Below are 57,671 nucleotides of genomic sequence, written 5' to 3' on the forward strand. Positions count from 1 at the left end.
CGTTGCGGCTCGGCCGGCGCCTTTTCGCCCTCGAACGACACATAGATGCCGTCGTCCTTCGCCTCGGCGTTCGTGGTTTTGGTCTTGAGCATGACGTTCGCGAAGCGCTTCGCGTTGTACTTCTCCCAGACCTTCACGAGATCGCGGTCCGCGCCGGCCATCAGGCCGTCGAGCATTTCCACGACGTCGATCTGCGCGCCGAGCGTCGCGTAGACGGTGGCCATTTCCAGACCGATGATGCCGCCGCCGATCACCAGCATCTTCTGCGGAATCTGACGCAGTTCCAGCGCGCCGGTCGAATCGACCACGCGCGGATCTTCCGGCATGAACGGCAGTTTCACGGCCTGCGAACCCGCAGCGATGATCGCCTGCTTGAACTTGACGATCTTCTTGCCGTTCTCGCCCACCACTTCCATGTGGTTCGGATCAAGGAACGCGCCCACGCCCGTCACGACTTCGACCTTGCGCGCCTTCGCCATGCCGGCGAGGCCGCCCGTCAGCTTCTTGACGACGCCCGACTTGAAGTCGCGCAACTTGTCCAGGTCGATTTGCGGCTTGCCGAACGTGATGCCGTGCGAGCCGAGCGCTTCAGCTTCGTCGATCACGAGCGCCGTGTGCAGCAGCGCCTTCGACGGGATGCAGCCCACGTTCAGGCACACGCCGCCGAGCGTCGAATAACGCTCGACCAGCACGGTCTTCATGCCGAGGTCGGCGGAGCGGAACGCCGCCGAGTAGCCGCCGGGGCCCGCGCCGAGCACGAGCATGTCGCATTCGACATCGGCGCTGCCACTGAAGCTGCCGGCTTGCGGGGCCGCGGTTTTCGAAACTTCTGCGGCCTTCGGTGCTTCAGCCGCCTTCGGTGCTTCGGCAGCCTTGGGCGCTTCAGCCTTCGGAGCCGGCGCCGCTGCGCCTTCCGACGCCTCGACCAGCGCGATCACCGTGCCCTGCGAAGCCTTGTCGCCGGCTTTGATCTTCACTTCCTTGACGGTGCCCGCGACGTCGCTGGGCACTTCCATCGTGGCCTTGTCCGACTCGAGCGAGAGCAGCGTCTGCTCCTTCTCGATGACATCGCCCGCCTTGATATTGACTTCGATGACGTCGATGTCCTTGAAGTCGCCGATATCCGGCACTTTCACTTCGACGAGACTCATGGTGTCCCCTACCCCTAAAGGATGACCGGCCGCGCCTGCCGCAGCGCGCACGTCGTGGACGTGCGGCGCGTTAGCGCGTGCCGGTCAAATCGGTTTTACAGAATCACGCGGCGGAAATCGCCGAGGATCGAAGCGAGGTACGCGTTGAAGCGCGCGGCCGCTGCACCGTCGATCACGCGGTGATCGTACGAGAGCGACAGCGGCAGCGTGAGGCGCGGCACGAACTGCTTGCCGTCCCACACGGGCTTCATCGCGCTCTTCGACAGGCCGAGGATCGCCACTTCCGGTGCGTTGATGATCGGCGTGAAATGCGTGCCGCCGATGCCGCCGAGCGACGAGATCGAGAAGCAGCCGCCTTGCATCTGGTCCGGCTTGAGCTTGCCTTCGCGCGCGAGCTTCGAGAGCTCGGCCATTTCCTTGGCAATGTCGACGAGGCCCTTCTTGTCCGCGTCGCGGATCACCGGAACGACGAGGCCGTTCGGCGTGTCGGCGGCAAAACCGATGTGGTAGTACTGCTTGAAGACGAGGTTGTCGCCGTCGAGGCTCGCATTGAACGCCGGGAACTTCTTGAGCGCCGCGACGCAGGCCTTGATGACGAACGCGAGCATCGTGAACTTCACGCCCGCCTTCTCGTTTTCCTTGTTCAACTGCACGCGCAGCGCTTCGAGGTCGGTGATGTCCGCTTCGTCGTTGTTCGTGACGTGCGGGATCATGACCCAGTTGCGGTGCAGGTTCGCGCCGGAGATCTTCTTGATGCGCGACAGCGGCTGCGTGTCGATCGGGCCGAACTTCGTGAAGTCGACCTTCGGCCACGGCAGCAGGTTCAGGCCCGCGCCGCCCGCAGCCGGTGCGGCTGCGGCGCCGGCCGGCGCTGCGAGCGCGCTCGTCATCACGCCCTTCACGAACGCGGTGACGTCGTCCTGGGTGATGCGGCCCTTCGGACCCGTACCCGTGACACGGGCAACGTCCACGCCGAGTTCGCGCGCGAACTTGCGCACGGACGGCGAGGCATGGCTCGGACGACGCGAGCCGCCTTCGCCTGCCGGAATGATCGGCGCCTGCGCGAGTGCCGAAGGCGCTGCGGCGGCAGCCTTGGCCGGCGCTTGCTGGGGCGCGTCCGACGGCTCTTCGACGTGCTTCGCAGCCGGTGCGGCGGCGGGTGCCACGGCGCCTTCTGCTTCGACGACGACGATCTCGGTGCCTTCCGACACGTTGTCACCGACCTTGACCTTGATTTCCTTGACGACGCCGGCCACGGGGCTCGGCACGTCCATCGTCGCCTTGTCCGATTCGAGCGTGACGAGCGACTGCTCCTTCTCGACGCGGTCGCCGACCTTCACGCCGATCTCGATGACCGGTACGTCCTTGTAGTCGCCGATGTCGGGGACCTTGACCGACTGCACGCCGCCGCTTGCGGCGGGCGCTGCAGCGGGGGCCGGCGCAGCCGCCTGCGCGGGCGCGGCGGCAGGAGCGGCCTTCTCTGCCTTCGCGGCGGGCGCGGGAGCGGCGGGCGCAGCGCCTGCGCCGGCGCCGTCCAGCACCAGCACGAGCGAGCCTTCCGACACGTTATCGCCGACCTTGACCTTCACTTCCTTGACCGTGCCCGACGCCGGGCTCGGCACGTCCATGGTCGCCTTGTCCGACTCGAGCGTGATGAGGGACTGCTCTTTTTCGACGGTATCGCCCGCCTTCACCAGCACCTCGATCACAGGAATGTCCTTGTAATCGCCGATGTCCGGCACCTTGACTTCGATCGCTTGACTCATTGTTAGTGTCTCCGGGGCCGCATACGACACGCCTCCCCGTTTCGGGGAGGCGCACATGCCATGCACAGGGGTGATGGGTTAGACGGTCATCGGGTTGGGTTTGGACGGATCGAGGTTGTACTTGGCGATCGCCTCGCCAACCACCTTGCGCTCGATCTTGCCTTCGTCTGCGAGCGCGTTGAGCGCTGCAACCGTGGTCCAGTAACGATCGACTTCGAAGAAGTGACGCAGCTTCTCACGCGTGTCCGAACGGCCGAAGCCGTCGGTGCCGAGCACCACGAACTTGCGCGGCACCAGACCGCGGATCTGGTCGACCAGCGCACGCACGTAGTCGGTCGAAGCGATGATCGGACCTTGCGTGTCCTTGAGCAGCTTCTCGACGTGCGATTCGCGGCGCGGCTCGCTCGGGTGCAGCAGGTTCCAGCGCTCGACTTCATGACCTTCGCGAGCGAGTTCGGTGAAGCTCGGCACGCTCCAGAGATCGGCTTCGACGCCCCAGTCGTTCTTCAGCAGGTCAGCGGCCGCGATCACTTCGTTGAAGATCGTGCCCGCGCCCATCAGCTGAACGCGCGGCGCCTTGGCGTTCGCGTCGGCCTTGCGGAACGAGTACATGCCCTTGATGATGTCGGCCGCCACGCTCTCGCCCTGCGGAATCGCCGGGTGCTCGTAGTTCTCGTTCATCACCGTGACGTAATAGAACACGTCTTCCTGGTCCTGCACCATGCGGCGCAGACCGTCCTGCATGATGACCGCGAGTTCATAGCCGAACGTCGGGTCGTAGCTCACGCAGTTCGGCACCGAAGCCGCCCACAGGAGCGAGTGGCCGTCTTCGTGCTGCAGACCTTCGCCGTTGAGCGTCGTACGGCCCGCCGTGCCGCCCAGCAGGAAGCCGCGCGAACGCATGTCGCCTGCGGCCCAGGCCAGGTCGCCGATACGCTGGAAGCCGAACATCGAGTAGAAGATGTAGAACGGGATCATGATCTCGCCGTGCGTCGAGTACGACGTCGCAGCTGCGATCCAGTCCGACATGCCGCCGGCTTCGTTGATGCCTTCCTGCAGAATCTGACCGGTTTCCGATTCCTTGTAGAACATCAGCTGGTCGGAATCTTCCGGCACGTACTTCTGGCCTTGCTGATTCCAGATACCGATCTGGCGGAACAGGCCTTCCATACCGAAGGTACGCGACTCGTCCGGCACGATCGGCACGACGCGCTTGCCGAGCGCCTTGTCCTTCAGCAGGATGTTCAGGATCCGCACGAACGCCATCGTCGTGGAGATCTCGCGGCCTTCGCCCGTGCCCTTGAGCAGCGGCTCGAATGCGTCGAGCGCCGGCACCGGCAGCGACTCGGCCTTCTGGCGGCGAGCCGGGAGATAACCGCCGAGGTCCATGCGCTTCTGGCGCATGTACTCGAGTTCCTTCGAGCCTTCTTCGAACGTGAGGTACGGCACGTCGACGATCTGCTCGTCCGTGATCGGCAGGCGGAACTGGTCGCGGAACTTCTTGAGCTGATCCACCTGCATCTTCTTCTGCTGGTGGGTGATGTTCATGGCCTGGCCGGCTTCGCCCATGCCATAGCCCTTGATCGTCTTCGCGAGGATGACGGTCGGCTGGCCCTTCGAGTTCGAAGCTTCGTGGAATGCCGCGTAGATCTTGTGCGGGTCATGGCCGCCGCGGTTCAGGTTCCAGATGTCGTCGTCGGACCAGTCGGCGACCAGCGCCTTCAGTTCCGGCGTATTGAAGAAGTGCTCGCGCACGAACGCGCCCGACTCCGACTTGTACGTCTGGTACTCGCCGTCGACCACTTCCATCATGCGGCGCATCAGCGCGCCCGACTTGTCGCGTGCGAAGAGCGCGTCCCAGCGGCTGCCCCAGATGACCTTGACGACGTTCCAGCCGGCGCCGCGGAACTCGCTTTCGAGTTCCTGGATGATCTTGCCGTTACCGCGCACCGGGCCGTCGAGGCGCTGCAGGTTGCAGTTGATGACGAACACGAGGTTGTCCAGACGCTCGCGGCCGGCCATGCCGATCGCGCCGAGCGATTCCGGCTCGTCCGTTTCGCCGTCGCCGAGGAAGGCCCAGACCTTGCGGCCGTCGGTCTTGGCAATGCCGCGCGCCTGCAGGTACTTCATGAAGCGCGCCTGGTAGATCGCCATGATCGGGCCGAGACCCATCGAGACGGTCGGGAACTGCCAGAAGTCCGGCATGAGCCACGGGTGCGGGTACGACGAGATGCCCTCGCCGCCCACTTCCTGGCGGAAGTTGTCGAGCTGCTTTTCGGTCAGGCGGCCGAGCAGGAACGCGCGCGAGTAGACGCCCGGCGACGAGTGGCCCTGCACGAACACGAGGTCGCCGCCATGCTCGGCGGAAGGCGCGCGCCAGAAGTGGTTGTAGCCGACGTCATAGAGCGTGGCCGCCGATGCGAACGAAGCGATGTGGCCGCCCACGTTCGTGTGCTTGCCTGCGCGCAGCACCATGGCCATGGCGTTCCAGCGCGTGTACGAGCGGATGCGGTGTTCGATGTCCTGGTCGCCCGGGTTCCTGGCCTGGTTGGCGACGGGGATCGTGTTGATGTACGGCGTGTTCGCCGAGAACGGCAGATGCTCGCCGTGCACACGGGCGAATTCGATCTGCTTTTCGATCAGGTAGTGGGCGCGATCAGGGCCGACAGTCGAAATGACGCCGTCCAGCGCTTCAAGCCATTCGGCGGTTTCCTGGGGATCCTCGTCCTTGTCGGCGGCAACGTACTTGAGGACTTCGTCGGGTACAGCGGACATGCTCGTCTCCTGAATATAGGGGAACGCTGTTGATCGGACCATGCGGGCGGCAACGCTTAAGACGTGACCGGGCCAACCGCAGCAGCTTCGGGGCGATTGTAATGACCCCCCTGACCATCGCGCAACAAAATTTTCGAATTGCGAGATGCGATTTTATAATGCGAAAAATTGCTGCAGCGCACGCTTAATCGTTCGCGCCCTTGAGCCGATAACGGCCAGTTTGCACCTGTTTATCGGCGATTTACGCCTTTTTTCGCGGCATTTCCGTGTCTTACGCTGAGCTACAATCCTTGCCATGTTGACCGAACGGCTTTTCGCACGCTCGGCGCGGCCGCCCGGAACGCCCGGCGAGTCGTCGCCGTCTCGCTGGCACCACGGACCCTGGTGGTCGAATTCCTATTTGCTGACGCCGCTCCTGTCGATCCTCGTGTTCCTGATCGTCATGAGCCTGATCTTGTGGAGCCTGAACCGCCGCGAGCAACAGCAGCAGGAAGACACGCTCTATCGCAACGTCGCATGGGCCCAGCAGCAGATCCGGCTATCCATGACAGGCGCGCAGGAGCAGCTGCAGGCGCTCGCTCGCGACCTCGCCGCGGGCCACAGCGATCCGCAGTATTTCCAGACGTCCACCACGGACATCATGCAGGGCCATCCGGAGATCCTCTATCTCAACTGGTACACGAGCCAGGAGGCGCCGCGCTGGCCCAACACGGCGATGCCGGTCTTCGGCCAGCGCCTCGCGAAGCCCAACGACGCGCAAATGGACGAGGCCGTGAAGGCCGCTTTCGCCGAGGCGCGCGCCACGCGCCGCCAGGTGTATTCGCCGCTTATTTACGACGACGTCGGTAACGGCTACATCACGCTGCAAACGCCGGTATACCGCGATCGTGAATTTCTTGGGTCGATCGCGGCCGTGTTTTCGGTCGAAGGCATCCTGAAGCACGACATCCCATCTGAGCTGTCGGCCAAGTACAAGATTTCGATCCTCGACGCGAACAACCGCGAGCTCGCCACGACCTCGACGCGCCCGCGCCTGCCGCGCGACGTCTATTACGACCTGCCGCTCGATCCGCCCGGCCAGGGCGTGTCGGTACGCGTGTACTCGTATCCGCAGATGACCAACTTCACGAACAACACGCTCGTGTGGCTGGTCGCGGGGCTGTCGTGTTTCGTGCTGTGGAGCCTCTGGAGCCTCTGGAAGCACACGCGCCAGCGCTTCGAGGCGCAGCAGGCACTCTACGCAGAGGCGTTCTTCCGCCGCGCGATGGAAAACTCGGTGCTGATCGGCATGCGCGTGCTCGACATGCACGGCCGCATCACGCACGTGAACCCTGCGTTCTGCCGCATGACCGGCTGGGACGAAAGCGACCTCGTGGGCAAGAACGCACCGTTCCCCTACTGGCCGCGCGACGCCTACCCCGAAATGCAGCGCCAGCTCGACATGACGCTGCGTGGCAAGGCGCCCTCCTCGGGGTTCGAACTGCGCGTGCGCCGCAAGGACGGCTCGCAGTTCCATGCGCGCCTCTATGTCTCGCCGCTCATCGACAGCTCGGGCCGCCAGACTGGCTGGATGTCGTCGATGACCGACATCACGGAGCCCAAGCGCGCACGCGAAGAACTCGCCGCCGCGCACGAGCGCTTCACCACCGTGCTGGAAAGCCTCGACGCCGCCGTCTCGGTGCTCGCCGCCGACGAAGCCGAATTGTTGTTTGCGAACCGCTACTACCGCCACCTCTTCGGCATCCGCCCGGACGGCCATCTGGAACTCGCGGGCGGCGGCGGCTTCGATTCGGCGAGCGCCTCTTCCGATTCGATCGACATGGTCGACGCCTTCGCCGGCCTGCCCGCCACCGCGCTCACCGAGAGCACGGCGGACGCGCAGGAGGTCTATGTCGAGAGCATCCAGAAGTGGTTCGAAGTGCGCCGTCAGTACATCCAGTGGGTGGACGGCCACCTCGCGCAGATGCAGATCGCGACCGACATCACCACGCGCAAGCAGGCGCAGGAACTGGCTCGCCAGCAGGACGAAAAGCTCCAGTTCACGAGCCGCCTGATGACGATGGGCGAAATGGCCTCGTCGCTGGCGCACGAGCTGAACCAGCCGCTCGCCGCGATCAACAACTATGCCTCGGGCACCGTCGCGCTCGTGAAGTCGGGCCGTGCCGCGCCCGACAACCTGCTGCCCGTGCTCGAGAAAACGGCGCAGCAAGCCGTGCGCGCGGGCATGATCATCAAGCGCATCCGCGAGTTTGTGAAACGCTCCGAGCCCAAGCGGCAGGCCACGCGCGTAGCCGACATCGTCGCCGACGCGGTGGGCCTCGCCGAGATCGAGGCGCGCAAGCGCCGCATCCGCATCGTGACCGACATGCGCTCGCGCATGCCCGTGATCTACGTCGATCCAGTGCTGATCGAACAGGTGCTCGTCAACCTCTTGAAGAACGCCGCGGAAGCCATGGCCGAAGCGCGCCCGAATGCGATCGACCCGGTGATCCGCGTGATCGTGAAGCGCGAAGGCGGCAACGTCTGCATCAGCGTGGTCGATCAGGGCCCCGGCGTCGACGAAGCCACGGCCGAGCGCCTCTTCGAGCCTTTTTACAGCACCAAATCGGACGGCATGGGCATGGGCCTGAACATCTGCCGCTCCATTATCGAATCGCACCGCGGGCGTCTCTGGGTGGTCAACAACGTCGAATCCGACGGCCACATCAGCGGCGCAACGTTCCATTGCAGTCTGCCTATCGGCGAATCGGACACCCTCTCGCGGAACACCGACGAACCGACTCCACAAACCGTTACGGGAGAGTCATGAACAGCCCAGTCACCACCCAGGAAACCGTCTTTGTTGTCGATGACGACGAGGCCGTACGAGACTCCCTGCGTTGGCTCCTCGAAGCGAACGGCTACCGCGTCCAGTGTTTCAATAGCGCGGAGGAGTTCCTCGAGTCATACCAGCCGGCGCAACAGGCTGGCCAGATCGCCTGCATGATTCTGGACGTGCGCATGCAGGGCATGAGCGGCCTCGAACTGCAGGAACGCCTGATCGCGGAAAACGCCTCGCTGCCGATCATCTTCGTGACGGGCCACGGCGACGTGCCGATGGCCGTCTCGACCATGAAGAAGGGCGCGATGGACTTCATCGAGAAGCCCTTCGACGAAGCCGAACTGCGCAAGCTGGTGGAGCGCATGCTCGACAAGGCGCGCAACGAAAGCAGCAACGTGCAGCAACAGCGCGCGGCCGCCGAACGCCTCGGCAAGCTCACGGCGCGCGAGCACCAGGTGCTCGAGCGCATCATCGCGGGCCGCCTGAACAAGCAGATCGCCGACGACCTCGGGATCAGCATCAAGACGGTGGAGGCGCACCGCGCCAACATCATGGAGAAGCTCAACGTCAACACGGTCGCCGACCTGCTGCGTCTCGCGCTCTCCAACAAGCCGCAACAGGCGCAGCAGTAAGCGCGTCTTTCTCCGGCAGCATTCGCGCGCCACGCCGCGCGAATGCTGCCGGCGGCGTCTCGCCGCGACCCTCTTCCCTCGCCCATCGTCCAGTCAGGCCGGAGCACGCCCGCCGCGCGGGTATAATGTCGGCCTTCGAATGGCGCCCGCCCCACGCGCGCCAGCGCTCGCGCCTACACGAGCCCGCATTGCCCACTCTCGACCCCGACCGACCATGACTGCCACTATCATCGACGGCAACGCCCTCTCCAAGAAACTGCGTGCGGAAGTCGCCATGCGCGCCGCCGCCCTCAGCGCCCGCGGCCATCAGCCGGGACTCGCCGTCGTGCTGGTCGGCGACAATCCGGCGAGCGAAGTCTACGTGCGCAACAAGATCAAGGCCTGCGAAGACAACGGCCTCTACTCGTCGTACGACCGCTATGCCGCGTCGCTTTCCGAAGCCGACCTGCTCAAGCGCATCGACGAGTTGAACCGCGACCCGAAGATCAACGGCATTCTCGTGCAGTTGCCGCTGCCGAAGCACATCGACAGCCACAAGGTGATCGAGGCCATCGCGCCCGAGAAGGACGTGGACGGCTTTCACGTCGCCAACGCGGGCGCGCTCATGACGGGCCAGCCGCTCTTTCGCCCCTGCACGCCCTATGGCGTGATGAAGATGTTCGAGGAATACAGGATCCCGCTCGAAGGCGCGAATGCCGTGGTGATCGGCCGCTCGAATATCGTCGGCAAGCCGATGGCGCTCCTGCTGCTCGAAAAGGGTGCGACCGTCACGATCTGCCACAGCAAGACGCGCGACCTCGCGAAGCACACGCGCGACGCCGATATCGTGGTCGCCGCGGTGGGCAAGCGCAACGTGCTGACCGCCGACATGGTGAAGGCCGGCGCGACCGTGATCGACGTGGGCATGAACCGCGACGACAACGGCAAGCTCTGCGGCGACGTCGATTTCGCGGGCCTGAAGGACGTGGCCGGCTTCATCACGCCGGTGCCGGGCGGCGTCGGCCCGATGACCATCACGATGCTGCTCGTGAACACGATCGAAGCGGCGGAGCGCGCGGCAGGCGCGTAAGCAACACGCGACGACGCGTGACAGCATGACGTTCCCGAAGCGGCCCCTCACGGGCCGCTTTCTTTTTTGCGGCGCCGCCCGCTCGCACGGCGACAGCCGCGATTGCGCCACCGCCCCCCGACATCTGTTAATTTGCTCGGATAACCCGGTTGGAAAGCGCGCCTGGCGCCCCAATACTCTGGCTATCGGGCGCGCGTGCCGCGCCCCGGTCCCCTAACCCGCGACAGACAGGAACAGGAAGCATCATGGCTACTACCCCCTCCGACAATCCGCTCCTCGACTTCACCGGACTGCCGCGCTTCGGCGAAATCCGCCCCGAGCACGTGACGCCCGCGCTCGACGTCCTGCTCGCGAACGCGAAGGCCGCGGTCGAGCGCGCCGCGCAACCCATGACGCCCGCGCAGTGGAGCGACGTGGTCGAACCGGTCGAGCGCGCCAGCGAGCCGCTTTCGCGCGCCTGGGGCGTGGTCGGCCACCTGAACGCCGTCGCCGATACGCCAGAACTACGTGCGGCCCACGGCGAGAACCTGCCGCGCGTGACCGAATTCTGGTCGAGCGTCGGCCAGAATCTGGAGCTTTTCAAGAAGTACAAGGCCATCACGAATCACAACTCGTTCGAGCTGCTCTCGGGCGAGCGCAAGAAGATCCTCGACAATTCGCTGCGCGACTTCCGCCTCTCCGGGGCGGAATTGCCCGAAGACCAGAAGCCGCGCTTCGCCGAACTGCAGGAGCGCCAGGCCGCGCTCGCCAAAGCCTTCTCCGACCACGTGCTCGACGCGACCAACGGCTACGCGTTCTACGCTACCAGTGAAGCCGAACTCGCGGGCCTGCCCGAGGACGCGATCGCCGCCGCGCGCGAAGCCGCCGAACGCGAGAACAAGGAAGGCTGGAAGTTCACGCTGCATTTCCCCTCGTACTTCCCGGTGCTGCAGTACTCGGAAAACCGCGCGATGCGCGAGACGATGTACCGCGCCTACGTCACGCGCGCGTCCGAACTTGGCCCCGTCTACGGCGGCGGCAACGCCGAATGGGACAACACAGCGATCATCGAGGAGCAACTGAAGCTGCGCGCCGAAGAAGCGAAGATGCTCGGCTACAACAACTTCGCCGAAGTCTCGCTCACGCCGAAGATGGCGGAAACGCCGGCTCAGGTGATGAGCTTCCTCGAAGACCTCGCCACGCGCGCGCGCCCGCACGCCGAAAAGGACTGGGAAGAACTGCGCGAATTCGCCGCGAGCGAACTGGGCCTCACGCAGATCGAGCCGTGGGACATGGCGTTCGCCGCCGAGCGTCTGCGCCAGAAGCGCTATTCGTTCTCGGAAAACGAAGTGAAGCAGTACTTCCCCGAAGACTTCGTGCTGCAGGGCCTGTTCAAGGTCACGGAAACGCTCTTTGGCGTGCGCATCCGCCCGGACAGCGCGCCGGTGTGGAATCCCGATGTGCGTTTCTTCCGCGTGGAAAACGCGGACGGCACGCTCGTCGCGCAGTTCTATCTCGACCTCTATGCACGTGAAGGCAAGCGCGGCGGCGCATGGATGGACGACGCCCGCTCGCGCCGCAAGCTCGAAGGCAACGACGTGCAGACGCCCGTCGCGTATCTCACGTGCAACTTCTCGGCCCCGGTGGGCGGCCGCCCTGCGTGCTTTACGCACGACGAAGTCATTACGCTCTTCCACGAGTTCGGCCACGGCCTGCACCACATGCTCACGCGTGTGGACGAACTGGGCGTGTCGGGCATCAACGGCGTGGAGTGGGATGCCGTCGAATTGCCCTCGCAGTTCATGGAAAACTTCTGCTGGGAATGGGACGTGGTGCGCGAAATGAGCTCGCATGTCGAGACGGCCAAGCCGCTGCCGCGCGAACTCTTCGACAAGATGCTCGCCGCGAAGAACTTCCAGAGCGGTCTCGGCACGCTGCGCCAGATCGTGTTCTCGATGTTCGACATGGCGCTGCACGTGGACTTCGACGCTTCGAAGGGCAAGAGCGCGAACGACCTCGCACGCGAGATCAACGAGCGCTACCACGTCATTCCGCAGGCATCGTTCTCGCGCTGGCCGAACACGTTCAGCCACATCTTCGCGGGCGGCTACGCGGCCGGCTATTACAGCTACAAGTGGGCCGAAGTGCTTTCCGCCGATGCCTATGCGGCCTTCGAGGAAGCCGCGCAGGCCGCGAAGTCGAGCGTGCTCGACGAAGCGACCGGCACGCGCTACCGCAAGGAAATTCTGGAAGTGGGCGGCAGCCGCCCGGCGATGGAATCGTTCAAGGCCTTCCGCGGCCGCGAGCCGAACATCGACGCGCTGCTGCGCCACAACGGCATGGAGCAGCCGCCGGCACGGCAGTGAACGCGTGACTCGCTCGTAAGCGATCCGAACTAAAACCGCGCATGGGTGTGGAACCCATACGCGGTTTTTTATTGCCCCGCGTTTTATCGATACAGCCTGAAGTCGACGCTTGGCGGCCGACCTTCGAGTGCAAGCACCGCGCGCTGCGCGGGTTGCCGGCTCACCACCCTGCCCCGGCTCACGACCGCGAGCCGCGCCGCGCGCAGCCGGATCGCCTCGATGGGATCACGCGCATCGAGCACCACGAGATTCGCCGCGCAACCGGGCGCCACGCCGTAGCCTTCGAGGCCGAGGATCGTCGCGGCATTCACGGTCACCGCGTCGAACGAGGCGCGCGAGGCCTCGGTGCCCGTCATTTGCGCGACGTGCAGGCCCATGTGCGCGACTTCGAGCATGTCGCCCGAGCCGAAGCTGTACCACGGGTCCATCACGCAGTCATGGCCGAACGCGACGGTCACGCCTGCCGCCATCAACTCAGGCACGCGCGTCATGCCACGGCGCTTCGGATAGGTATCGGCGCGCCCTTGCAGCGTGATATTGATGAGCGGATTCGCGATCGCCGCGACACCCGACTCGCGCATGAGCGGGATCAGCTTGCTCACGTAGTAGTTGTCCATCGAATGCATCGACGTGAGATGCGAGCCGGCTACGCGCCCATGCAGGCCCAACCGGTGCGTTTGCGCCGCGAGCGTTTCGATGTGGCGCGAGAGCGGGTCGTCGGATTCGTCGCAATGCATGTCCACGCGCAGGCCCTTGTCGGCGGCGAACTCGCAGAGCAGGCGCACCGATTCGGCGCCGTCGGCCATCGTGCGCTCGAAGTGGGGAATGCCGCCCACCACGTCCACCCCCATCGCGATCGCGCGCTTGAGATTGCCGAATGCACCGGGGCTGCGCAATACGCCATCCTGCGGAAACGCCACGAGTTGGAGATCGAGATACGACGCGACGCGGCGCTTCACTTCGAGCAGCGCTTCGACCGCGAGTAGCCGTGCGTCGCACACGTCGACGTGCGAGCGGATCGCGAGAAGCCCGCGCGCGACGGCCCAGTCGCAGTACTGCAGCGCGCGCTCGACGAGCGCCTCCTGCGTGAGATGCGGCTTGAGCTCGCCCCACAGCGCGATGCCCTCCAGCAGCGTGCCCGACGCATTCACGCGCGGCAGGCCGTACGAGAGCGTGGCGTCCATGTGGAAATGCGCATCGACGAACGGCGCACTCACGAGCGCACCCGCGGCGTCGATCTCCTCGCGCGCCGCGGTCGCGAGGTGCGGCTCCACCGCGGTAATGCGCCCCGCCTCGATGCCGATATCCACCGTGGGATACCCGGCGGGATGCGCATGCGCGAGCACCGCGCGGCGAATGATCAGGTCCATCTGCGGCTCCTTGTTCTGGCGTGGTGGCGTGGCGCTTTCGTTTCGGCTCGCGTCGATTCTATCGGCGCCAGAATGGCGCCGCCAGCGGCGTGGCCCCCCTCCACGCGAAGGCGTCACACGAGCGCGTTCGGGCCATCGTCTTCCGCTGGGTCGTCGTCGAAAAGCGCGAACTGCCCGCGCAACGCCGGGCTCTCCTCTTCAAGCCGCACGCCCACGCCGAGCAGCCGCACCGCCAGCTTGCGTCGCGCGAGCCCCTTTTCGAGCATCAGCAGCAGGGTGCGCACATCGGTGGAACTGGCCACACACTCGACCGTCGTGCGCTGGAAGTCGGCGAAGCGGATCTTCACGAAGAGCTTGCGCACGGCGTGCGCGCAACCCGCGCGTTCGATGCGCGCGTCGAGCTGCACTGCAAGACGCTGGAGCTCCTCGCTGCACGCTTCGAGCGTGAGCAGATCGTCCACGTAGGTCGTCTCGACGCTCACCGACTTGCGCTCCTGATCGGCGCGCACGGGCCGGTCGTCCAGGCCGCGCGCGAGTTCGTAGAGCCGCTTGCCGAACACGCCGAAATGCCGATGCAGATCGAACAGCGACCATGTGCGCAGTTGCGCGCAGGTGGTGAGCCCGAGGTTTTCGAGCTTCGCTGCCGTGACCTTGCCGACGCCATGAATCTTGCGCACGGGCAGCGCAGCGATGAAGGCATCGACTTCAGGCGGCCGCACGACGAAGAGGCCATCGGGCTTGTTCCAGTCCGAGGCGATCTTGGCGATGAACTTGTTCGGCGCGACGCCGGCCGATACCGTCACGCCCACGGTTTCGCGCACGCGCGCGCATATTTCCTCGGCGATCAGCGTGGCGCTGCCTTTGCAGCGCGAGGCGCGCGTGACGTCGAGATAGGCTTCGTCGAGCGAGAGCGGTTCGACGTCGGGCGTGTAGTCCCGGTAGATCGCCATGATCGCGCGCGAGGCGGTGCGGTACTTCTCCATCGCCGTGGGCAGGATCAAGAGCTCGGAGCACTTGCGCATGGCGAGCGCCGAGGACATCGCCGAATGAATGCCGAAGCGCCGCGCCTCGTAGTTGCAGGTGGCGATCACGCCGCGCTGGTCGGGCCGGCCGCCCACCGCGAGCGGACGGCCGCGCAACGAGGGGTCGTCGCGCATTTCGACCGACGCATAGAAGCAGTCGCAGTCGCAATGGATGATCTTGCGAGCGGCGGCGGCGAGTGCGGCGGCGGTGCGCTCCGGGTCGGGTGCAGGCGGCGGCGGGAGGTCGGTAGAAGGCGAGTTCACGGTCCCGATACTGTACAAAAACACAGTATTATTTTCAAGACAAGTGTCCGCGCCCTTTGTCGGCTCCCGTACCGCTTCGGATCGGCCGGACCGTCTCTGGACTGCTGGCTGCGCGGGCCTATACTCGTGCGGACTGAACAGGCCACGAGCGTGAGGAACGAATCAATGAAGACGATCGGCGTGATTGGGGGGATGAGCTGGGAATCGTCGGCCGAGTATTACCGGCTGCTGAACCGCCACGCTAAGGCGCGTCTGGGCGGCCATCACAACGCGCGCAGCCTGATGGTGACCGTAGACTTCGCGCAGGTCGAAGCGCTCCAGCGCGCGGGCAACTGGGACGCGCTAGGCGTGCAGATGGCCGAGGCCGCGCAGCAGCTCGAACGCGGCGGCGCCGATATCGTGCTGCTCGCGACGAACACGATGCACCGCGTGCGCGCGGCAATCGAGGCGACGATTTCGATCCCCTTCCTGCATATCGCGGACCCGACCGGCCAGGCGTTGCGCGCCGCCGGCTTCACGCGCGCGGGCCTGCTCGGCACGCGCTACACGATGGAACAGGACTTCTACGTGGGACGATTGCGCGAGACGCACGGCATCGAAGCGATCGTGCCGAACGAACACGATCGCGCGGACGTGCATCGGATCATCTACGACGAGCTGTGTCACGGCAACGTCGATGCGCAGTCGCGGCGCGTGTATCAGCGCGTGATCGATGACCTCGCGGCACGCGGCGCGCAGGCGGTCATTCTCGGCTGCACGGAAATCACGCTGCTCATCGGGCAGAACGATTCTGCCCTGCCGGTGTTCGACACGACCGCGTTGCACGCGCAGGCTGCGGTGGATTGGGCGATTGGAAGCGAGGCAGGTGCTTAGCGCTATGACGCTCGTGGCTGCTTCGAGATGCAGAAAACAAAAAACCCGCTTGGAGCGGGTTCGTTGATTGGCACGAGGCCTTGCTGCTTCAGACGTTTGGTTGCGGGGGTAGGATTTGAACCTACGACCTTCGGGTTATGAGCCCGACGAGCTGCCAGACTGCTCCACCCCGCGTCCGTCAGAGAAAAGAATTATAGGGTGCAGAGACCGCTCCGTCAAGCGTCTTTTTCACATCACTGAAACATCACGCGTTCGGGCATCATCGAGCCGGCGATCACACAGCGGGAATTACTTCGGACAACCTGGCACATCACTGTGCCTGCACAGGTTCCACCAGCGTGCGCACCTCTTCCGCCCAGGCGAGCCACATCTCCTGCGTATGAATGCCCGCCTTGAGGATCGCGTACTGCAACTGCTGCCCGCGCGTGAGCGACGCCGCGTCGAAATCGCGCTGCTCGATCTCCCGATACGTCGCGAGCCGTGCACGATTTTCTTCGATGAGCCGCGTGAGTTCCTCGGCGAGGCCAAGCGGCCCGATCACGGCATCGGCGCGCAGCTTGAGCAGAAACACGTTGCGCGAGTCGAGGTCGAGCGCGGTCTCGCGCACCCAGCGCGCCACTTCATCCCGCCCGACCGGCAATACGCAATACACCTTCTTGCGCGACGCGGCGGCCGTCTCGTCCTCGATGACCGACACCCATCCCGCGTCGACCATGCGGCCCAACTCGCGATAGATCTGCTGATGGGTGGCGTGCCAGAAGTAGCCGATTGCGCGATCGAAGCGGCGCGCGAGGTCGTAGCCTGACGAAGGCTTTTCCAGCAAGGCGATGAGGATGGCATGCGGCGTCGACATGCGGCGATTCTAAACCACGCCTCGCCCGATACCGGATCTGTTGCGGATCGAATTTTCCCGCTATGCAACTGGTTGCATAGTTTCGACGGCTTTGCTATGTTTGAACCTGCCAGCCGGCGCGCACGCCGGCGCATCGAATCACGCGAGGGCAGCCGCACCCGGCGTCCCCGCCAGTCTAGGAGATATGGATGTCCCTGCCCGCCGTGCTGCGCCGCGGCCTGTCGATTCCGGTCGTCGGCTCGCCCCTCTTCATCATTTCGAATCCCGATCTCGTGATCGCCCAGTGCAAGGCGGGCGTCGTCGGCTCGTTCCCCGCGCTCAACGCACGGCCGGAGCACGTGCTGGGCGAATGGCTCGACCGCATCACCAACGAGCTCGCCGAGTACAACGCGAAGCATCCTGACGCCCCGGCGGCGCCTTTCGCGGTCAACCAGATCGTGCACAAGTCGAACGACCGCCTCGAGCACGACCTTGGCGTGTGCGCCCAATACAAGGTGCCGATCGTCATCACGTCGCTCGGCGCGCGCGAAGAGGTCAACCACGCGATCCACGCATGGGGCGGCATCGTGCTGCACGACGTCATCAACAACACGTTCGCGAAGAAGGCCATCGAGAAAGGCGCGGACGGCCTGATCGCCGTGGCCGCCGGTGCGGGCGGCCATGCGGGCACGCTCTCGCCCTTCGCCCTCATCCACGAGATTCGCGAATGGTTCGACGGCCCTCTGCTGCTGTCGGGCGCGATCGGCAACGGCAACGCGATTCTCGCGGCGCAGGCGGCGGGCGCCGATCTCGCCTATATCGGTTCGGCGTTCATCGCCACGCATGAAGCGAATGCCGTCGACGCGTACAAGCAAATGATCGTCGAGGGCGGCGCGGGCGATATCGTGTACTCGAATCTCTTCACGGGCGTGCACGGCAACTATCTGCGCCAGAGCATCGTGGCGAGCGGTCTCGATCCGGAGGCGCTGCCGCAGTCGGATCCGTCGGCGATGAATTTCGGCTCGACGCGCGTGAAGCCGTGGAAGGACATCTGGGGCTCGGGCCAGGGCATTGGCGCGGTGAAGAGCGTCCTGCCTGCGGCTGAACTCATCGCGCGTTTGAAGCGCGAATACGAGTCGGCGCGCGTGCGTCTCGGCGTGGTGAGCGCGCCGCTAGCCGAGCAGCGATCCGTAGAACAAGCCGCGCTCTGATGCGCAGCGCGAGGCGGGAGCGATCATGCCGCATCCGCCTCGCCTCGTGATGCAACGCCTTTTACGCGTGCGACTTCACGCGCGCGATCTCCTCTTCGACGTCGCGCAATTGATCCTTGCCGAAGTACATTTCCTCGCCGACGAAGAACGTCGGCGAACCAAATGCGCCGCGCTCGAACGCCGACTGCGTGTTCGCAAGCAGCGCGGCTTTCACATCGGCGTCCTGAATCGCCGTTTCGAATGCCGTGGCATCGAGGCCGTCCGCCTCCAGCGCCGCGCGGATCACGGCGGGGTCGTCCATCTTGAGGCCCTCTTCCCACATGTGCGCGAACATGCGGTCCACGTAGCGCTCGAACGTGCCGAAGCGCTGCGCCGCAATCGCGCCGCGCATGATCTGCAATGTATTCACCGGGAAGTGCGGATTGGGCCGATAAGCGCTCAGCCCATGCCGCTCAATGAAGCGCCGCATCTCGAGCATCATGAATTTGCGCTTGTTTTCGATGTCCGCGAACGCCTCGGCCGGCGAGCGATTGCCGCTCAGCTTGAAGAGGCCGCCAAGCAGGATCGGCACGTACTCGAAACGCACCTGCCGGCGCGCTTCGATGCCGCCGATCACCTTGTGGCACAGGTAAGCGTTAGGACTGCCGAAGTCGAATAGAAACTGCACCTTGATGTCAGCCATCGTGTCTCCCCTATGTGAATTCGCGCACCTTTGCCCGAGCGCGCCGACGTCCTAAGATACCTGAAACCGGGCCGCTGCAATCGACAGTGAGACAAGCACCATGACGCAAAAGAAAGCCGTATTGGTAATCGGCGCAGGCGACGCCACCGGAGGCGCCATCGCGCGCCGCTTCGCACGCGAGGGCTACATTGCGTGCGTGACGCGCCGCAATGCCGACAAGCTCGCGCCGCTCGTCGCGCAGATCGAAGCCGAGGGCGGCGAAGCGCACGCCTTCGGCTCGGACGCGCGCAAGGAAGAGGACATGATCGCGCTGTTCGCGGACATCGAAACGCGCATCGCGCCGATCGAGGTGGCGATCTTCAATATCGGCGCGAACGTGCGCTTCGGCATTACCGAAACCACGGCGCGCGTCTATCACAAGGTCTGGGAAATGGCCTGCTTCGCCGGGTTTCTGATGGGTCGCGAAGCCGCAAAAGTGATGCTGCCGCGCGAGCGCGGTTCGATCTTCTTCACGGGCGCCACCGCGAGCCTGCGCGGGCGCGAGGGTTTTGCGGCGTTCGCAAGCGCGAAACACGCGCTGCGCGCCCTCGCCCAGTCGATGGCGCGCGAACTCGGACCGCAGGGCATTCACGTCGGCCAGATCATTGTCGATGGCGCGATCGATACCGAGTTCATCCGCGAGAATTTTCCCGAGCGCTACAAGCTCAAGGAACGCGACGGCATCCTGAACCCCGAGCACATCGCCGACGCCTACTGGACACTGCACCAGCAGCCGCGCGATGCGTGGACACACGAACTCGATCTGCGGCCGTGGCTCGAGCAATGGTGAGGCAACTGTTGCCCGCCTGGCGAAGCAGGCGATAATGGCGGCCAAGTGCACCGAATGCACACCGTCACCCTACCGAGCCTCACATGAAAATCGCAACGTGGAACGTCAACTCCCTCAAGGTCCGTCTGCAGCACGTCATCGACTGGCTCAACGAGAGCAAGACCGACGTGCTCTGCCTCCAGGAACTCAAGCTCACCGACGACAAGTTCCCGCGTGCCGAACTCGAGGCGCACGGCTATCGCAGCTGGTTCGCGGGCCAGAAGACCTATAACGGCGTGGGCATCCTCGTGCGCGAAGGCCTGTTCGTCGACGAGGCCACGGTCGTGCGCAACATTCCGGGCTTCGAAGATCCACAGCAGCGCGTGATCGCCACGACCATCGGCGACGTGCGCGTGGTGAGCGCGTATTTCCCCAACGGCCAGGCGCCCGGCACCGAAAAGTTCGCGTACAAGCTGCAATGGCTCGACGCCATGCACGACTGGCTCGCGCAGGAGATGCAGCGCTATCCGAAGCTCGCGCTGCTCGGCGACTACAACATCGCGCCCGAAGACCGCGACGTGCACGATCCAAAGGCCTGGGAAGGCCAGAACCTCGTCTCGCCCGAAGAGCGCGCGCAGTTTCGCCGCCTGATCGAACTGGGTTTCGTCGATGCGTTCCGCCAGTTCGAGCAGCCCGAAAAGCTCTTCACGTGGTGGGACTATCGCATGTTCGCGTTTCGCCGCAATGCGGGCTTGCGCATCGACCATATCCTGCTCTCGCCCGCGCTTGCCGGGCACCTCACCGCGTGCGAAGTGGACAAGGTGCCACGCAAGTGGGAACAACCGTCCGATCACACACCGGTGATCGCCACGCTCGATATGGCGGGCTGAACGCGCGCCTTACCAGTTCCCCGCGAGCGTGGTCCACAGAAAGCGATAAACGAGGGCGTCATACTCCGCGCGCTCGAGCGAATCGCTGCCGGGGCCGTGACCGCCTTCGGTGTTCTCCAGATACCAGACGTTCGCATGCCCCTGCTGCTCCATGCGTGCGACCATCTTGCGCGCGTGTGAGGGGTGCACGCGGTCGTCGCTCGTCGAAGTCGTGAACAGCGACGGCGGATACACGACACCGGGCTTCACATGGTGGTAAGGCGAATAGGCGGCCAACGCACGCGACTCTTCGGCATCCTCAGGATCGCCATATTCGTCGATCCATGACGCACCCGCATGCAGCAGCGGGTAGCGCAGCATGTCGAGCAGCGGCACCTCGCACACCACGGCGCCGAACAGCTCGGGGCGCTGCACCATGCACGCGCCCACGAGGAGCCCGCCATTGCTGCCGCCCTTGATGCCCAGTTGCGCGGCGCTCGTGTAGCCATCGGCGATCAACTGCTCAGCCACCGCGATGAAGTCGTCGAACGAGCGCTGGCGATGCTCGCGCTGCGCCTCGACGTGCCAGGCGGTGCCGTACTCGCCGCCGCCGCGGATGTGCGCGATCGCCACCACGCCACCCTGCTCCAGCCAGCCAATGCCCGAGCCGACGAGGTATTGCGGCGTGAGCGCGATGGCGAAGCCGCCGTAGCCCGTGAGCAGGCACGGCGACGCCTTGCGCGACTCGCCTTCGAGTACGGCCTTCGGGCCGATCACGGTAAACGGGACGCTCGTGCCGTCCGCCGAGCGCGCGTGCGAGCGGATCACCGCGAGCGGGCCGGAATCGAACTGTGTGGGCCAGCGGTCGAGCAATTCCCACTGCTGGAGATCGGTTTGCGCGAGATCGGCGAGCCAGTATTCGGGCGGCAGCAAGTAGTCGTCGACATCGACGAATACCTCGTCGTTGAGCGTGTCTTCGATGGGCGAGACATCCACCTGCGAACTCGCACGCGCAGGAAACACGCGCGACTCCCAGCGCCATGCGCCATCGTCCTGCTGCGGCTGCCATAGCATCGTGCGGCTTTCCACATCATCGAGCCAGGAGACGATCAAGACGTTGAGCGTATTGGTCCAGTCGCACGCCGACGTAACCGGCGTGGGCGTGAAGAGCGTCGTGAACGCGCGATCGCCCGCGAGGAAAGCGTCTTCGCGGATCAGGAGCAACGCACCGCCCTTGTACGTCACGCCCGCAACGCTCCAGTCGAGGCGCGGCTCGAGCAGCAGCCAGCCGTGCCACGCGCCGACCGAGACATGCGTAGGCACGTCGTACACCTGCCAGACGCCGCGCTCATCGAGACGATAGGTGTATGAATCGAAGAAGTCGACACTGCGCACCACGTCGTGGCGCTTCTCGACCGGATCGTAGTCGCCCTCCACGCTGATGTCGTCGAACTCGCCGCTGAACACCACGGGTGCGTCGGCGAGCGCGGTGCCGCGCGTCCAGCGGCGCACCTCGCGCGGATAGCCCGAGCGCGTGAGCATCTTCTTGCCGCTCTTGCCGCCCGCGTCCCATCCCAGGTACACGGTATCGCGATCGATCCACGAAATGATGTGCTTGCCTTCCTTCGCGATGGCGAAACCATCGTCGAGGAACTCGCACTTCACGATGTCGAACTCGCGCACGATGACCGCATCGGAGCCGCCATCGGAAAGTTGGATCAGCGCGCGGTCGCCGTCAGGGTAGAGGATGTCGATGCCGGCGCACACCCATGGCATGCCTTCTTTCGCGCCGAGCGCGTCGAAGTCGATGAGCGTTTGCCACTGCGGCTCGTGGGCGCGCCAGTCGGCCCAAAGCGCGCGGCGCCACAGGCCCTTGGGATTGTCTTCGTCCTCCCAGAGATCGTAGGCCCATTCCTGCCAGCGGCTCGGGATCACGGGCCGCTCGCGCGGCAGGTAGGCCTGCGCGAGGCGCTTCTCGAGCGCCACGAAGCGCGCACCACCTTGCCACGCGGCGCGCGTGCGCGCGTTCTGCGATTCGACCCAGGCCATGACGGCAGGGTCGTCGAGCGATTCGAGCGAAAGGAACGGATCGGCCTCGGTGGGCCAGGGAGAAGTCACGGGCATGATCGGTCGTCGACAGGAAAACAGCGTCGATTATGCCCTGTGTGCGCGCCGATGCACTGCGCGCCGGGCCGGCTCGCGTGACGCGAGACCGGACCGGTGCCACAAGCTAGTACGCGCTCATTCCAGATTGAGTTCCTGGATCTTGCGCGTGATGGTGTTGCGGCCGATGCCAAGACGCTCGGCCGCCTCGACCTTGCGCCCGCGCGTGAAGTCGAGCGCCTCGCGGATCACGGCGGCTTCGAAGCGGCGCGAGAGTTCGTCCATGACGTCGGCGCTGTTTTCGCGCAACAGACGCGCGACTTCCGTGCGCAGACCGCTCTCCCACACGCTCAGCGGCGAGACAGCGGCAACGGCGCCGTTGGACGCACCGAACGCGGGCGTGCCGAACACCACGCCGCCGATCACGCCGGGCAAGCCCGCGCCGGCCACGGCGCCCGCAACCGGCGAAACGCCGCCCGCGCCATTGGCCGCCGCGCCCACTTCGGAGGCGGCCGAAGCATCGGCGAGATGCACCACCGCTCCCGCGGAGCCGTGCGCAGGCACGAGGTCAGGCGGCAGATCCTTGATCTCGATGGTCTGCGCGGGCGCCATCACGGTGAGCCAGTTCGCGAGATTCTCGAGCTGACGCACATTGCCGGGAAACGGTAGCGACGACATCCACGCGAGCGCCTCGTCCGACACGCGCTTGGGCTCCACGCCCAGCTCGCGCGCGCTCTTCTGGAGAAAGTGGCGCGTGAGCAGCGGAATGTCCTCGCTGCGTTCGCGCAGCGCAGGCAAACGCAGCCGAATCACGTTGAGCCGGTGATACAAGTCCTCACGGAACAGCCCCTGGCGCACACGCGTTTCGAGGTTCTGGTGCGTCGCGGCGATCACGCGCACGTTCGCACGCAGCGGGTTGTGCCCGCCCACGCGGTAGAACTGCCCATCGGAGAGCACACGCAAGAGGCGCGTTTGCAGGTCGAACGGCATGTCGCCGATTTCGTCGAGGAACAGCGTGCCGTTCTCGGCCTGCTCGAAGCGGCCCTGGCGCATGGCCTGCGCGCCGGTGAACGCACCGCGCTCGTGGCCGAACAGTTCGGATTCCAGAAGATCCTTCGGGATCGCCGCAGTGTTCAGCGCGATGAACGGACCGTTCGCGCGTGGGCTATGTCGGTGCAAGGCGCGCGCGACAAGCTCCTTTCCGGTGCCAGACTCGCCGGTGATGAGCACGGTGGCCGCCGAATGCGAAAGCCGCCCGATGGCGCGAAACATGTCCTGCATGGCCGGCGCCTGGCCAAGCATCTCGGGCGCTTCGGCGGGACGCTCGTCCCACTGCTGCTCGCCCCGCATGCTTTCGTCCACGGCGCGGCGAATCAGCTCGACGGCCTTGTCGACGTCGAACGGCTTGGCGAGATACTCGAACGCGCCGCCCTGAAACGCGGCAACGGCGCTGTCGAGGTCGGAGAACGCCGTCATGATGATGACGGGCAAGCCCGGCACGCGCTCACGCACGGTTTGCAGCAGCTCGAGGCCCGAGCCGCCCGGCATGCGGATGTCGGAGACGAGCACCTGCGGGCTGTCGTGATCGAGCGCGCTCGCGGCTTCGCGCACGTTCGAAAAGCTGCGGGTAGCGAAGTTCTCGCGGGCAAGGGCCTTTTCGAGCACCCAGCGTATCGATTGGTCGTCGTCTACTATCCAGATCGGCTTCATAAGTTCGGTCAGAAGTCCTGGTGGCGTGCGGTATCGGTAAATCTCAATTCAGGTCTAGCTATCGATTCAACTTTCAAGCGGCAGCAGTATCTGAAACTCGGTGTGTCCCGGCCGGCTATCCACTTCGATCAATCCGTCGTGCTGCTGGACGAACGTCTGCGCGAGCGTGAGGCCGAGACCGCTGCCATCCTCGCGTCCGGAGACGAGCGGATAGAAGATGCGGTCGCGAATCTCCTCGGGAATGCCGGGCCCGTTGTCAGTGATATGCAAGTCCAGTGCCAGCTTGCACAAGCGTTTGGAAATCGTGACCTTGCGCGCAATGCGCGTGCGCAATTCAATGCGCGCGTCGCCCTGCGAAATGCGTTCGCGCAGCGCCTGCGCCGCGTTGCGCACGATGTTCAGCAGTGCCTGGATCAACTGCTCCTTGTCGCCGCGTAGGTCGGGCACGCTCACGTCGTAGTCGCGCTCGATGGTGAGGCCGCGCGGGAACTCCGCGAGGATCACGGCGCGCACGCGCTCGCATACTTCGTGAATGTTCACGTCGCCGACGATATGCGGATGCCGGTGCGGCTCCAGCAACCGGTCGACGAGCGTCTGCAGGCGGTCCGACTCCTTGATGATCACCTGCGTGTACTCGCGCAACTCGTCGCGCTCCAGCGCACCGAGTTCGAATTCGAGCAACTGCGCCGCGCCGCGAATACCGCCGAGCGGATTCTTGATCTCGTGCGCGAGGTTGCGGATCAGATGCTTGTTCACGGCCGTGAGGTCGTGAATACGCTCCTCGCGGTCGCTGCGCAGATGCCGCTCGTTCTCGAAGAGTTCGAGCAGCACGTAATCGGGCGTGCTTTCGAGAAAGCCCACGACCACATGCACGTTCAGCGGCTCGCGTCCTGGGCGTTCCAGCGAAGCGTCGAGCCGCGTCGCGTGAAAGCGATGCTCGGCGATCGACGCGATCGTCGAAAGCAGCTCGTCCGCATTCGAGAAGAGATCGGACCACCCCATCTGCGCGAGCTGACGGCGCGAGAGATCGAGCATCGCCTCCGCCGACGGATTCGCGAAGGCAACGCGCAATGTGCGCTTGTCGAGCACGAGCACGACCGTGGGCAGCGCCTCGAAGCCGGGCAACAGGCCCGACTCGACGAGCGGCGCGTCGTCGGAGAGCGGTTCGGCGTGGCCCTTTCTTGCCCTGATCAGATTCTTGAGCACCATGTTTCAGGCCGGACGCCATGCGGCGCGCCAGCAACGGTCCTGGTCGTTAGTTCTGGTCAATACGCTGGTCAACTAGCGGGTCGATACGTCTCGTCGACGAGCGACAGGCGTCCCAACGAAAAAGGGACGGCACCGCCGTCCCTTGGAGACCCAACGCGCACGCATCCTGCGAGTCGAAGAAACTGAACCGGCGCTTCGCTGTGTAGCATGCAGCGAAGCGCCATCGCCAATTACAGCGAGTAGTACAGTTCGAACTCGACCGGGTGCGTGGTCATACGCACGCGTTGCAGTTCGCTTTCCTTCAGCGCGAGGTACGCGTCGATCATGCCGTCGGTGAACACACCACCGCGCGTCAGGAACTCGCGATCCTTGTCGAGCGCTTCGAGAGCCTGGTCGAGGCCGGCGCAGACGGTCGGGATCTTTGCATCCTCTTCCGGCGGCAGGTCGTACAGGTTCTTGTCGGCGGCTTCGCCCGGATGGATCTTGTTCTGCACGCCGTCCAGACCTGCCATCATCAGTGCCGAGAAGCACAGGTACGGGTTGGCGAGCGGATCCGGGAAGCGCGTTTCGATACGGCGGCCCTTCGGGTTCGACACGTGCGGAATACGGATCGATGCCGAACGATTGCGTGCCGAGTAAGCGAGCTTGACCGGCGCTTCGAAGTGCGGCACGAGACGCTTGTACGAGTTCGTACCCGGGTTCGTGATGGCGTTCAGCGCGCGAGCGTGCTTGATGATGCCGCCGATGTAGAACAGCGCGAATTCCGACAGACCAGCGTAGCCGTTGCCCGCGAACAGGTTCTGGCCGTCCTTCCAGATCGACTGGTGAACGTGCATGCCCGAACCGTTGTCGCCGACGACCGGCTTCGGCATGAACGTCGCCGTCTTGCCGTACGTGTGCGCGACGTTGTGGACGATGTACTTCAGTTGCTGCGTCCAGTCCGCGCGCTGAACCAGCGTCGAGAACTTCGTGCCGATTTCGTTCTGGCCCTGGCCCGCCACTTCGTGGTGGTGCACTTCGACCGGAATGCCGATCTGCTCGAGCAGCAGACACATTTCCGAGCGGATGTCCTGGAACGTGTCGACCGGTGCGACCGGGAAGTAGCCGCCCTTCGTGCCCGGACGGTGACCCGTGTTGCCGCCTTCGATTTCGCGGCCCGACGACCACGGTGCTTCATCCGAGCCGATCTTCACGAAGCAGCCCGATTGATCCGTGTTCCACTGGACCGAATCGAAAATGAAGAATTCCGGCTCCGGACCGAAGAAGGCGGTGTCGCCGAGGCCCGTGCTCTTCAGGTAGGCTTCAGCGCGCTTGGCGAGCGAACGCGGGTCGCGCTCGTAGCCCTTGCCGTCGGCCGGCTCGACCACGTCGCAGGTCAGCACGAGCGTCGATTCTTCGTAGAACGGGTCGATGAAGGCCGTGTTCGGGTCCGGCACGAGCAACATGTCCGAGGCTTCGATGCCCTTCCAGCCGGCGATCGACGAACCGTCAAACGCATGACCCGACTCGAACTTGTCTTCGTCGAATGCCGACAGCGGAACCGAAACGTGCTGCTCCTTGCCGCGCGTGTCCGTGAAGCGGAAGTCGACAAACTTGACGTCTTCGTCCTTGACGAGTTGCATGACGTCGGCCACGGATTTACTCATAACCTATTCTCCTGATTAACGATTTCGGCGAACGCTGCCGCCGTCCCAATCTTGTTTGATCCCCGCCGGCCTGCCCTGCTGCCCTGGCTGGCCGGCTGCGAATCGATCGGGACGTATAAAGCAGCTTCCGTGCCATGCATGCGCCAACGTGGCGCAAATCCCTTTCGCGACACGCACTTGGAGTCAAAAACCGTGCGCCGCGCTTTTATGAAGCCGCCACCGTGGCGGCTCATCGGCACCAAATTCGTGCAATCCCGAATTTGGCGCGCGAATCTCTCTTCATTATGGTGCAAAACACCTCGCATGCACCATTTCAATGCAACCCGCCCTTTGTGCCGCCCCATCCATCGCGCACGTCCGGTTTCACCTTGTCCGGACCGTCCAGCCCGCTCCGTCCCTACGCGCTAGAATGGTTTTTTGGTCCAACGCGAAACAGGAGATCCGTTGTCATGAGTACGCTCGAACAGTTGTACGCCCAGGCCGAGAAACGCCGCGTCGAGAACCAGCTGCCCTACGCGGGCGCGGTGTCGCCCGCAGAGGCATTCGAGCTTCTGCAGCTCGACCCGCGTGCGCGCCTCGTCGACGTGCGCACACGCGCCGAACTCGACTGGGTCGGCCGTCCCGTCGTGGGCGACGGCCAGTATTCGCATGTCGAATGGACCCGCTATCCGGGCGGCGTGCCCAACGCCGAGTTCCTCACCCAGCTCAAGAGCGCCGTGGAAGCCGACGCGCCAGTGCTGTTCCTGTGCCGCAGCGCCGCGCGCTCCAAGCTCGCCGCCATCGAGGCCGCCAGGGCCGGCTTCACGAAGGCCTATGACCTGCTCGAAGGCTTCGAAGGCGACAAGGACGGCCAGGGGCACCGCAAGACCGTTACGGGCTGGTGCTTCCGCGGCCTGCCGTGGATCGGCGCCTGACACCCTGAAACCGCCCCGCTCCAACCCAACGGGCCACTCTGAGCGCCCCGTGTGACATGCCGATGATGCGCCGCCTGCCCTCCCGCCGCACGCGGCCCATCTTCACACGCTGATTCAAAAACCGGCGCGCGGCGCGCTGCGGCGTTCGCGATCGGGCGTCCCCTCGCCCGGCGCCGCCGGCTCGACCACATCGCCGCCCAGCTCGTGCACGCCTTCACGCAGCTTCACGAAGGCGGCCGCCACGGCCTCGGGCTCGCCCTTCACGCCCAGATCGATGTGCCGGCGCGCATAAATGCCGCCGCGCTCCGCATCGCCCACGCTCGGCAGGCTAAACACCCGCACGCCCGGAAAATCGCGCTCGATGCGCTCCATAAGCGGCGTGAGCGTCGACTCCGGCAACTCGAACACGAGCAGCGACTTCTCGGCGTGCGGCGTCTGGTGATGCAGGTGCGCGTACTTCGTGTCGAGCACCCATTCGATCATCGGCCAGGCCATCACGGGAAAACCGGGCACGAAGTAATGATCGCGAATCGAAAAACCCGGAATCTTGTTGTAGCCGTTCGGGATGATCTCGCAGCCCTGCGGGAACGTGCCCATCTGGAAGCGGTGCAGATTCTCTGGCGACTGGTAATTCACGGGATCGGCGCCCGTGTGCATGTCGCGGATGCGCTCGCGGATCGCCGCCTCGGCGTCAGGGTGCAACGCGAGCGGCACGCCCAGCGCCGCTGCCGCGCACTGGCGCGTGTGGTCGTCCGGCGTCGCGCCGATGCCGCCCGTCGAGAACACGATGTCGCCCGAAGCGAACGAGCGCCGCAGCGTCTCGGTGATGCGCTCCGGATCGTCGCCCACGTACTGGGCCCACTCGAGCGAGAGGCCGCGCGCGCCGAGCAGTTCGATGACCTTGGGCAGATGCTTGTCGGAGCGGCGCCCCGAGAGAATCTCGTCGCCGATGATGATGACGCCAAATGCCATGGGCCGCCTCGTTGGTTTGTCTTGATGATTGAGCGTTAGTGCACGATCGTCACGTCGCCGGACGCCTGCTGCACATCGTGGGCACGCATGCGCTGCAGCGCCCGCAGGCAGTAGTGCCCGAACCAGAGCGCCGTGAACACCAGAATGAACGCATAGATCCAGATGGTCACCGCCGCCAGTACCGGGAAGAACAGCAGCAGCCACGCGGACACGGCCCAGATGGCCGTGGGCAGCGAGCCGAGCAGTCCGCTCACCACGCCGATCACGAGCAGCGGCAGCCGATGGCTGCGCACCAGCGTGCGGCGCTCTTCGACGGTTGCGTGCAGCGCGAGCGCATCGTAGGTCATCACCCGATACGTCAGCCAGCCCCACAACAGCGGCGGAATCAGCGCGAAGAACGGCGGAATGAGCCACAGCGGCAGCGTCACGATCATCACGATCAGGCAGACGAGCGTCGTGACGAGCGAATAGAACAGGCTGCCGTACCAACTGCCGCCGTGCCGCATCTCGAGCGTCCCGTACTGGCGCTTCGACAGATGGCGGATCACGCGCGGCATCGAAATCGCGACGATCAGCAGCAGCACCGTGATCACAATGAGCGGAATCGTCAGGATGATGACGAGAAACGGCGCGATCGTCGCGCGCAGCCAGCCGAAACCGAGCGCGTCGAACAGATGATAGAGGTAGGCCGTCGAGGACCAGTTCGCGAGCGCGCCGCGCATCAGGTCGAGCAGCGGCTGCCAGAACACGTAGAGCACGGCGCCCCACACCGCCGCCGCCACGAGAAATGGCACGAAGGTGAGCAGCAGCATGGCGGGATGGAACACGCTCGCGAGCGCGCGTCCGAACGAGCGCAACAGGTCATTCATGCGAGCGGAATACGGCGAAAAGGACGGGTGGAGAACACAGTGTCGGCGAAATCGGTGCGACCAAGCCGACAGCATAAACCACCGCGCGCATGGCGGGTAAGACGGGTGCGAGCAAGTGCAAGGACGCCGTGGCGGCGCTCAGGTCACGGTGGCGTCGTCGCGCGCCTCGGCCGGCGTGGCGGCGGCGGCGTGCGAACGCGAACGCAGGCGCCGCGCGATGCGGGTGAACGCATAACCCTGCTGCGCCCAGAAACCCTCGCCATAGCTCACGCCTTCGAGCTGATCGCGAATGCCCGTGGGCTCGATCTCGCGATTGAACGACGCGCTGCCGAACAGCATGTCCCACCAGGGGAACAGCACGCCGAAGTTGCAGCCATAGTGGGTGCCTTCGTGGCCATAGCCGACGGCGTGATGGCGGCGGTGAAAGCGCGGGCTCACCAGCAGACGCTCGCCGAGCCAGCCGAAATGCACGCGAATGTTGGCGTGCTGCGCGCTCTGCACGAAGTTCGTGAGCGCGACGAGCACCACGAATTGCGCGGGCGGCACGCCGATGACGAGTGCCACGGCGGCGAACATGCACGACTGCCCGATCACGTCGAGCAGGTGGTTGCGGTCGTCGCACCAGAGCGACATCTTGCGCTGGCTGTGGTGCACGGCGTGCAGCTCCCACCAGACGCCGTAGCGATGCGAAAGCCGGTGGTACCAGTAGCTGAAGAAGTCGAGCACCACGAGATAGATCGCGAACGCCACGAGCGGCTGCGTGCTCACGCCCGGCCAGAGATTGTCGAGGTCCACCGTCTTCACGCCCATGAGCCGCAGCGCGCTCTGCGCACGATCGAAGAACGGCTGCATCGTGAAGAAAAACAGCAGGTTCAGGATGCCGAGGCGCGTGACCCACGTGTAGAGCGCGTCGACGCCCACGCCCTTGCGGTCGCGCCACTTCTCTGCGGGCACGAGCGCTTCGAGCGGGCGCAGCAGCGCGTACATCAGGCCCACTTCGAGCAGACCCACGATCACCCAGTACAGTGCGTCGTAGGTGTCTTCGTCCACGTCCATCATGCCGACGCGGAAGAGCAGCGGCTGAATGACGTCGATGTAGAGGAGCGTTTGCAGCCAGGAGACGAGGTCGTCTGCCGACGCGATCACGGACTGCCCCGCGTGCGCGACGAAGGCCAGCAACGACGCCACCGTATCCATGCGCGCGCCCCCGTTGCCTTAAGCTCCGTTCGGCGCCGTGACGGGCGCGCGATCGTAGAAGTAGATGCCATGCGGCGAGCGGCCCACGGCGATGGTTTTGATGAGCTTCCTGGTTTGCATGTCGATGAGGCCGATGTGCTTCGCGAAACGGAACGTCACCCACAGATAGCGCTTGTCGGCGGTCAGCTCCATGTCGTCAGGGCCGGGCATCAGGCCGCTGATCTCGCCGGTCTTTTCGAGCGTGTCCTCGTCGATGATGCTGATGACGTTTGCCACGCGGCTCGACACCAGCACGTGGTGGCCGTCCACGAGCGAGCGGAAGTTGTGCGCGGCCTTGCCCACCTGGATCGTCTTCACGATCTTCTGGTTGCGCCAGTCCACCACCGCCACGTAGTCGGCGCCCGTCATGCCGACGAGCAGGTACTTGTCGCCGGGCGTGAGCCACAGGCCAGCGGGCGCGGCGCCGACCTTCATCTTCCAGAGCACCTTCTGCGTCGGCAGATCGACCGCGGCGATTTCGCCGGAAACCTGCAGCGAAACGAACACGGTGCGGCTGTCGTTCGTGAACGCCAGGTGGCTCGGCATGGCCGAGAGCGGCAGGCGTTTGGCGAGCGTGATGTTGCTGCCGCCCGCGTAGTTGTAGATGTCGAGGCGGTCGAGGCGCAGGCCCGTGGTCACGAACCACTTGCGGTCGGGCGAGAAGCCGAGCTGATACGGGTCTTCGACGTTTTCGACCCAGCGCTGCGCCTTGCCGGTCTTCGGATCGACGAACAGGAGGTTGTTCGACACCGAGTTCGCGACGATCAGCGAGGTGTTGTCCGGCGTGGGAAAGAGGTGGTGCGGTTCCTTGCCCGTGGGCACGGTGCCGACGACTTCGTGCGTCTTGTCGTCGATGAGGCTCAACGTGGCTTCGCCCGAATTCAGGACGATGATGTTGTTCGCGTAAGCGGCCGTGGAGGCGAAAGTGGCAACCGTCGCTGCGCAAGCGAGCGCAAACGTTGCGGCCTTGGCGGCGACGCGGCTAAAGGTGTTGTTGTTCGGCATGAAGAATCGTTCCCGGGCAGATTCGTGATTGTAGAACGTCTACCCGCAAGCAAGGTTGACGTAAAGCCCTTGAAATATGCAAGAGGCGCAATTGAGCGCCCCTTTTTCGAACAATTTTGAAGAACTGTTATGGCCCGCAATGCGCTTTATCGCTGCATCGATTCCCATACCTTGTGGAGGCGCTTGACCGAGACCGGCATCGGCGTGCGCAATTCCTGCGCAAAGAGCGAGATGCGCAGTTCTTCGAGCAGCCAGCGGAACTCCGAAAGACGCGGATCGAACACGCCGCCGCGCTGCGAGAGCCCGCGCTGGTACTGCTGCGCGAGTGGCTGGAATTCGGCGGCCTGGCGCGCGTCGCGCGCGGGGTCGGCGCGCAGCTTGTCGATGCGCAGCGCGACGCCCTTCAGGTAGCGCGGGAAATGCACGAGCTGTGCATAGGGCGTCTCCAGAATGAAGCGCTTGCTGATGAGCGCGTCGACCTGCGCCTGCATGTCCGCGGCCGGCGCGCCAAAGGCCTTGGCCTGCACGAGCTTCTTCGCCAACGATGCGTATTCCGCGAGGATCTGCCCGACCAGCCGCGCGATTTCCTGCGCGAGCAGCGAAAGGCGTCCGCGGCCTTCATCCTTGCGTGCGTGGAAGCTCGCGTCGTCGTCGGGCAGCGGGTCTTGCAGGCAGGCGCGATCGAGCGCGAGTTCGACCAGCTGGTCGCGCAGTTCCTCCTGCGTGGCGCGCGCCATGAACTGCATCGCCATCTCGCGCAGGCCCGGCAGGTTCTTCTCCAGGTAGCGGATCGGCTCGCGCAACTGCAGCCCGAAGAGCCGGCGCAGCCCCGCGCGATGGATGCGTGCGGCCTCCTCCGGCGAATCGAACACTTCGACGTCGCAATGCGTGCCGCGATCGACGAGCGCGGGATAGCCGAACAGCGTTTGTCCGCCGCGGCGGATTTCCAGCAGCTCGGGCAGCTTGCCGAAATTCCACGTCGTGAGGTTTTCGTAGAGCGCCGTGGCAGGTGCGGCGTCGCCCAGCGTGGGCGTATGTGGTGCATTGCTCTTTTGCGGCGCGTTGTTGCTTGCGATGCGCTCGCCCGGAGCGTTCTGTGGTGCTTCACCGCCCTGCGCATGCGTTTCCAGCGCCGCGAGCGCCGTCGCGCTCGCGAGCTTCTGGAATTGCTGCTGCGCCTGCGCGCCGAGTTCCGCGCGCAGTTGCGCGAGGTTGCGGCCCATCGCGAGCTGGCGACCGTGCTCGTCGATCACCTTGAAGTTCATGAAGAGGTGCGCGGGCAGCGTCTCCAGCTTGAAGTCGGCCGACTTCAGGGCGATCTGCTTTTGCTCGCGCACGTCGGCGATCAGCGCTTCCAGCAGGCCGCCGGCGCCGAACCGCTCGCCGCCCACGCGCTCCGCGAAGCCGGCCGCGTACTCGGGCAGCGGCACGCAGTGGCGGCGCAGCTTCTGCGGCAGCGACTTCAGCAGCAGTTGCGCCTTCTCCTTGAGCATGCCCGGCACGAGCCATTCGCAGCGGCGCGCATCGACCTGGTTGAGCGCGTAGAGCGGCACCGCGAGCGTCACGCCGTCGCGCGGCGAGCCCGGCTCGAAGTGATACGTGAGCGCCATCGCCACGCCCGACATCGTCATGCGCTTCGGGAACAGCTCGGTCGTCACGCCCGCCGCCTCATGGCGCATCAGGTCGTCGCGAGAGAGGTACAACAGACGCAGCTTGTCCTCGGGCTCGCCGCCCTTCCTCACCTCGTCGCGATACCAGCGCTCGAACGACGCGCCCGAGTAAATGCCTTCCGGAATCGCCTGATCGTAGAAGCCGTAGATCAGCTCATCATCGACCAGCACATCCTGGCGGCGCGACTTGTGTTCCAGTTGCTCGATATCGGCGAGCAGCTTGCGGTTGTGCGCGAAGAACGCGAGCTTCGTGTCGAACTCGCCCTGCACGAGCGCGCCGCGAATGAAGAGTTCGCGGGCGCGCGCCGGGTCCTGCTTGCCGAACGCCACGCGCCTGCGCTGATAAACCGGCAGGCCATACAGCACGCCACGCTCGAACGCGCTCACCTGCGCTGCGCGTTTTTCCCAATGCGGTTCGGAGAGCGACTTCTTTAACAAGTGCGCGCCGACCTTCTCCAGCCACTCGGGCTCGATCTTCGCGATGCAGCGCGCGTAGAGGCGGCTCGTTTCGACGAGTTCGGCGGCCACCACCCAGCGCCCCGCCTTCTTCACGAGCGCCGAGCCCGGCCACAGATGGAATTTGATGCCGCGCGCGCCGAGGTAATGCGGGTCGTCGTCGGCCTTCAGACCGATATTGCCGAGCAGGCCCGTGAGCAGCGCGTGATGGATCTGCTCGTAGGTCGCGTCGGCTTCGTTGATGCGCCAGCCATGCTCGCGCACCACGGTCAGCAATTGCGAATGCACGTCGCGCCATTCGCGCAGACGCAAGTGCGACAGAAAATTCGCGCGGCACGCATCGAGCAGTTGCCGGTTGGACTTCTTGTGCGCGACGGCCTCTTCGAACCAGGCCCAGATCTTGAGCCACTGCAGAAACTCGGAGCGTTCGTCCGCAAAACGCCGATGCGCCTGGTCCGCCTGCTCCTGCGCCTCGATCGGTCGGTCGCGCGGATCCTGCACCGACAGCGCGCTCGCGATGATGAGCACTTCGCGCAGCGCCTGCTCGTCGCGTGCGCCGAGAATCATGCGTCCCACACGCGGATCGAGCGGCAGGCGCGCGAGTTCGCGGCCGAGCGGCGTGAGCGCGTTGTCGTCGTCCACGGCGCCGAGTTCGTTGAGCAGCTGATAGCCGTCGGCGATCGCGCGGCCCGGCGGCGGCTCGATGAACGGGAACGTCTCGATCGCCGTGAGATGCAGCGACTTCATGCGCAGAATCACGGCGGCAAGCGACGAGCGCAGGATTTCCGGATCAGAGAAGCGCGGCCGTGCGATGAAATCCGCTTCCTCGTAAAGCCGGATGCAGATGCCGTCCGCGACCCGCCCGCAACGGCCCGCGCGCTGGTTCGCCGCCGCCTGCGCAATCGACTCGATCTGCAGCTGCTCGACCTTGTTGCGATACGAATAGCGCTTCACGCGCGCGAGGCCCGTATCGACCACGTAGCGGATGCCCGGCACCGTGAGCGACGTTTCGGCCACATTGGTCGCGAGCACGATGCGGCGCGCGTTCGACGGCTTGAAGACGCGCTCCTGCTCCTGCGCGGACAGCCGCGCGAATAGCGGCAGGATTTCCGTGTGCGGCGGATGGTGCTTGCGTAGTGCTTCCGCGGCGTCGCGAATCTCGCGCTCGCCGGGCAGGAACACGAGCACGTCGCCCGAGCCCTCGCGGCAGAGTTCGTCGACGGCATCGACGATGGCTTCCATCAGGTCGCGATCGGTGTCGCGCTGCGACTTCGCACCTTTTTCGCGGCCCGTCGTGCCCTGCGCGTTCTTCACCGCCGGGCTGTCTTCCTGCACCGGGCGATAGCGCACTTCGACGGGATACAGCCGGCCGCTCACCTCGATCACCGGCGCGGGCTTTTCCTCGCTGCCGAAGTGGCGCGCGAAGCGATCGGCGTCGATGGTCGCCGACGTCACGATCAGCTTGAGGTCGGGCCGGCGCGGCAGAATCTCTTTCAGATAGCCGAGCAGGAAGTCGATGTTCAGGCTACGCTCGTGCGCCTCGTCGATGATGATCGTGTCATAGGCCTTGAGCAGCGGATCGGTTTGCGTCTCCGCGAGCAAGATGCCGTCGGTCATGAGCTTGACCGAGGCGCCCGGCGAGAGATTGTCGGTGAAGCGCACCTTGTAGCCGACCACTTCGCCGAACGGCGTATTGAGTTCGTCGGCGATGCGCCGCGCCGTGGCCGAGGCCGCAATCCGGCGCGGCTGCGTATGGCCGATCAAACCCGTGCCGCCCGCGCCGAGGCCGCGACCCAGCGCGAGCGCGATCTTCGGCAACTGCGTGGTCTTGCCCGAGCCCGTTTCGCCGCTCACGATCACGACCTGATTCTGTGCGATCGCACGCGCGATCTCTTCGCGGCGGCCGGAGACCGGCAGCGCTTCGGGGAACGTGATGGGCGGAACCTTGTTCGGCTCGATGTGCGCGCGTGGTGCACGCGGCGGACGTTCGTGGCGTTCGGCGCGCGGCGCGCGATCACGTTCGCCTTCACTGCCGGGGCGCGGCGCGTGTTCGGATTTCGGCTTTGCCGATCGCTGCGGATTCGGCGGGTTCTGCGCTTTCGCCTGCTTCGGAGGCTGCTGCGCGCGCGGCGGTTGATTGCGCGGCGCCTCGGCGCGTGCCTCGCGCGATTCGTTGGAGCGATCTCGCGGCTCGTTTCGCTGCGCCGGGCGTCGATCGTCGCGCGCCTCGCGTCGCCTGGCCGGCTGAGCGGCGCTGCGCTCCGCACGCGGTTCGCCTCGCGATGGCGATTGTGACGGCGACTGCGGCGCGGCTTTCGTTTCGTTTCCCTGCTCAGGCTGCTGATGCAGTTGCTGATCCGGCTGCTGATCCAGTTGCTGATCCGGGCGCTGTTCCGCGCGCGGCGGCGTCTGCTGTTGCGCCTGTGGTTGCTTCTGCTCCGCACGCTTGTCCTGCACGCGCGCGCCGCCCAGCGCGCCGCCGCCCATCAGCGCGGCAAGCTTGTCCGTCGACGCGAGCTTTTGCCCGTCGCCATACTTCTGCGACGCGCCTTTCGCTTTCGCGCCGTCCTGCGCCGTTTCCTTCCCGGCCGGGGTGTTGCTGCCCTGCGCCGAGGCAGGTCTTTTGGGTACATTCGACATGGGGGCGCATTATAATCCCGGGCATGAATTCCCAAACCGACCTCGTCCCCGCCACCGCCAGCGCGCCGGCCTCCGCCGCCGCTGCGGATTCCGACTCGCAGATCATGGCGCAGCACGCGCAGTTCGTCGACTGGATGCGATCGGTCGCGCCCTACATCCACGCGTTCCAGGGCAAGACGTTCGTCGTCGGTTTCGGCGGCGAGGTCGTGCACCAGAACCTGCTCAACGCGCTCGTCGCCGACATCGCGCTCTTGCAGGCCATGGGCATCCAGATCGTGCTCGTGCACGGTTCGCGCCCGCAGGTCGAGGAGCAGATGAGCCTGCACGGCGTCGAGTCCGAGTTCTCGCACGGCATGCGCATCACCAATGCCCGCGCGCTCGAATCGGCGAAGGAAGCGGCCGGTGAAGTGCGTCTCGACATCGAGGCCGCGATCAGTCAGGGTCTGCCGAACACGCCGATGGCGCACGCGCACATCAGCGTGGTGTCGGGCAACTTCGTGACGGCGCGGCCGGTCGGCATTCTCGACGGCGTGGACTTCCAGCACACGGGCGTCGTGCGCAAGATCGACGCCGATTCGATCCGCCACTCGCTCGCGAGCCGCAAGCTCGTGCTGCTCTCGCCGCTCGGTTTTTCGCCCACGGGCGAGGCGTTCAATCTGTCGATGGAAGACGTCGCCTCGGCGGCAGCCATCGCGCTGCGCGCCGACAAGATCGTCTTCCTTACGGAAACGCAGGGCCTGATCGACGAGGAAGGCGAGCTGATCCGCGAAATGTCGCTCGACGACGCCTACAAGCTGCAAGAAGGCGGCACGGTGCTCGGCGACGAGGGCTTCTATCTGAAGCACTCCATTCGCGCGTGCCGCGGCGGCGTGGGGCGTGCGCACATCATTCCCTACGCGCTCGACGGCGGCTTGCTGCTCGAACTGTTCCTGCACGACGGCGTGGGCACCATGATCTCGTACGAGAATCTGGAAAGCCTGCGCGAAGCCACGCCTGACGACGTCGGCGGCATTCTCACGCTGATCGAGCCGCTCGAAACCGACGGCACACTCGTGCGGCGCGGGCGTCACCAGATCGAGCGCGACATCGACCACTTCTCGGTGATCGAGCACGATGGCGTGCTGTTCGGCTGCGCGGCGCTTTACGCGTACTCGCAGGAGCGTATCGGCGAAATGGCGTGCCTCACGGTCTCTCCCGAAGCACAAGGCTCCGGCGACGGCGAACGTCTCTTGCGCCGCATCGAGCAGCGTGCACGGGCGCGCGGCCTCACGCGCATCTTCGTGCTCACCACGCGCACCGAACACTGGTTCCTGAAGCGCGGCTTCGTCAAGGCAACGGTCGACGACCTGCCCGAAGACCGCCGCCGCCTCTATAACTGGCAGCGCAAATCGCTCGTGCTGATGAAACAGCTCTGAGCGCGCCGCCACCCACACATACGACTACAGGAGAAGCACAGCATGGCCCGTATGATCCAATGCGCGAAGCTCGGCAAGGAAGCCGAAGGTCTCGACTTTCCGCCGCTGCCGGGCGAACTCGGCAAGCGCATCTATGAAAGCGTCTCGAAAGAGGCATGGCAGCAGTGGCTCAAGCAGCAGACCATGCTCATCAATGAAAACCGCCTGAACATGGCCGATCCGCGCGCGCGCCAGTACCTGATGAAGCAGACCGAGAAGTTCTTCTTCGGCGAAGGCGCCGACCAGGCTTCGGGCTACGTGCCGCCGACCGAAGGCTAAGGCCTCGCGATGCGCACCGGGATCCGTCCCTGAGCCGCATCACGCAACCGGCTACCCTGCAAAAACCGCGCCCCCCGGCGCGGTTTTTTTATGCGCTTCATGCGCATTCCAGGCCGCGGAAACGGTTCCATCGAAACGGCGCAATCCCCCGCCGCGTGGGGCTTCCAGTCCGCGCCCCGAATCCCCGCAGATACTTGGGTTTGCGCGATCTTCCGTTATCGTGCTAACATGTGGCCTCGTTCAACAGGCATTAGCCATCAATTGCATTCGGCACGGCGCCCAAAAACGCCATCATTCCGAATGCGCATATGACAAAAGGAACGCTCCGCCACGCGGGCTTCTTTTTCGTTTCAGCGGCGCTTTGACCAGGCAATCCGAGGCACCTCGTGCCGGTCCAGCGTCCTCATGCGCCCTGCTCCCCAACCACGGCCACGCAGGCGCAACGTTAAACACAATTTGTCCGAGTGTCGTTTCGCGACACTTCAGCATTGCTTTCGTGCGCCGCTCGCCTTGCGCGATGCACCATCGGCCCGCCTTCGTCGCTGACGCAACGTGGCGTGCCGTGCGCGAAATGTCGCCGCTATCGCGAAACGGTACTCTCCGGCAACCGTGGCGGGCCCTCATGGGTTCGTCGCAGTCATTGGAGATGCAGACCTTGACCGCTTCCACTTCCGGCGCGTCGGCGCAGACCGACCTTACCCTCGACGACATCACGATCGTCGACAAAAGCCTCCTCAAACGCGCCGTCGGCGCCATGGCGCTTGGCAACGCCATGGAATGGTTCGACTTCGGCGTGTACAGCTACATCGCCGTCACGCTCGGCCAGGTGTTCTTCCCGTCGAGCAGCCCCTCGGCGCAGCTCATCGCCACGTTCGGCACATTCGCGGCCGCGTTCGTCGTGCGCCCGATCGGCGGCATGGTGTTCGGGCCGCTCGGCGACCGCATCGGCCGCCAGCGCGTGCTCGCGATGACGATGATCATGATGGCCTGCGGCACCTTCGCCATCGGCTTGATTCCCTCGTACAAGTCGATCGGCATTGCCGCGCCGGCGCTTCTGCTCGTGGCACGCCTCGTTCAGGGTTTCTCGACCGGCGGCGAATACGGCGGCGCGGCGACCTTCATCGCCGAATTCGCCACCGACAAGCGCCGCGGCTTCATGGGCAGCTTCCTCGAGTTCGGCACGCTGATCGGCTACGTGTTCGGCGCGGGCACGGTTGCCGTGCTGACCGCCGTGCTCTCGCACCAGCAACTGCTCGACTGGGGCTGGCGCGTGCCGTTCATGATCGCGGGCCCGCTCGGCCTCGTCGGTCTCTATATCCGCATGAAGCTCGAGGAAACGCCGGCGTTCAAGCGCGAAGCGGAACTGCGCGAGGCCGAAGAGCACACGCGCCCCAAGCTCACGCTGCATTCGCTCCTCACACAGCATCTGCGCCCCTTCCTGCTGTGCGTGGGTCTCGTGCTGATCTTCAACGTGACCGACTACATGGCGCTGTCGTACCTGCCGAGCTACCTCTCGGCGACGCTGCACTTCAACGAGACGCACGGCCTCTTCCTCGTGCTGATCGTGATGGTGCTGATGATGCCGATGACGCTCGCGTTCGGCCGCCTGTCCGACGCCGTGGGCCGCAAGCCCGTGATGCTCGCGGGCTGCGTGGGCCTGATCCTGCTGTCGATCCCGTCGCTCACGCTGATCCAGACGGGCGCCCTCGTGCCGGTGTTTTTCGGTCTCCTGATCCTCGGCGCGCTGCTCTCGTGCTTCACGGGCGTGATGCCTTCGGCCCTGCCGGCGCTGTTCCCGACCGCGATCCGCTACGGCGCGCTCGCCATCGGCTTCAACGTCTCGGTGTCGCTGTTCGGCGGTACCACGCCGCTCGTGGCGGCATGGCTCGTCCAGCACACGCAGAACCTCATGATGCCCGCGTACTACCTGATGGGCGCAGCCGTGATCGGCATCATTTCGGTGCTGGCGCTGCATGAAACGGCGCGCCGCCCGCTGCCGGGCTCGGCGCCGAGCGTGAGCACCAGGGCGGAAGCGCACGCGGTGCTACGCGGGGTGCGCCTCGCGCGCGAACTCGACGAGGAATACGCCGTCGCCAACGCCGTGCGCGCCTGATAGGGCACCACTGAAACGCAAAAAGGCCAGCTTCGTGCTGGCCTTTTTTCTTGCGCGCTCGCTTGAGCCTATTCGACGAGATTGACGTGCTCGACGTCCAATGCGCCGTCGTCGCCGATCGTCAGCATCGCTGCCGAGATCGGCAATTTGAAACGGCGCGGCCCCGCGCTGCCGGGGTTCACGTACAGCACGCCCTCGCGCGTTTCGAGCATGGGCTTGTGCGAATGCCCGCTCACGACCACAGCAATGCCTTCGACAGCAGGATCGCCCTGCAGGTCAGGTAATTCGTGGACCACCGCAAGCCGGACCCCAGCGAACGCGACGGTCGTTTGCGCTGGCAACGCCTCGGCCCACGCGCCATGATCGTTGTTGCCGCGCACGGCGGTGAGCGGCGCGATGGCCGCGAGCGTGTCGAGCACGCGCTGATCGCAGATGTCGCCCGCATGCACGATGGCGTCCGCGCCCTCGACGAAGGCGAGTAGCTCCGGACGCAGCAGATTGTGCGTGTCGGAAACCAGTGCAACACGTAGCGGAGGTAGCGGATGTTTCGCGGACATGACGTTGCGTTTCAGTTGAATCCTGCCGATTATCGCCGCGCTCACGCCTCGCCGTCGCCTTCCTCAGGCGCTGCGCCGACGTACACCGCGAGCCAGACGCTCGGCACGGTCGGATCGGTCCATGACACGCGATGACGGCAGTGCGCCGGGATGTGCACATAGTCGCCGGGCAGCAGGCGTCGCGGCGGCACTGCCGGGTTCTCGAATTCCAGCGTCGCCGCGCCGGCGAGAAGCGCCACCCATTCCTCGCGCGCATCGTCGTACCAGAACCCCGGCGGGCTCGCCTGGCCCGTGGAGACGATGCGCTCGATCAGCACCCCGTCACGCGAAACGAGCGTGTCGAAGCGCTCATCCTCGGCATTTGCGTCGATGCCTGCGAAGAGATTGCCGAATGCAACCGTGTTCGGTTCGTTCATGCCAATGCGCTCATTCGAGAGGTTTCAGGCCGTCGAGCAAGGTCGGCACCAGCTCGCTCACGGTCGGGTGGATGTGCATCGCGTATTGCAGCGTCGTATAGGGCGCGTCGGCCGTCATCGTGTCGATGAACGTGTGGATCGCCTCGTCGCCCTCGATACCGAAGATCGCTGCGCCGAGAATACGTTGCGTTTGCGGGTCCACCAGCGCTTTCATGAAGCCGTCCGTCTCGCCGCGTTCGCGCGCGCGGCCCACGCGCGACATCGGCATGGTGGCGATGAGCGCGGGTTTGCCCCGCTCGCGCACTTCGCGCTCACTCATGCCGACGCGCGCGAGCGGCGGATCGACGAACACCGCGTAGGCGGGAATGCGTGTGTCGGCGCTGCGCGCTTTGCCGTCCAGCAAATTCGCCGCGACGATCTGAAAGTCGTCGTATGACGTGTGCGTGAACGCACCGCGGCCATTCACGTCGCCGAGCGCCCAGATGCCCTCTACGCGCGTGCGCAACTGGCCGTCCACGGCGATGAGCCCGTGGGCGTCGCGCTCGATGCCCGCCGCGTCCAGCCCCAGATCGTCCGTGTTAGGCAGGCGCCCAGTCGCGAAGAGCAGATGCGAAACGTCGAGCGAACCACTGTCGAGCGCGATGCGCACGCCAGCCTGGCCATCCAGCGGCGCAACGCTGCGCGGCTCTGCGCCGAAGCGAAACTCCACGCCTTCGCGTGCGAGCACGTCCTGGACCGCGCGCGAATAATCCTCGTCCTCGCGTGCGAGGACGCGCTGCCCGCGCACGAGCACCGTCACGCGGCTGCCGAAGCGGCGGAACATCTGCGCGAATTCGAGCGCCACGTAGCTGCCGCCGCAGATCGCCAGATGCTCGGGGAGTTGCGCGAGCGCGAGCAGCGTCGAGTTAGTCTCGTAGCGGATCGTCTCGACGCCGGGAATGGCAGGAATCAGCGCGCGTGTGCCCGTGTTGATGAAGATCTCGGGCGCTTCCAGATCGACCTGCGCGCCGTCGTGCGCAGCCACGCGCACCGTGTGGGCGCCCGTGAAGCGCGCGTGACCCTTGAACACGGTGACGTTCGGCGCATGGCGCAGCCACTGCTCGACGCCGTCGCGCGACGCCCCGATGATGCGCTCCTTGCGCGCCTTCACGAAGGCGAGATCGACGCGCACGTCGGCGGGCTGCGCACCCAATCCGATTTGCACGCCGAAGTCCGCCGCATGGCGCGCAACGTGGGCGGCACGCGCGCAGGCGACGTAGGCCTTGGTCGGCGTGCAGCCGACGTTCACGCAGGTCCCGCCGAATGACGCGCGCTCGATCACCGCGGTCTTGCGGCCGCTCTTGCCAAGCCGCACCGCGAGAGGCGGCCCGCTTTGCCCCGTGCCGATCACGATCGCATCGAAACGTTGTGCCATGCCGCTCTCCTTTGCCGTTGACGCGAGTTGAGCCGCGAGTCGCGAAAGGCGGCCGATCGCGCCATCTTACGCGCGACGAATAGCCACCGCCCGCAGCGTGATTGTGCGAATCGGGTACGCATTGGCACGTATTGCGAAGGGGGCGCAGGGGCAAAAAAAGAGCCGCCTCGCACGTCGAGGCGGCTCACAGGGTGACGTCGCAACAGCAAACGGGCGAAGCCGCTGCGCGTCAGGGGGATCGGAGAACTTCGGACACGCTTGCGTCAGGCGTTCGGTGAATCCGTGACTGGATATTCAATCGTTGAAGTTGAGGAAGCTCCGCGTGCGTGCAATCAGCACACAATCAGTGCACACAATCGGTGGCCGCACATTCTCCGTGGCCCGCGTTCCAGAGTTCGCGCGAGCGCAGGAATGCGGCGCGCGCTCCGCGCGTCGCCATCATCAGGCCGATTTGCCCCATGTTGAAGTCGTGCGACACCATCAGCTGCATCAGGTCCACCATCGGCAGGACCAATGCTGGCTGATATAACTGTCGTTCGATAAAGGATTTCATGACCGCTCCCGCTGCATGCCCCGCGTCCTCCTGACGCAAGGTCATTCCATGGTTGTCATTCTAGGAATGCGGCGTGCGTGGATAAATGGGCCGCCAGCGAAGTCACTTGTCGAGAATCGCAAACAATCGATCCGAATGTGGAAACAAGGGGTGCGGCGGCGGGGTCCGCCGTGTTCGCCGGGCATCGCGCGCGGCCGCGCCACACGGCTTTGGGCGAATTCCGGCCGTGCGGACGCGCTTCAGTCGAGGGGCGTAGCGACGAATTCCGGCAGTGTCTCGGCACGTGCGGAAAGCGCGGCAATCGCCGGATATCGGGCGGGATCAGCGCAGCCGGGCAGCATGTACTGGTTGAAACGCCACGCTACGGCCGCGGTGATGTCGGCCTGCGTGATGCGGCCCGCGCACAGCCAGCCGTCGCGACCCGCAACGAGTTGGTCGAGTACGGTCCAGGCCGCGTGCATCTGGGCGTTCACGCGCTCGAACCACGGCTCGTGCTGGCGCTCGGCGGGGCGCAACTGGCGTTCATAGACCTGCTGCACCGTCTTTTCCATGGCCGCGAGCGCGAAACCGTTCACGCGCAGCGCGAAGGTCCGCTCCTGCGCCTCCTCCGGCATGAGCCGCCGCGCGGCGGGCACTTTGCGGTCCAGATAGTCGAGGATCAGCGTCGAGTCGATCAACTGGGTGCCGTCGTCGTCGACGAAGGTCGGCGCCTTCACGACGGGATTGATCCGAGCAAATTCGTCGTACTGCCGAAATACCGAAATGCTGCGGTGCTCGAACTCGAGCCCCAGCACATGGAGCGAAATCGCGACGCGACGCACGTAGGGGGAGTCCATCATACCGATCAACTGCATGGGTTCACCTCGAACAGTAAAAAGGGATCGGACGTCGATCTTGCAGGAAGCCCCATCGCATTTCAAGCCACGTTGAGCATCCCGGAACGGCGCCACGGCAACGCGGTCGTTGTGCAAAAACACACCGTGTCGATGTGCCACGTCCGGCTCGCCGCACTGTAGGGCTACATTTGTTAGCAGACGTCGAATCTGACGCGTCGCGGCATTGTTGCGCCGCAGCGCTTCACCCAGCGTACCGGCGCCTTTTTACCGTGCCGCGCTGCTCAAGGCGCAGCGGCGTGCGGGGTGCAAGCAAAGGATGCCGAAGCATCAGGCAGACCGCATGAAAGCGGGTTTTTGCGCGCCGCATGTGCTGCAGTGCATCGCCGGGAAACTCCTGGATTCGGACGCCGAACGGCTGAGATAGTCTCAATGCACAAGGAGACGGAATCATGAGACAAGCATTCAACGTTGGTGTTGTCATCGTCCTCGCACTCCTCCTCGCGAATCGTGCCATGACACGTGTGCAGGCTCACGAGGCTGGCTCGCTTACCTGTGCCCAGGGCTCGGCACTCGTCAAGGCCGAAGCCCTCGTGCGCGGATTCGGCGAACACGGTGCGAGCGCCCAGAGCGAAAACTTCCTCTCTTCCTGTCTCGTTTCAGGCCAGGGTCAAGTCGGCGACCTGATCGCCCACGACTGAGCGCCAATGACTGAGCGCCCACGCCGCGAGCGCCCAGCCGCGTTTCGCGGCGTGGGCGCGGTTTAACGGCGCGACACGTGGTACCACGCTCGCTCGCGGCCCCACCGCCGGAGCGCGCTCATGACCATCCCCCGAACGCCGTTCAGCATTCGGCTGGACAGGGTCACACGCCCGCCACTGCGGACCTCGATGTCCGCGGCCGCCCCGATTACCGACCCGAAGCCAACGCCTGGCTACCCGACACCTTCGCCCTTGACTTCAGGTGCGACAAGTCGTCGACTTGCGCTGACGCCCGTAAGTTCACGCGCATCCGCGCCACCCGAAGTCGATACCTCCGCAGGCATCGCTCAGTCGCTCCCGCTCGTTGACGCAGGCGCGGGCGGTTCCACAGCGTCAAGCAAACCCGGCGCGCCGGGACGCACCGCTGCGGGTTGCCAATTCCCCGGGTTGGCGGCGAGAATGCTCGCGGACCACGGAGAATCTATGAAAGGTTGCATCCTGTTGTTTGGAGTCAGCATGCTGGCGGCGTGCACATCGGTAACGGCCGTCAATTCGAGACAGGATGGGCATCTCACCGTCACGAGCCGCGCGCGCTGGGAGCTTGTTTCGTGGAACCACGTGCGCGCAGTCGGGCTCAGCGAAGCCGAGGACTACTGCGAAAAACGGAAGAAGCAGTTGCACACGGTCGAGATCCACAGCGAAGGCGTGCGCGGCATGACGTCCCAGACAGTAGAAGTCATCTTCGACTGCATCTGAGGGGGACCGCATAGTCTTCTCGGCATCCGCGTCAAACGGGCGTTGCAGCCCGTTAGCGCGCTATTGCAGACCAGATTGCTCGAGATAGCGCAATAGTTTGTTGTCGTTCACCCTGATACCCAAATCGCATGAGCGCGCTAAACTGACGATACATTTTGTTACGTTTAGGGCCGCGTCATGTTGACCGCATTCTTTATCGCCTGCCCCTTCGGCATCGCGGCATTGTTCGGGTTCGCAAGGCTGATCAATCCTCTCACCGGGAAGATCGGTAGTCGTTGATTGCGCAAGCGCCCGGTTGCGGCGCAGCGCCCGACTGATCCTCGCGCCGCCATTCTGCGCGGCTGCCTCGGGCTTTTCCCGCCCTATCCTGTTTTTCTCTTCGGTGTAGCCAGATCCCTTCGTGCGCCCGCACGGATTTAGCCATGCAAATGAAAAACCCGCGAAGCCTGAAGCTATCGCGGGTTTCGGGAATCCAGCGGCATTCGCTGGAACAACAACATCTGGTGCCGGGGACCGGACTCGAACCGGCAAGCCGTAAGGCGGCGGATTTTCGTCACACCACGTCTTTCGACGCCACGCGCCATGCATGGGCGCGCGTTCGTGCGCTGGACTATGCCTTCACCGTCGCTGAGCGCCGCGTAATCTCACGCCGCGCCTGGCCTTAGGCGCCCCCCGTCTAGTCTCTACACCTTCCTGACCACCGCTTTGCGCGGCAGCCGGCTTGGCTCGGCGTTGCCTCGGCGCCTCGCGCGCGACGCGCTTCCAGGCCCAGGGGTTTCGCCGAATTTGAGGGGTTCTGCACCGGCCGTTTCCGGTCGGGCACTCAATCGTTTCTTAAGTCCGCTATGTTTACCAATTTCATCACCCCGGCAGGGCGGACGCGATTCTACCATTGCCCGGCGCACCTCCCAAAGGCGGGACGGGGGACCGCATCCGTCATCTGCCGGTCATACGCATTTTTCATAATCGGCCCCATCGAAAACGTTTACATACGACGCCGGGGCCGATCGCATGACGCCAACCATCAAGGATGTCGCCGCACACGCCGGATTCTCGATCGCCACCGTGTCGCGCGCGATCAATGCGCCTCATACGGTCAACCCCGTCACGCTCGCGCGGGTGCGCGAAGCAATCGACGCGCTGAAGTTCCGCCCGAACCCGCTCGGCCGCCAGTTGCGCGGCGAGCGCACGCGTCTGATCGGCGTGGTGCTGCCCACGCTCGCCAATCCGGTGTTCGCCGAGTGCCTGCAGGGCATCGACGAACTCGCCGCGGCGCAGGGCTTCCGCCTCATGCTGATGACCACGCAGTACGACGCCGAACGCGAGCGTCATGCGATCGAGACGTTGCGCGCGCAACGTGTCGAGGGGCTGATCCTGACCGTCGCCGACGCCGACACCCACCCCCTGCTCGACGAACTCGACGCGGACGGCCCGCTCTACGTGCTGATGCACAACGACACGAAACGGCGCCCTTCGGTGTCGGTGGACAACCACCAGGCCGCGTGCGACGGCGTGCGCATGCTCATCGCGCACGGCCATCGCCGCATCCTCATGCTGGCCGGCACGCTCGCCGCCTCCGACCGCGCGCGCCAGCGCCATGCGGGCTATGCACTCGCAATGCAGCAGGCCGGCCTCACGCCCGCGCCGGCCCTCGAAGTCGATTTCAACGCGCAAGAGCTTGCGCCTCCGGTGCTCGCACATCTGACGAGCGGGCCCGCGCGGCCCACGGCCCTCTTCTGCAGCAACGACCTGCTGGCCATGGTCGTGATGCGCGGACTGCGCCGCGCCCGCCTGCGCGTGCCGCAGGACATGTCGATTCTCGGCTTCGACGGCCTCGCGATGAGCGAACTGCTCGCGCCGCCGCTTGCGAGCATCGGCACGCCGAACCGCGATATCGGCTGCGAAGCGTGGCAATGCCTGATGGCGCGCATCGGCGGCCAGTATGCGGGGCCGCTCGCCAATACGCTGCCGCACACCTTGCGCACCGGCGGCACCATCGCGGCGATCGCGCACGCGCCGCTCGGCGCGCGTGGAAGCGCGATCGATCGCGGCCTCGAACTCGGCGGCGCGCTCTCGTGAGTCAGTGGCGCGTCTGAGGAACAAACCGAACCAGCCGAACAATCCGGGGCCGTGCACGCACGCGGCCCTCATCCACCAGAACGCTCTCGCAACCGACCTGGAGACCTGCCTTGACCAGCCGACTCGCCTTTGCCGGCCCGCTTTCGCTTGTGCCCGTGCGCGCCGTCCTGCGCACGCTAGCCGCACCCGTGCGGCGCCTGACCCGCTTCGCCCGCTCCTCCCGCGCGCTGCCGCTCGCCGCGAGCGCCGCCGCCCTCGTAGCGGGATTTGCCGCGCCACTGACGGCGCAGGCCGATCAGACCGCCATCTGCTACAACTGTCCGCCCGAATGGGCCGACTGGGCGAGCCAGATTCAGGCTATCCAGAAAGAGACCGGGATTCGCGTGCCGTTCGACAACAAGAACTCCGGCCAATCCATCGCACAACTGATGGCCGAGCAGAAGAGCCCGGTCGCCGATGTCGTTTATCTCGGCGTGTCATCGGCATTCCAGGCGAAGGACAAGGGCGTGATCACGCCGTACAAGCCCGCGCACTGGAACGACATTCCCGCCGACCTGAAGGACCCGCAAGGCTACTGGTTCGCCATCCACTCGGGCACGCTCGGCTTCTTCGTCAACAAGGACGCGCTCGAAGGCAAGCCGGTGCCGCGTTCGTGGGCCGATCTCCTCAAGCCCGAGTACAAGGGCATGGTCGGGTACCTCGATCCGTCGAGCGCCTTCGTGGGTTATGCGGGCGCGGTAGCCGTGAATCTCGCGTTGGGCGGCACGCTCGACAACTTCCAGCCCGCTTTCGAATGGTTCGGCAAGCTCAAGGCCAACCAGCCGATCGTGCCGAAGCAGACCGCCTACGCGCGCGTGCTGTCGGGTGAGATTCCGATCCTGCTCGACTACGACTTCGACGCCTACCGCGCCAGGTACAAGGACCACGCAAACGTCGAGTTCGTGATCCCCAAGGAAGGCACGATTTCGGTGCCCTACGTGATGAGCCTCGTGAAGAACGGCCCGCACGAAGCGAACGGCAAGAAGGTGCTCGACTTCGTGCTGTCCGACGAAGGCCAGAAGCTCTGGGCCAATGCCTACCTGCGCCCGGTGCGCGCAAGCGCGCTCTCGCCGGAAGCGGCTTCGAAGTTCCTGTCCGCGAGCGATTATGCACGCGCAAAACCCGTGGACTTCGCGAAGATGGCGGCGCAGCAGCAGGCGTTCGGCGAGCGCTATCTGCAGATCATGCACTGATACCCCGGCCGATCACTTCCATGCATGACCTCACTTTTCCGCTGCGCTGGCGTGTGGCGCTCATCGCGCCCGCGCTCGCGGTGTTCCTCGCCTTCTGGCTGCTGCCGATGATCGCACTCGTGCAGGTGAGCGCCGACGGACACTTCTTCGAGACTTATCGCGCACTCCTGACGAATGGCCGTTACATGAGGAGCCTTGGCGCGACCATTGCGCTCTCGGCCGCCGTGACCGCGGCAACGCTCGTGATCTCCACGATCTGCGGCCTTCTGCTCGCACGGCGCACGTTCGCGGGGCGGCGCGCGCTCGTCGCGCTGCTCACGTTTCCGCTGGCGTTTCCGGGCGTGGTGGTCGGCTTCATGGTGATCATGCTCGCCGGCCGCCAGGGGCTCATCGGCGCGCTCTCGCTACGGCTCACCGGCGAGCGCTGGGTGTTCGCGTACTCGATGGCGGGACTCTTCGCGGGCTATCTGTACTTTTCGATTCCGCGCGTGATCGTGACCGTGATGGCCTGCGCAAGCCAGCTCGACGGCTCGCTCGAAGAGGCCGCGCGATCGCTTGGCGCGTCGTCGTGGCGCGTGCTGTGCGATGTGATCCTGCCCGCGCTCGCGCCCGGCCTCGTCGCCGCAGGAGCGATCTGCTTCGCGACCGCGATGGGCGCGTTCGGCACGGCCTTCACGCTCGCCACCGACATCGACGTCCTGCCGATGACGATCTATACCGAGTTCACGCTCAACGCGAACATGGTCACCGCAGCCGGCCTCTCGATCGTGCTCGGTCTCGTGACGTGGGCGGTGCTCACGCTCGCGCGCAGCGTGACGGGCGCGGCCGTCGCGGCCACGGCATGAGCACGCTGTGGTTTTCGAGGACTCCAGAATGAATTCGGTCGTCAATCCCGCCGCAACGGCTGCGCAAGACATGCACGAAGCGCCCGGCCAGCCGCCCGCCGCGCGGCGGCGCTTCGCCCGGCCCTCGGTGCGCGCATGGATTGCGTGCGCGCAATGGCTCGTCACGCTCGCCACCTGCGCATTTCTCATCGTGCCCGTGGTGATGTCGATCGTCGCGGGGCTTACCGTCAACTATTTTCGCGGCGTCGCGAGCGGCCTTACGCTGCGCTGGCTCGACCAGGTCTGGGCGCAGTATCACGCGAGCGTCTTTCTCTCGCTCGAAGTGGCGGCCGCCACGCTCGTCATCACGCTCGTGACCGGCGTGCCCGCGGGCTATGCGCTCGCACGCAGCCGCACGCGCCTCTCGCGCCTGATCGAGGAATTGCTCGTGCTGCCCGTTGCGCTGCCCGGCCTCGCTTCGGCGCTCGCCCTGCTCGTGGTGTACGGCGGCTTCAGCACCTTTCGCATGAGCGCGGCATTCATCGTGGTCGGCCACGTGGTGTTCACGCTGCCGTTCATGGTGCGGCCCGTGGCAGCCGTGTGCGCGTCGGCGGACCTGCGCACGCTCGAAGAAGGCGCGGCGAGCCTCGGTGCGAGCTTCTGGCAGCGCTTCACGACCATCGTGCTGCCCAATGCACGGCCCGGCATCGTGGCGGGCGCGCTCGCGGTGCTCACGCTTTCGATCGGCGAATTCAATCTCACCTGGATGTTGCACACGCCCGACACCAAAACGCTGCCAGTCGGCCTCGCGGACACTTACGCGTCGCTGCGCATCGAAGTGGGCAGCGCCTACACGATCCTCTTCTTCGTCATGACGATGCCGCTGCTCGTGGCGATGCAATGGCTCGGCGTGGACGTGCCCGGCGCCTCGGGAAAGCCCACTGGCAAGCAGCGCCTCGCAGGCCAGCAAAATAGCGACAAGGATTCCGAATGAAACTCGAACCGATCCCGATTACGCTCACGCGCTGCGCGAAGACGTTTCGCGGCACGCGCGTGCTCGAACCGCTCGACCTCGCGATCGGCGCCGGCGAAACGCTCGTGCTGCTCGGCCCTTCGGGCTGCGGCAAGACCACCACGCTGCGCATGATCGCGGGTCTGGAAACGCCCGACGCCGGCGGCCGCGTGGCCTTTGGCGACGAGGACGTGACCGCGCTGCCGATCGAGCAGCGCAAGGTCGGCATGGTGTTCCAGAACTACGCCCTCTTTCCGAACCTCGACGTGCGCGGCAACATCGGCTATGGCCTGAAAATCCAGCGCGTTCCCGCCGCCGACGCGCGCGCACGCGTGGACGAATTGCTCGCGATGATGCGTCTCGAAGCGCACGCGACCAAGCCCATCAACCAGCTTTCGGGCGGCCAGCGCCAGCGCGTGGCGCTCGCACGCGCGCTCGCGCCACGCCCGCGTGTACTGCTGCTGGACGAGCCGCTCACCGCGCTCGATGCGCGCCTGCGCGACACCTTGCGCAGCGAGATGAACGCGCTGTTGCGCGAGCTGGGCGTGACGACGGTCTACGTCACGCACGATCAAGCCGAGGCGATGGAGCTGGGCGACCGCATCGTCGTGATGAGCGCAGGCCGCATCGAGCAGATCGGCACGCCGCGCGAGATCTATTTCCGGCCTGCGAGTCGTGCGGTCGCGCAGTTCGTCGGCACGCTCAACCGGATCGCCGGAGAATGGCAAGGTGGCATGCTGCGCACGAGCGGCGGCGCCGTGCCGGCCGGCCCGTACCAGACGAGCGGCGCCGCCGAGCTGTATTTCCGCCCCGAAGACGCCACGCTCGCCGACCCTGTCGGCGCGCAGCTACGCGGCGTGATCGAGCAGGCGACCTTTCTCGGCGAGCGCACGCGGCTCACGATCGGCGGCGCGGCGCCCGATGCCCTGCTCGTCGACGTGGCGGGCCGCGTCGAGCTGGCGCGCGGCACGCCGGTCGGCATTTCGATTGCCCCTGAAGCGCTCATCGCGCTCGCGTAATTCTTACTCAATGAGGACTACCATGCTGCTGGCCCAGATCAGCGACCTGCACATCAAGCCACCGGGCGCGCTCGCCTATCGCCGCGTCGATACGGCCGCGAGCCTCGCACGCACCATCGCGCGGTTGAACGCGCTCACGCCGCGCCCCGACGCGGTGCTCATGACCGGCGACCTCGTCGACCAGGGCTCGGTCGAGGAATACCGGCACCTCAAGTCGCTGCTCGACACGCTCGAGATTCCGTACTGGCTCCTGATCGGCAACCACGACGCGCGCGAGCCGCTGCGCGAAGTATTCGCCGATCGGCCCGAACTGCGCGAAGGCGGCGAGTTCATCCAGTACGCCGTTGACCTCGGCGCGCTGCGCGTGATCGCGCTCGACTCCATGCAGCCGGGGCAAAGCGCGGGCACACTCTGCGCGGCACGCCTCGCGTGGCTCGCGCAGCAACTCGACGCGGCGCGCGGCAAGCCCGTGATCGTCGCGCTCCATCACCCGCCGTTCGACTGCGGCATTGGCCATATGGATGCGATCCGGCTCGACGACGGCGCCGCGCAGGCGCTCGAAGCGCTCGTGGCGCAGCATCCCAACGTCGAGCGCGTGCTGTGCGGTCACGTGCACCGGCCCATGTTCGTGCGCTTCGGCGGCACGATCGCTGCGGCCGTGCCCGCGCCGGCCCACCAGGTCACGCTCGACCTCGCGCCCGACGCGCCCTCCACCTTCACGCTGGAGCCGCCCGCCTTCGCGCTGCATCGCTACGATCCGCGGGGCGGGATCGTCACGCATCATGGCTACGTCGATCCATTCGACGGACCGTATCCGTTCTACGAGCCCTCGGGCGAGCTGATTGCCTGAAAGCGCGACAGGCGGCCCGCTCCCGGGCCGCCAGCGCGATTGTGCGCGCTCCGGTATGATCGGCACGCTCGAAGCCTGCCTTTCGCATCACCGGGCGCCGCCCGCATCGCACATGTCCACACCTGATTCCGCAACCGCTGGCGCAAGCCAGTCGCTGCGCGGCCTGCTGCTCCTGCTCGCGACCATCGCGGGCGTCACGGTCGCGAACATCTACTTCAACCAGCCGCTGCTCGACGATTTCCGCCAGAGCTTCCCGGCCGGCGCCGCGTGGATCGGCGCCGTGCCGGCCGGCACCCAGCTCGGCTACGCAGCGGGCATGCTGCTGCTCGCGCCGCTCGGCGACCGCTACGACCGCCGCCGCATCATCCTGCTGCAAACCGCCGGCCTGTGCGTCGCGCTGCTCGTCGCGGCCACGGCGCCCTCGCTTGCCGTGCTGGTCGGCGCGAGCCTCGCGATCGGCATCCTCTCCACCATCGCGCAGCAGGCCGTGCCGTTTTCCGCGGAACTCGCGCCGCCCGAGGCGCGCGGCCACGCGGTGGGCACGGTGATGAGCGGCCTCTTGCTCGGCATCCTGCTCGCGCGTACCGCGGCCGGTTTCGTCGGTCAGTACTTCGGCTGGCGCGCGGTATTCGGCGCGTCGATCGTCGCGCTGCTCGTGCTCGCGCTCGTCATCGTGAAAAAGTTGCCGAAGAGCCAGCCGACCTCGACGCTCGGCTACGGCAAGCTGCTCGGCTCGATGTGGCATCTCGTGCTGGAGCTGCCCGGACTGCGTGAAGCATCGGCGACCGGCGCCTGCCTCTTCGCCGCGTTCAGCCTCTTCTGGCCCGTGCTCACGCTGCTGCTCGCGGGCGAGCCGTTCCATCTCGGGCCGCAGGCGGCGGGCCTGTTCGGCATCGTCGGTGCGGCGGGCGCGCTGGCCGCGCCGATGGCGGGCCGCTCCGCCGACAAGCGCGGGCCGCGCGCTGTCATCACGATGTCGATCGCGCTGATGGCGCTCGCGTTCGTGATCTTCGCATTCTCCGGCACGAGCCTGATTGGCCTCGTGATCGGCGTGATCGTGCTCGACGTGGGCGTGCAGGCCGCGCAGATCTCGAATCAGTCGCGCATCTACGCGCTGCGCCCCGAGGCGCGCAGCCGCGTGAATACGGTGTTCATGGTCTGCTACTTCATTGGCGGCGCGACCGGTTCCGCCGTGGGCGTAACCGCGTGGCACGCATTCGGCTGGATCGGCGTGTGCGCAGCGGGCATCGCATTCACGGCGCTCGCCGGCTGGATTCACCATGCAACGCGCCCGCGCATGGGCGCGGGCGCGCGGACTTCTTCCTGAGGGCTGGCGTCAGGCGTTATTTGCTCGCATACAGCAAATCGGTCATATCGTCGGCGTGCTCTTCCTCCGTCGCGAGGATTTCCTCGAAGATGCGTCGCGTCGTGGTGTCGTCATGACCGAGATAATTGATGATCGCGCGATAGCTCTCGATGGCGATGCGCTCCGCGATCAGATTCTCGCGGATCATGTCCTTCAGGTCGACCCCTTCCTTGTATTCCGAGTGCGAGCGCTCGAGCAGCGTTGCCGGCGAGAAGTCTGGCTCGCCGCCTAGCTGCACGATCCGGGCCGCGAGCATATCGGCGTGCTGCTGCTCCTCGGTCGCGTGCTGGAGAAACTCGGCCGCCACCGACTCGGACTCGATGCCCTTCGCCATGAAATGGTGCCGCTTGTAGCGCAGCACGCACACGAGCTCCGTGGCGAGCGAATCGTTGAGCAACTTGAGCACGGTCTCGCGATTCGCGGGGTAGTCCGACGTGACCGGCCCCTGGTCGAGATTGCGGCGCGCCTCATCGCGTACGCGCTTGAGATCGAACTCAAACGAAGCGTGTGTCTTCGACATCTGACTCTCCTTCGAACATGACATGCATGAGTGGGATTGGGTTTCGCATGCGCGCGTCATCGGTGCATCACGCCTAGCAGCAACGTGACGACGAAGACCACGAGGAAGATATAGAACAGGATCTTGGCGATTTCGGCCGCGCCCGCAGCGATTCCCGTGAAGCCGAACACGGCGGCGATGATCGCGATGATGAAAAACACGATGGCGTAGTGAAGCATGGCGTAGTCCTCCTTGTGGGCGGATGTGCTGCGCTATGTCGCGCCTGCGTCAGCGCTAGCGCAAGCCGCGGACCCGACGCCTGCGCACACGCAGACGCATGGCGGCACAAATGACCGGGCACGAGACATGCTGGAGAGTGATCTCCTTTGACACCGTGGAGGACTTCCTCATGAAACGCCTGATTGCCCTCTTTCTCGTTACCGCATCGCTGGCAGCGCTCTCGGCCTGCAACACGATGGCGGGTGCCGGCGAGGACGTTTCCGCAGGCGGCCACGCCCTCACGAATTCGGCGGAAAAGGCAAAATAGTGTCCGGCAAACGGTAAAGGCGCCGGAATGACGGCTAACGCGTGCGCGTAGCTCGTACGTACGCTACCGGCATCGATCACCGGTGAACGACGAAGTCGCGGCCGCTGTGCGCCTCGCAGGCGCAGCGGCCGCGCACGCAACGCGGCGCGACGACGCGAGGCGCGTCGCGAAGGCAGGATGAACTCAGGCAGTGCGGCGGCGGTCGTCGAACAGGAACGACAGACCCACGCTGCCGAGAATCAGCACGGTCGCGACAACGGTTGCGCTCGTGACCGGCTCGCCGAGCAGCAGCGCGCCGAGTGCGACGGCAACAACGGGATTCACGTACATGCAACTGCTCGCGACGAGCGGGCTGGTATGGCGGATCAGGTAGCCATAAGCGACGTAGGCCGCCATCGTGCCGATGAAAAGCAGGTAGAGAAACGCCACGAGCGGCAGGAAATGCAGCTCGCCCATGCGTTCGCCGCTGATCCACGCGACCGTCGTCGAAATGGCGCCGCCCAGGCCGATCTGCAGCGCCGTCGCGACGAAGAGATCGGTCGGCAACGTGAGCTTGCCCGCCAGATGCGCGCCGATTGCCCAGAAGAGCGCGCCGCACAGAATCGCGAGGCTGCCGCCCGCCGAGCCGGCCGCGGCACCGCCGTGGCTCAGGATGGCAATGCCGACGAGGCCGAGCGCGACCGCGGCCCATTCGGCCTTTGCCACGCGCCGCCCGGTGACCGCCGAGATCACGGTCGCAAAGAGCGGCACCGTGGCGACCATCACGGCCGCCTTGCCGGTGCCCACTGTACGCATGCCGTAGGCGAGCATGCCGCTCGACAGGCCCACGAGCAGCGTGCCCACCACGCCCGCGTTGCGCACTTCGAGCAGCGTTGGCATGACGGGCCGCCGGCGCATGGCGAAGACGAACAGGCCGATCCCGGCGAGCAGATTGCGCAAGCCGGAAAGCAGGAGCGGCGGGAAAGAATCGAGCGCGACTTTCACGCCGAGATACGTCGAGCCCCAAACGAAGTAGACGACGGCGAGCGAGAGCGCAACGCGCCCGGTGCGCGATTGCGGCAGCCGTACGGCACGCGCGAAACGCCATAGCGCGGCTGCGACCTGCTTGGCCCCGGCGAATAAAGATTGAGTGTTCACGTGGAAAGGCAAACGGGGAGGCATCGTCAATTCACCGCGGCAGGTGAAAGGCAGGACCGCGGGCGCCCCGGCAGCAAGGTGGCGGGACGTGTGAAGCTCGACGGCATGGTGCAGATGCGCAAAAACGCGAAAAAAGACGGAGTACGAAGGACACCCGGGACGGGCGAAGCGCATTATGCAACAACGCCGGGTGTTGCGGATGCTTTCAGGATGCTTTATGCGCAGCGATTCGTTGCGTGCGCGTCACAGTGTGAGCGGCGCAAGCGAGGACCGTGGATCGCGCACCAAATTGCCGTGTAACGGCCGCGTTGCGCCGCGCTGGGAAGACCGTGCTAGCATGACAAAACCTTTCGCTTAACTTTCACCAACCGGATTTCATACACGCCGCTCGCCATGCTTTCGCTCGTTTCGCGTCCCGTATTCGCCTTGCCGCCGCGTCATTTGCGCGGCGCGTCGGCACGCGTACGCGCCGAGCGCGAGCGAACCGCGCCGTGGCCTCTCGACACCCGAGCGCGCGCCCTAGCTACTCTCTCCGCTCCGCTTTACGCCGCCCGGCGTCCGCACTGAATCGCCTCCCCAACCCATCGGAGCCGGTCGGTCGGGCTCCGGGCCGATCCGTTACACCGCCGTTACGCCCCGCTGCGGCCCGCGCCCGATTGCGCGAGTTCGCTCCCAGCCCTCGCCGTTACCTCGAATCTTTTCTGGATCGCAAGGAAGACTGCCATGTCGAAGAAAATCCGTTACTTCACCGAACTCGATGTCGCCCGCCTCGAAAAATGCGCCGCCGAACCCGGCGCCGCGCCCGCGCGCCAGGCCATGCTCGACGAACTCCTCGAACACGCCGTGATCGTGGAATCGCGCGACATGGCCGCCAACGTCGTGACGATGAACTCGCAGGTCACGCTCGTGGACGAGCGTAACGGCGCATCCCTCACGTACACCGTCGTCTATCCGCATGAGGCGAACGTCGACGCCGGGCGCCTGAACGTGTTCTCACCCGCGGGTCTCGCGCTCCTCGGCGCGAAGCGCGGCAACGCCGTGCGCTTCACGACGCCGGGCGGCGCGGTCGAAACCCTGAAGATCGAGCGCATCCTGTTTCAGCCGGAAGCT

48 protein-coding genes and 1 tRNA gene (1 of these 49 running past the window's edge) are annotated in these 57,671 nt (G+C 65.4%); 24 read left to right on the top strand and 25 right to left on the bottom strand.

What is annotated here, in order from left to right:
* The 3 genes from BFD71_RS31055 to aceE all read right to left on the bottom strand — a co-directional run.
* Window positions 1–1,151, bottom strand: a 1,151-nt coding sequence (locus tag BFD71_RS31055) for an FAD-dependent oxidoreductase (protein WP_141710862.1), incomplete at its 3' end; no start/stop codon positions are given.
* Between the two features lie 95 nt (window positions 1,152–1,246).
* The gene (aceF, locus tag BFD71_RS31060) at window positions 1,247–2,917 is read right to left on the bottom strand and encodes a dihydrolipoyllysine-residue acetyltransferase (protein ID WP_069268135.1); all 1,671 of its coding nucleotides are present in this window, start codon (window positions 2,915–2,917) and stop codon (window positions 1,247–1,249) included.
* Window positions 2,918–2,995: 78 nt separating this feature from the next.
* Window positions 2,996–5,692 carry a pyruvate dehydrogenase (acetyl-transferring), homodimeric type gene (gene aceE / locus BFD71_RS31065; RefSeq protein WP_069268136.1) on the bottom strand — a complete coding sequence of 899 codons (2,697 nt, stop codon included), beginning with the start codon at window positions 5,690–5,692 and terminating at the stop codon, window positions 2,996–2,998.
* 295 nt (window positions 5,693–5,987) lie between these two features.
* On the opposite strand from aceE, the gene fixL reads away from it, so the two are divergent.
* From fixL to BFD71_RS31085, 4 genes are all read left to right on the top strand, one after another.
* Window positions 5,988–8,501: an oxygen sensor histidine kinase FixL gene (fixL, locus tag BFD71_RS31070; protein ID WP_069268137.1), complete on the top strand. Its 2,514-nt coding sequence runs from the start codon at window positions 5,988–5,990 to the stop codon at window positions 8,499–8,501.
* The gene (fixJ, locus tag BFD71_RS31075) at window positions 8,498–9,145 is read left to right on the top strand and encodes an oxygen response regulator transcription factor FixJ (protein ID WP_028204187.1); all 648 of its coding nucleotides are present in this window, start codon (window positions 8,498–8,500) and stop codon (window positions 9,143–9,145) included. The genes fixL and fixJ overlap by 4 nt, the downstream gene beginning before the upstream one ends.
* 214 nt (window positions 9,146–9,359) lie before the next feature.
* Complete coding sequence (gene folD / locus BFD71_RS31080) at window positions 9,360–10,214, top strand: bifunctional methylenetetrahydrofolate dehydrogenase/methenyltetrahydrofolate cyclohydrolase FolD (protein ID WP_069268138.1); 855 nt, start codon at window positions 9,360–9,362, stop codon at window positions 10,212–10,214.
* A gap of 245 nt (window positions 10,215–10,459) precedes the next feature.
* On the top strand, window positions 10,460–12,559 hold the full coding sequence (locus BFD71_RS31085; protein ID WP_069268139.1) for a M3 family metallopeptidase: 2,100 nt from the start codon (window positions 10,460–10,462) through the stop codon (window positions 12,557–12,559).
* Window positions 12,560–12,642: 83 nt separating this feature from the next.
* Here BFD71_RS31085 and BFD71_RS31090 read toward each other — a convergent pair whose 3' ends face one another.
* Window positions 12,643–13,929, bottom strand: coding sequence for an amidohydrolase family protein (locus BFD71_RS31090; RefSeq protein ID WP_069268140.1), 1,287 nt, complete (start codon window positions 13,927–13,929; stop codon window positions 12,643–12,645).
* A gap of 113 nt (window positions 13,930–14,042) precedes the next feature.
* Window positions 14,043–15,239, bottom strand: coding sequence for a DNA polymerase IV (gene dinB / locus BFD71_RS31095; protein WP_069268141.1), 1,197 nt, complete (start codon window positions 15,237–15,239; stop codon window positions 14,043–14,045).
* Window positions 15,240–15,380: 141 nt separating this feature from the next.
* On the opposite strand from dinB, the gene BFD71_RS31100 reads away from it, so the two are divergent.
* Complete coding sequence (locus BFD71_RS31100) at window positions 15,381–16,088, top strand: aspartate/glutamate racemase family protein (RefSeq protein WP_069268142.1); 708 nt, start codon at window positions 15,381–15,383, stop codon at window positions 16,086–16,088.
* A gap of 97 nt (window positions 16,089–16,185) precedes the next feature.
* On the opposite strand, the gene BFD71_RS31105 is transcribed toward BFD71_RS31100, so the two are convergent.
* A tRNA-Met gene (locus BFD71_RS31105) sits at window positions 16,186–16,262 on the bottom strand.
* A 136-nt stretch (window positions 16,263–16,398) separates the two neighbouring features.
* Window positions 16,399–16,941 carry a PadR family transcriptional regulator gene (locus BFD71_RS31110; RefSeq protein ID WP_069268143.1) on the bottom strand — a complete coding sequence of 181 codons (543 nt, stop codon included), beginning with the start codon at window positions 16,939–16,941 and terminating at the stop codon, window positions 16,399–16,401.
* 188 nt (window positions 16,942–17,129) lie between these two features.
* Here BFD71_RS31110 and BFD71_RS31115 point away from each other — a divergent pair, with 188 nt between their 5' ends.
* Window positions 17,130–18,131, top strand: a complete 1,002-nt coding sequence (locus tag BFD71_RS31115; RefSeq protein ID WP_069268144.1) for an NAD(P)H-dependent flavin oxidoreductase — start codon at window positions 17,130–17,132, stop codon at window positions 18,129–18,131.
* 61 nt (window positions 18,132–18,192) lie between these two features.
* On the opposite strand, the gene BFD71_RS31120 is transcribed toward BFD71_RS31115, so the two are convergent.
* The gene (locus BFD71_RS31120; RefSeq protein WP_069268145.1) at window positions 18,193–18,813 is read right to left on the bottom strand and encodes a 2-hydroxychromene-2-carboxylate isomerase; all 621 of its coding nucleotides are present in this window, start codon (window positions 18,811–18,813) and stop codon (window positions 18,193–18,195) included.
* 100 nt (window positions 18,814–18,913) lie between these two features.
* Here BFD71_RS31120 and BFD71_RS31125 point away from each other — a divergent pair, with 100 nt between their 5' ends.
* Window positions 18,914–19,642 (top strand): SDR family oxidoreductase, encoded by a 729-nt coding sequence (locus tag BFD71_RS31125; protein WP_069268146.1) that lies wholly within the window; start codon window positions 18,914–18,916, stop codon window positions 19,640–19,642.
* An 83-nt stretch (window positions 19,643–19,725) separates the two neighbouring features.
* Window positions 19,726–20,511, top strand: a complete 786-nt coding sequence (xth, locus tag BFD71_RS31130) for an exodeoxyribonuclease III (protein ID WP_069268147.1) — start codon at window positions 19,726–19,728, stop codon at window positions 20,509–20,511.
* Between the two features lie 9 nt (window positions 20,512–20,520).
* Here xth and BFD71_RS31135 read toward each other — a convergent pair whose 3' ends face one another.
* The 4 genes from BFD71_RS31135 to glnA form a co-directional block, all read right to left on the bottom strand.
* Window positions 20,521–22,614, bottom strand: a complete 2,094-nt coding sequence (locus BFD71_RS31135) for a prolyl oligopeptidase family serine peptidase (protein WP_069268148.1) — start codon at window positions 22,612–22,614, stop codon at window positions 20,521–20,523.
* 117 nt (window positions 22,615–22,731) lie between these two features.
* Entirely contained in the window at window positions 22,732–24,303 is a 1,572-nt protein-coding gene (gene ntrC / locus BFD71_RS31140; RefSeq protein WP_069268149.1) for a nitrogen regulation protein NR(I), read from the bottom strand.
* Between the two features lie 66 nt (window positions 24,304–24,369).
* Window positions 24,370–25,512 carry a nitrogen regulation protein NR(II) gene (gene glnL, locus BFD71_RS31145; protein ID WP_069268150.1) on the bottom strand — a complete coding sequence of 381 codons (1,143 nt, stop codon included), beginning with the start codon at window positions 25,510–25,512 and terminating at the stop codon, window positions 24,370–24,372.
* A 230-nt stretch (window positions 25,513–25,742) separates the two neighbouring features.
* Entirely contained in the window at window positions 25,743–27,158 is a 1,416-nt protein-coding gene (gene glnA, locus BFD71_RS31150; protein WP_042264808.1) for a type I glutamate--ammonia ligase, read from the bottom strand.
* Between the two features lie 449 nt (window positions 27,159–27,607).
* Here glnA and BFD71_RS31155 point away from each other — a divergent pair, with 449 nt between their 5' ends.
* Window positions 27,608–28,072 carry a rhodanese-like domain-containing protein gene (locus tag BFD71_RS31155; protein ID WP_069268151.1) on the top strand — a complete coding sequence of 155 codons (465 nt, stop codon included), beginning with the start codon at window positions 27,608–27,610 and terminating at the stop codon, window positions 28,070–28,072.
* 114 nt (window positions 28,073–28,186) lie between these two features.
* Here BFD71_RS31155 and BFD71_RS31160 read toward each other — a convergent pair whose 3' ends face one another.
* The 5 genes from BFD71_RS31160 to hrpA form a co-directional block, all read right to left on the bottom strand.
* Window positions 28,187–29,044, bottom strand: a complete 858-nt coding sequence (locus tag BFD71_RS31160; protein WP_069268152.1) for a competence/damage-inducible protein A — start codon at window positions 29,042–29,044, stop codon at window positions 28,187–28,189.
* A 35-nt stretch (window positions 29,045–29,079) separates the two neighbouring features.
* Window positions 29,080–29,913, bottom strand: a complete 834-nt coding sequence (locus tag BFD71_RS31165) for an EI24 domain-containing protein (RefSeq protein WP_069268153.1) — start codon at window positions 29,911–29,913, stop codon at window positions 29,080–29,082.
* A gap of 138 nt (window positions 29,914–30,051) precedes the next feature.
* Window positions 30,052–31,110 carry a sterol desaturase family protein gene (locus BFD71_RS31170; RefSeq protein WP_069268154.1) on the bottom strand — a complete coding sequence of 353 codons (1,059 nt, stop codon included), beginning with the start codon at window positions 31,108–31,110 and terminating at the stop codon, window positions 30,052–30,054.
* 18 nt (window positions 31,111–31,128) lie between these two features.
* Complete coding sequence (locus BFD71_RS31175) at window positions 31,129–32,154, bottom strand: YVTN family beta-propeller repeat protein (RefSeq protein ID WP_069268155.1); 1,026 nt, start codon at window positions 32,152–32,154, stop codon at window positions 31,129–31,131.
* Window positions 32,155–32,300: 146 nt separating this feature from the next.
* Window positions 32,301–36,920, bottom strand: a complete 4,620-nt coding sequence (gene hrpA, locus BFD71_RS31180) for an ATP-dependent RNA helicase HrpA (protein ID WP_256094988.1) — start codon at window positions 36,918–36,920, stop codon at window positions 32,301–32,303.
* Between the two features lie 23 nt (window positions 36,921–36,943).
* On the opposite strand from hrpA, the gene argA reads away from it, so the two are divergent.
* From argA to proP, 3 genes are all read left to right on the top strand, one after another.
* Entirely contained in the window at window positions 36,944–38,335 is a 1,392-nt protein-coding gene (argA, locus tag BFD71_RS31185) for an amino-acid N-acetyltransferase (RefSeq protein WP_069268156.1), read from the top strand.
* Between the two features lie 42 nt (window positions 38,336–38,377).
* Window positions 38,378–38,653 carry an oxidative damage protection protein gene (locus BFD71_RS31190; RefSeq protein ID WP_069268157.1) on the top strand — a complete coding sequence of 92 codons (276 nt, stop codon included), beginning with the start codon at window positions 38,378–38,380 and terminating at the stop codon, window positions 38,651–38,653.
* A gap of 655 nt (window positions 38,654–39,308) precedes the next feature.
* Complete coding sequence (gene proP, locus BFD71_RS31195) at window positions 39,309–40,766, top strand: glycine betaine/L-proline transporter ProP (protein ID WP_069268198.1); 1,458 nt, start codon at window positions 39,309–39,311, stop codon at window positions 40,764–40,766.
* A 68-nt stretch (window positions 40,767–40,834) separates the two neighbouring features.
* On the opposite strand, the gene BFD71_RS31200 is transcribed toward proP, so the two are convergent.
* The 5 genes from BFD71_RS31200 to BFD71_RS31220 all read right to left on the bottom strand — a co-directional run bounded on the left by BFD71_RS31200 (window position 40,835) and on the right by BFD71_RS31220 (window position 44,560).
* Complete coding sequence (locus BFD71_RS31200; protein ID WP_069268199.1) at window positions 40,835–41,323, bottom strand: metallophosphoesterase family protein; 489 nt, start codon at window positions 41,321–41,323, stop codon at window positions 40,835–40,837.
* A gap of 41 nt (window positions 41,324–41,364) precedes the next feature.
* Window positions 41,365–41,739, bottom strand: a complete 375-nt coding sequence (locus BFD71_RS31205) for a cupin domain-containing protein (RefSeq protein ID WP_069268158.1) — start codon at window positions 41,737–41,739, stop codon at window positions 41,365–41,367.
* Window positions 41,740–41,749: 10 nt separating this feature from the next.
* Window positions 41,750–43,153, bottom strand: coding sequence for an FAD-containing oxidoreductase (locus BFD71_RS31210; protein ID WP_069268159.1), 1,404 nt, complete (start codon window positions 43,151–43,153; stop codon window positions 41,750–41,752).
* Between the two features lie 343 nt (window positions 43,154–43,496).
* Window positions 43,497–43,751 carry a hypothetical protein gene (locus BFD71_RS31215; protein WP_370684329.1) on the bottom strand — a complete coding sequence of 85 codons (255 nt, stop codon included), beginning with the start codon at window positions 43,749–43,751 and terminating at the stop codon, window positions 43,497–43,499.
* A 194-nt stretch (window positions 43,752–43,945) separates the two neighbouring features.
* Window positions 43,946–44,560, bottom strand: a complete 615-nt coding sequence (locus BFD71_RS31220; RefSeq protein WP_069268160.1) for a glutathione S-transferase family protein — start codon at window positions 44,558–44,560, stop codon at window positions 43,946–43,948.
* A 431-nt stretch (window positions 44,561–44,991) separates the two neighbouring features.
* On the opposite strand from BFD71_RS31220, the gene BFD71_RS31225 reads away from it, so the two are divergent.
* The 10 genes from BFD71_RS31225 (at window position 44,992) to BFD71_RS31265 (ending at window position 54,339) form a co-directional block, all read left to right on the top strand.
* Complete coding sequence (locus BFD71_RS31225; protein ID WP_069268161.1) at window positions 44,992–45,240, top strand: hypothetical protein; 249 nt, start codon at window positions 44,992–44,994, stop codon at window positions 45,238–45,240.
* 483 nt (window positions 45,241–45,723) lie between these two features.
* Complete coding sequence (locus BFD71_RS31230) at window positions 45,724–45,996, top strand: hypothetical protein (protein ID WP_069268162.1); 273 nt, start codon at window positions 45,724–45,726, stop codon at window positions 45,994–45,996.
* Between the two features lie 422 nt (window positions 45,997–46,418).
* Entirely contained in the window at window positions 46,419–46,661 is a 243-nt protein-coding gene (locus BFD71_RS40890; protein ID WP_141710864.1) for a hypothetical protein, read from the top strand.
* Window positions 46,662–47,007: 346 nt separating this feature from the next.
* On the top strand, window positions 47,008–48,075 hold the full coding sequence (locus BFD71_RS31235) for a LacI family DNA-binding transcriptional regulator (RefSeq protein WP_069268163.1): 1,068 nt from the start codon (window positions 47,008–47,010) through the stop codon (window positions 48,073–48,075).
* A gap of 227 nt (window positions 48,076–48,302) precedes the next feature.
* The gene (locus BFD71_RS31240) at window positions 48,303–49,307 is read left to right on the top strand and encodes an ABC transporter substrate-binding protein (RefSeq protein ID WP_370684331.1); all 1,005 of its coding nucleotides are present in this window, start codon (window positions 48,303–48,305) and stop codon (window positions 49,305–49,307) included.
* Window positions 49,308–49,327: 20 nt separating this feature from the next.
* Window positions 49,328–50,152, top strand: coding sequence for an ABC transporter permease (locus BFD71_RS31245; protein ID WP_069268164.1), 825 nt, complete (start codon window positions 49,328–49,330; stop codon window positions 50,150–50,152).
* 70 nt (window positions 50,153–50,222) lie between these two features.
* The gene (locus tag BFD71_RS31250) at window positions 50,223–51,125 is read left to right on the top strand and encodes an ABC transporter permease (RefSeq protein ID WP_069268202.1); all 903 of its coding nucleotides are present in this window, start codon (window positions 50,223–50,225) and stop codon (window positions 51,123–51,125) included.
* On the top strand, window positions 51,122–52,162 hold the full coding sequence (locus BFD71_RS31255; protein WP_069268165.1) for an ABC transporter ATP-binding protein: 1,041 nt from the start codon (window positions 51,122–51,124) through the stop codon (window positions 52,160–52,162). Before BFD71_RS31250 ends, BFD71_RS31255 begins: the two co-directional genes overlap by 4 nt.
* A gap of 22 nt (window positions 52,163–52,184) precedes the next feature.
* Window positions 52,185–53,012, top strand: a complete 828-nt coding sequence (locus BFD71_RS31260; protein ID WP_069268166.1) for a phosphodiesterase — start codon at window positions 52,185–52,187, stop codon at window positions 53,010–53,012.
* Between the two features lie 112 nt (window positions 53,013–53,124).
* A complete protein-coding gene (locus BFD71_RS31265) occupies window positions 53,125–54,339 on the top strand; it encodes an MFS transporter (protein ID WP_069268203.1) in 1,215 nt (404 codons plus the stop codon).
* 16 nt (window positions 54,340–54,355) lie between these two features.
* Here BFD71_RS31265 and BFD71_RS31270 read toward each other — a convergent pair whose 3' ends face one another.
* Both BFD71_RS31270 and BFD71_RS31275 read right to left on the bottom strand, forming a co-directional pair.
* Entirely contained in the window at window positions 54,356–54,898 is a 543-nt protein-coding gene (locus BFD71_RS31270; protein ID WP_256094991.1) for a ferritin-like domain-containing protein, read from the bottom strand.
* A 56-nt stretch (window positions 54,899–54,954) separates the two neighbouring features.
* Complete coding sequence (locus tag BFD71_RS31275) at window positions 54,955–55,116, bottom strand: DUF1328 family protein (protein ID WP_028204224.1); 162 nt, start codon at window positions 55,114–55,116, stop codon at window positions 54,955–54,957.
* A gap of 170 nt (window positions 55,117–55,286) precedes the next feature.
* Here BFD71_RS31275 and BFD71_RS31280 point away from each other — a divergent pair, with 170 nt between their 5' ends.
* Window positions 55,287–55,424, top strand: a complete 138-nt coding sequence (locus BFD71_RS31280) for an entericidin A/B family lipoprotein (RefSeq protein WP_042264962.1) — start codon at window positions 55,287–55,289, stop codon at window positions 55,422–55,424.
* A gap of 183 nt (window positions 55,425–55,607) precedes the next feature.
* On the opposite strand, the gene BFD71_RS31285 is transcribed toward BFD71_RS31280, so the two are convergent.
* On the bottom strand, window positions 55,608–56,561 hold the full coding sequence (locus BFD71_RS31285) for an EamA family transporter (RefSeq protein ID WP_370684330.1): 954 nt from the start codon (window positions 56,559–56,561) through the stop codon (window positions 55,608–55,610).
* 723 nt (window positions 56,562–57,284) lie between these two features.
* Here BFD71_RS31285 and BFD71_RS31290 point away from each other — a divergent pair.
* On the top strand, window positions 57,285–57,671 hold the 5' portion of the coding sequence (locus BFD71_RS31290; RefSeq protein WP_069268168.1) for a GreA/GreB family elongation factor. It continues 21 nt past the right edge of the window; 387 of the gene's 408 nt are visible here — the first part of the coding sequence; its start codon is at window positions 57,285–57,287; the stop codon falls past the right edge of the window.

The sequence above is a fragment of the Paraburkholderia nodosa genome, from assembly GCF_001718195.1.
Taxonomy (GTDB): domain Bacteria; phylum Pseudomonadota; class Gammaproteobacteria; order Burkholderiales; family Burkholderiaceae; genus Paraburkholderia; species Paraburkholderia nodosa_A.

Bases quoted from the DNA above. Each gene is read 5' to 3' on its own strand.
- aceF (WP_069268135.1), bottom strand. From the start codon at position 2,917: ATGAGTCAAGCGATCGAAGTCAAGGTGCCGGACATCGGCGATTACAAG.
- aceE (WP_069268136.1), bottom strand. From the start codon at position 5,692: ATGTCCGCTGTACCCGACGAAGTCCTCAAGTACGTTGCCGCCGACAAG.
- fixL (WP_069268137.1), top strand. From the start codon at position 5,988: ATGTTGACCGAACGGCTTTTCGCACGCTCGGCGCGGCCGCCCGGAACG.
- fixJ (WP_028204187.1), top strand. From the start codon at position 8,498: ATGAACAGCCCAGTCACCACCCAGGAAACCGTCTTTGTTGTCGATGAC.
- folD (WP_069268138.1), top strand. From the start codon at position 9,360: ATGACTGCCACTATCATCGACGGCAACGCCCTCTCCAAGAAACTGCGT.
- BFD71_RS31085 (WP_069268139.1), top strand. From the start codon at position 10,460: ATGGCTACTACCCCCTCCGACAATCCGCTCCTCGACTTCACCGGACTG.
- BFD71_RS31090 (WP_069268140.1), bottom strand. From the start codon at position 13,929: ATGGACCTGATCATTCGCCGCGCGGTGCTCGCGCATGCGCATCCCGCC.
- BFD71_RS31100 (WP_069268142.1), top strand. From the start codon at position 15,381: ATGAAGACGATCGGCGTGATTGGGGGGATGAGCTGGGAATCGTCGGCC.
- BFD71_RS31110 (WP_069268143.1), bottom strand. From the start codon at position 16,941: ATGTCGACGCCGCATGCCATCCTCATCGCCTTGCTGGAAAAGCCTTCG.
- BFD71_RS31115 (WP_069268144.1), top strand. From the start codon at position 17,130: ATGTCCCTGCCCGCCGTGCTGCGCCGCGGCCTGTCGATTCCGGTCGTC.
- BFD71_RS31120 (WP_069268145.1), bottom strand. From the start codon at position 18,813: ATGGCTGACATCAAGGTGCAGTTTCTATTCGACTTCGGCAGTCCTAAC.
- BFD71_RS31125 (WP_069268146.1), top strand. From the start codon at position 18,914: ATGACGCAAAAGAAAGCCGTATTGGTAATCGGCGCAGGCGACGCCACC.
- xth (WP_069268147.1), top strand. From the start codon at position 19,726: ATGAAAATCGCAACGTGGAACGTCAACTCCCTCAAGGTCCGTCTGCAG.
- BFD71_RS31135 (WP_069268148.1), bottom strand. From the start codon at position 22,614: ATGCCCGTGACTTCTCCCTGGCCCACCGAGGCCGATCCGTTCCTTTCG.
- ntrC (WP_069268149.1), bottom strand. From the start codon at position 24,303: ATGAAGCCGATCTGGATAGTAGACGACGACCAATCGATACGCTGGGTG.
- glnL (WP_069268150.1), bottom strand. From the start codon at position 25,512: ATGGTGCTCAAGAATCTGATCAGGGCAAGAAAGGGCCACGCCGAACCG.
- glnA (WP_042264808.1), bottom strand. From the start codon at position 27,158: ATGAGTAAATCCGTGGCCGACGTCATGCAACTCGTCAAGGACGAAGAC.
- BFD71_RS31155 (WP_069268151.1), top strand. From the start codon at position 27,608: ATGAGTACGCTCGAACAGTTGTACGCCCAGGCCGAGAAACGCCGCGTC.
- BFD71_RS31160 (WP_069268152.1), bottom strand. From the start codon at position 29,044: ATGGCATTTGGCGTCATCATCATCGGCGACGAGATTCTCTCGGGGCGC.
- BFD71_RS31165 (WP_069268153.1), bottom strand. From the start codon at position 29,913: ATGAATGACCTGTTGCGCTCGTTCGGACGCGCGCTCGCGAGCGTGTTC.
- BFD71_RS31170 (WP_069268154.1), bottom strand. From the start codon at position 31,110: ATGGATACGGTGGCGTCGTTGCTGGCCTTCGTCGCGCACGCGGGGCAG.
- BFD71_RS31175 (WP_069268155.1), bottom strand. From the start codon at position 32,154: ATGCCGAACAACAACACCTTTAGCCGCGTCGCCGCCAAGGCCGCAACG.
- hrpA (WP_256094988.1), bottom strand. From the start codon at position 36,920: ATGTCGAATGTACCCAAAAGACCTGCCTCGGCGCAGGGCAGCAACACC.
- argA (WP_069268156.1), top strand. From the start codon at position 36,944: ATGAATTCCCAAACCGACCTCGTCCCCGCCACCGCCAGCGCGCCGGCC.
- BFD71_RS31190 (WP_069268157.1), top strand. From the start codon at position 38,378: ATGGCCCGTATGATCCAATGCGCGAAGCTCGGCAAGGAAGCCGAAGGT.
- BFD71_RS31200 (WP_069268199.1), bottom strand. From the start codon at position 41,323: ATGTCCGCGAAACATCCGCTACCTCCGCTACGTGTTGCACTGGTTTCC.
- BFD71_RS31205 (WP_069268158.1), bottom strand. From the start codon at position 41,739: ATGAACGAACCGAACACGGTTGCATTCGGCAATCTCTTCGCAGGCATC.
- BFD71_RS31210 (WP_069268159.1), bottom strand. From the start codon at position 43,153: ATGGCACAACGTTTCGATGCGATCGTGATCGGCACGGGGCAAAGCGGG.
- BFD71_RS31215 (WP_370684329.1), bottom strand. From the start codon at position 43,751: ATGACCTTGCGTCAGGAGGACGCGGGGCATGCAGCGGGAGCGGTCATG.
- BFD71_RS31220 (WP_069268160.1), bottom strand. From the start codon at position 44,560: ATGCAGTTGATCGGTATGATGGACTCCCCCTACGTGCGTCGCGTCGCG.
- BFD71_RS31225 (WP_069268161.1), top strand. From the start codon at position 44,992: ATGAGACAAGCATTCAACGTTGGTGTTGTCATCGTCCTCGCACTCCTC.
- BFD71_RS31230 (WP_069268162.1), top strand. From the start codon at position 45,724: ATGAAAGGTTGCATCCTGTTGTTTGGAGTCAGCATGCTGGCGGCGTGC.
- BFD71_RS40890 (WP_141710864.1), top strand. From the start codon at position 46,419: ATGCAAATGAAAAACCCGCGAAGCCTGAAGCTATCGCGGGTTTCGGGA.
- BFD71_RS31235 (WP_069268163.1), top strand. From the start codon at position 47,008: ATGACGCCAACCATCAAGGATGTCGCCGCACACGCCGGATTCTCGATC.
- BFD71_RS31245 (WP_069268164.1), top strand. From the start codon at position 49,328: ATGCATGACCTCACTTTTCCGCTGCGCTGGCGTGTGGCGCTCATCGCG.
- BFD71_RS31250 (WP_069268202.1), top strand. From the start codon at position 50,223: ATGCACGAAGCGCCCGGCCAGCCGCCCGCCGCGCGGCGGCGCTTCGCC.
- BFD71_RS31255 (WP_069268165.1), top strand. From the start codon at position 51,122: ATGAAACTCGAACCGATCCCGATTACGCTCACGCGCTGCGCGAAGACG.
- BFD71_RS31260 (WP_069268166.1), top strand. From the start codon at position 52,185: ATGCTGCTGGCCCAGATCAGCGACCTGCACATCAAGCCACCGGGCGCG.
- BFD71_RS31265 (WP_069268203.1), top strand. From the start codon at position 53,125: ATGTCCACACCTGATTCCGCAACCGCTGGCGCAAGCCAGTCGCTGCGC.
- BFD71_RS31270 (WP_256094991.1), bottom strand. From the start codon at position 54,898: ATGTCGAAGACACACGCTTCGTTTGAGTTCGATCTCAAGCGCGTACGC.
- BFD71_RS31275 (WP_028204224.1), bottom strand. From the start codon at position 55,116: ATGCTTCACTACGCCATCGTGTTTTTCATCATCGCGATCATCGCCGCC.
- BFD71_RS31280 (WP_042264962.1), top strand. From the start codon at position 55,287: ATGAAACGCCTGATTGCCCTCTTTCTCGTTACCGCATCGCTGGCAGCG.